Annotated in this window: 52 protein-coding genes and 1 pseudogene (2 of these 53 running past the window's edge); 24 read left to right on the forward strand and 29 right to left on the reverse strand. The window is 67.9% G+C overall.

What is annotated here, in order from left to right:
• A protein-coding gene (locus tag U0177_RS00485) for a zinc-binding alcohol dehydrogenase family protein (RefSeq protein WP_409568612.1) crosses the window boundary here: on the forward strand, positions 1 to 329 show its end. 688 nt of this gene lie to the left of the window's left edge; only the last 329 of its 1,017 coding nucleotides appear in the window; its start codon lies off the left edge, out of view; its stop codon occupies positions 327 to 329.
• Between the two features lie 87 nt (positions 330 to 416).
• On the opposite strand, the gene U0177_RS00490 is transcribed toward U0177_RS00485, so the two are convergent.
• The 4 genes from U0177_RS00490 to U0177_RS00505 form a co-directional block, all read right to left on the reverse strand.
• The gene (locus U0177_RS00490) at positions 417 to 1,259 is read right to left on the reverse strand and encodes a metal ABC transporter permease (RefSeq protein ID WP_409568613.1); all 843 of its coding nucleotides are present in this window, start codon (positions 1,257 to 1,259) and stop codon (positions 417 to 419) included.
• Between the two features lie 29 nt (positions 1,260 to 1,288).
• Positions 1,289 to 1,684, reverse strand: a complete 396-nt coding sequence (locus U0177_RS00495; protein WP_409568614.1) for a hypothetical protein — start codon at positions 1,682 to 1,684, stop codon at positions 1,289 to 1,291.
• 11 nt (positions 1,685 to 1,695) lie between these two features.
• On the reverse strand, positions 1,696 to 2,487 hold the full coding sequence (locus tag U0177_RS00500) for a metal ABC transporter ATP-binding protein (RefSeq protein ID WP_409568615.1): 792 nt from the start codon (positions 2,485 to 2,487) through the stop codon (positions 1,696 to 1,698).
• A 162-nt stretch (positions 2,488 to 2,649) separates the two neighbouring features.
• On the reverse strand, positions 2,650 to 3,594 hold the full coding sequence (locus U0177_RS00505; RefSeq protein WP_409568616.1) for a metal ABC transporter substrate-binding protein: 945 nt from the start codon (positions 3,592 to 3,594) through the stop codon (positions 2,650 to 2,652).
• A 418-nt stretch (positions 3,595 to 4,012) separates the two neighbouring features.
• Between U0177_RS00505 and U0177_RS00510 the strand changes: the two genes are divergently transcribed.
• The 3 genes and pseudogenes from U0177_RS00510 (at position 4,013) to U0177_RS00520 (ending at position 7,263) form a co-directional block, all read left to right on the forward strand.
• Positions 4,013 to 4,822: a hydroxypyruvate isomerase family protein gene (locus U0177_RS00510; protein WP_409568617.1), complete on the forward strand. Its 810-nt coding sequence runs from the start codon at positions 4,013 to 4,015 to the stop codon at positions 4,820 to 4,822.
• 1,098 nt (positions 4,823 to 5,920) lie between these two features.
• Positions 5,921 to 6,737, forward strand: a pseudogene (locus U0177_RS00515) (DUF4147 domain-containing protein).
• Between the two features lie 7 nt (positions 6,738 to 6,744).
• On the forward strand, positions 6,745 to 7,263 hold the full coding sequence (locus U0177_RS00520; protein ID WP_409568618.1) for an MOFRL family protein: 519 nt from the start codon (positions 6,745 to 6,747) through the stop codon (positions 7,261 to 7,263).
• A gap of 289 nt (positions 7,264 to 7,552) precedes the next feature.
• Here U0177_RS00520 and U0177_RS00525 read toward each other — a convergent pair whose 3' ends face one another.
• Complete coding sequence (locus tag U0177_RS00525; RefSeq protein WP_409568619.1) at positions 7,553 to 8,713, reverse strand: hypothetical protein; 1,161 nt, start codon at positions 8,711 to 8,713, stop codon at positions 7,553 to 7,555.
• A gap of 426 nt (positions 8,714 to 9,139) precedes the next feature.
• On the opposite strand from U0177_RS00525, the gene U0177_RS00530 reads away from it, so the two are divergent.
• The 5 genes from U0177_RS00530 (at position 9,140) to U0177_RS00550 (ending at position 14,667) form a co-directional block, all read left to right on the forward strand.
• Positions 9,140 to 10,339 (forward strand): urate hydroxylase PuuD, encoded by a 1,200-nt coding sequence (locus U0177_RS00530; protein WP_409568620.1) that lies wholly within the window; start codon positions 9,140 to 9,142, stop codon positions 10,337 to 10,339.
• Positions 10,340 to 10,497: 158 nt separating this feature from the next.
• The gene (locus tag U0177_RS00535) at positions 10,498 to 11,760 is read left to right on the forward strand and encodes an allantoate amidohydrolase (protein WP_409568621.1); all 1,263 of its coding nucleotides are present in this window, start codon (positions 10,498 to 10,500) and stop codon (positions 11,758 to 11,760) included.
• 626 nt (positions 11,761 to 12,386) lie between these two features.
• Positions 12,387 to 12,953, forward strand: a complete 567-nt coding sequence (locus U0177_RS00540; protein ID WP_409568622.1) for an RNA polymerase sigma factor — start codon at positions 12,387 to 12,389, stop codon at positions 12,951 to 12,953.
• Positions 12,950 to 13,567 (forward strand): anti-sigma factor, encoded by a 618-nt coding sequence (locus U0177_RS00545; protein ID WP_409568623.1) that lies wholly within the window; start codon positions 12,950 to 12,952, stop codon positions 13,565 to 13,567. The genes U0177_RS00540 and U0177_RS00545 overlap by 4 nt, the downstream gene beginning before the upstream one ends.
• A gap of 332 nt (positions 13,568 to 13,899) precedes the next feature.
• Entirely contained in the window at positions 13,900 to 14,667 is a 768-nt protein-coding gene (locus U0177_RS00550; protein ID WP_409568624.1) for an LLM class F420-dependent oxidoreductase, read from the forward strand.
• 81 nt (positions 14,668 to 14,748) lie between these two features.
• Here U0177_RS00550 and U0177_RS00555 read toward each other — a convergent pair whose 3' ends face one another.
• From U0177_RS00555 to U0177_RS00570, 4 genes are all read right to left on the reverse strand, one after another.
• A complete protein-coding gene (locus U0177_RS00555; RefSeq protein ID WP_409568625.1) occupies positions 14,749 to 15,984 on the reverse strand; it encodes a M24 family metallopeptidase in 1,236 nt (411 codons plus the stop codon).
• Positions 15,981 to 16,496 (reverse strand): DUF5679 domain-containing protein, encoded by a 516-nt coding sequence (locus U0177_RS00560; protein WP_409568626.1) that lies wholly within the window; start codon positions 16,494 to 16,496, stop codon positions 15,981 to 15,983. The genes U0177_RS00555 and U0177_RS00560 overlap by 4 nt, the downstream gene beginning before the upstream one ends.
• Positions 16,497 to 16,553: 57 nt before the next feature.
• Positions 16,554 to 17,420, reverse strand: a complete 867-nt coding sequence (locus U0177_RS00565; RefSeq protein ID WP_409568627.1) for a deoxyribonuclease IV — start codon at positions 17,418 to 17,420, stop codon at positions 16,554 to 16,556.
• 364 nt (positions 17,421 to 17,784) lie between these two features.
• A complete protein-coding gene (locus tag U0177_RS00570) occupies positions 17,785 to 18,216 on the reverse strand; it encodes a hypothetical protein (protein WP_409568628.1) in 432 nt (143 codons plus the stop codon).
• Between U0177_RS00570 and U0177_RS00575 the strand changes: the two genes are divergently transcribed.
• The gene (locus tag U0177_RS00575; RefSeq protein ID WP_409568629.1) at positions 18,194 to 18,691 is read left to right on the forward strand and encodes a calcium-binding protein; all 498 of its coding nucleotides are present in this window, start codon (positions 18,194 to 18,196) and stop codon (positions 18,689 to 18,691) included. The two genes, U0177_RS00570 and U0177_RS00575, sit on opposite strands and share 23 nt — an antisense overlap.
• Positions 18,692 to 18,987: 296 nt before the next feature.
• Here U0177_RS00575 and U0177_RS00580 read toward each other — a convergent pair whose 3' ends face one another.
• A complete protein-coding gene (locus tag U0177_RS00580) occupies positions 18,988 to 20,163 on the reverse strand; it encodes a peptidoglycan DD-metalloendopeptidase family protein (RefSeq protein WP_409568630.1) in 1,176 nt (391 codons plus the stop codon).
• A gap of 252 nt (positions 20,164 to 20,415) precedes the next feature.
• Here U0177_RS00580 and U0177_RS00585 point away from each other — a divergent pair, with 252 nt between their 5' ends.
• Positions 20,416 to 21,153 (forward strand): gamma-glutamyl-gamma-aminobutyrate hydrolase family protein, encoded by a 738-nt coding sequence (locus tag U0177_RS00585; protein ID WP_409568631.1) that lies wholly within the window; start codon positions 20,416 to 20,418, stop codon positions 21,151 to 21,153.
• A 5-nt stretch (positions 21,154 to 21,158) separates the two neighbouring features.
• On the opposite strand, the gene U0177_RS00590 is transcribed toward U0177_RS00585, so the two are convergent.
• From U0177_RS00590 to U0177_RS00630, 9 genes are all read right to left on the reverse strand, one after another.
• Positions 21,159 to 22,523 carry an 8-oxoguanine deaminase gene (locus U0177_RS00590; RefSeq protein ID WP_409568632.1) on the reverse strand — a complete coding sequence of 455 codons (1,365 nt, stop codon included), beginning with the start codon at positions 22,521 to 22,523 and terminating at the stop codon, positions 21,159 to 21,161.
• Positions 22,524 to 22,568: 45 nt separating this feature from the next.
• Complete coding sequence (locus tag U0177_RS00595; RefSeq protein ID WP_409568633.1) at positions 22,569 to 23,003, reverse strand: GNAT family N-acetyltransferase; 435 nt, start codon at positions 23,001 to 23,003, stop codon at positions 22,569 to 22,571.
• Positions 23,003 to 23,419, reverse strand: coding sequence for a DUF3830 family protein (locus tag U0177_RS00600; RefSeq protein ID WP_409568634.1), 417 nt, complete (start codon positions 23,417 to 23,419; stop codon positions 23,003 to 23,005). Before U0177_RS00600 ends, U0177_RS00595 begins: the two co-directional genes overlap by 1 nt.
• Before the next feature lie 115 nt (positions 23,420 to 23,534).
• A complete protein-coding gene (locus tag U0177_RS00605) occupies positions 23,535 to 25,706 on the reverse strand; it encodes a xanthine dehydrogenase family protein molybdopterin-binding subunit (protein ID WP_409568635.1) in 2,172 nt (723 codons plus the stop codon).
• A 28-nt stretch (positions 25,707 to 25,734) separates the two neighbouring features.
• Positions 25,735 to 27,315, reverse strand: a complete 1,581-nt coding sequence (locus U0177_RS00610) for an FAD binding domain-containing protein (RefSeq protein ID WP_409568636.1) — start codon at positions 27,313 to 27,315, stop codon at positions 25,735 to 25,737.
• 94 nt (positions 27,316 to 27,409) lie between these two features.
• A complete protein-coding gene (locus tag U0177_RS00615) occupies positions 27,410 to 28,168 on the reverse strand; it encodes a GntR family transcriptional regulator (protein WP_409568637.1) in 759 nt (252 codons plus the stop codon).
• 154 nt (positions 28,169 to 28,322) lie between these two features.
• On the reverse strand, positions 28,323 to 30,461 hold the full coding sequence (locus U0177_RS00620) for a sensor histidine kinase (RefSeq protein ID WP_409568638.1): 2,139 nt from the start codon (positions 30,459 to 30,461) through the stop codon (positions 28,323 to 28,325).
• Between the two features lie 436 nt (positions 30,462 to 30,897).
• Positions 30,898 to 31,854 carry an aldo/keto reductase gene (locus tag U0177_RS00625; RefSeq protein WP_409568639.1) on the reverse strand — a complete coding sequence of 319 codons (957 nt, stop codon included), beginning with the start codon at positions 31,852 to 31,854 and terminating at the stop codon, positions 30,898 to 30,900.
• Positions 31,855 to 32,143: 289 nt separating this feature from the next.
• Entirely contained in the window at positions 32,144 to 33,436 is a 1,293-nt protein-coding gene (locus U0177_RS00630; RefSeq protein ID WP_409568640.1) for an alpha-L-fucosidase, read from the reverse strand.
• 100 nt (positions 33,437 to 33,536) lie between these two features.
• Here U0177_RS00630 and U0177_RS00635 point away from each other — a divergent pair, with 100 nt between their 5' ends.
• A complete protein-coding gene (locus U0177_RS00635) occupies positions 33,537 to 34,475 on the forward strand; it encodes a hypothetical protein (protein WP_409568641.1) in 939 nt (312 codons plus the stop codon).
• 309 nt (positions 34,476 to 34,784) lie between these two features.
• On the opposite strand, the gene U0177_RS00640 is transcribed toward U0177_RS00635, so the two are convergent.
• Complete coding sequence (locus U0177_RS00640; protein WP_409568642.1) at positions 34,785 to 36,260, reverse strand: hypothetical protein; 1,476 nt, start codon at positions 36,258 to 36,260, stop codon at positions 34,785 to 34,787.
• 470 nt (positions 36,261 to 36,730) lie between these two features.
• On the opposite strand from U0177_RS00640, the gene U0177_RS00645 reads away from it, so the two are divergent.
• Entirely contained in the window at positions 36,731 to 38,251 is a 1,521-nt protein-coding gene (locus tag U0177_RS00645; RefSeq protein WP_409568643.1) for a long-chain-fatty-acid--CoA ligase, read from the forward strand.
• Between the two features lie 49 nt (positions 38,252 to 38,300).
• Here the strand turns inward: U0177_RS00645 and U0177_RS00650 are convergent, their stop codons facing one another.
• Both U0177_RS00650 and U0177_RS00655 read right to left on the reverse strand, forming a co-directional pair.
• Positions 38,301 to 38,639 carry a hypothetical protein gene (locus U0177_RS00650; RefSeq protein WP_409568644.1) on the reverse strand — a complete coding sequence of 113 codons (339 nt, stop codon included), beginning with the start codon at positions 38,637 to 38,639 and terminating at the stop codon, positions 38,301 to 38,303.
• A gap of 93 nt (positions 38,640 to 38,732) precedes the next feature.
• The gene (locus U0177_RS00655) at positions 38,733 to 39,005 is read right to left on the reverse strand and encodes a helix-turn-helix domain-containing protein (RefSeq protein WP_409568645.1); all 273 of its coding nucleotides are present in this window, start codon (positions 39,003 to 39,005) and stop codon (positions 38,733 to 38,735) included.
• Between the two features lie 253 nt (positions 39,006 to 39,258).
• Here U0177_RS00655 and U0177_RS00660 point away from each other — a divergent pair, with 253 nt between their 5' ends.
• Complete coding sequence (locus U0177_RS00660; RefSeq protein ID WP_409568646.1) at positions 39,259 to 40,287, forward strand: HD domain-containing phosphohydrolase; 1,029 nt, start codon at positions 39,259 to 39,261, stop codon at positions 40,285 to 40,287.
• On the opposite strand, the gene U0177_RS00665 is transcribed toward U0177_RS00660, so the two are convergent.
• On the reverse strand, positions 40,284 to 41,246 hold the full coding sequence (locus U0177_RS00665) for an alpha/beta fold hydrolase (protein WP_409568647.1): 963 nt from the start codon (positions 41,244 to 41,246) through the stop codon (positions 40,284 to 40,286). The two genes, U0177_RS00660 and U0177_RS00665, sit on opposite strands and share 4 nt — an antisense overlap.
• Positions 41,227 to 41,751, reverse strand: a complete 525-nt coding sequence (gene folK / locus U0177_RS00670; RefSeq protein ID WP_409568648.1) for a 2-amino-4-hydroxy-6-hydroxymethyldihydropteridine diphosphokinase — start codon at positions 41,749 to 41,751, stop codon at positions 41,227 to 41,229. The genes U0177_RS00665 and folK overlap by 20 nt, the downstream gene beginning before the upstream one ends.
• A 344-nt stretch (positions 41,752 to 42,095) precedes the next feature.
• Here folK and U0177_RS00675 point away from each other — a divergent pair, with 344 nt between their 5' ends.
• From U0177_RS00675 to U0177_RS00690, 4 genes are all read left to right on the forward strand, one after another.
• The gene (locus tag U0177_RS00675; protein WP_409568649.1) at positions 42,096 to 43,037 is read left to right on the forward strand and encodes an alpha/beta hydrolase; all 942 of its coding nucleotides are present in this window, start codon (positions 42,096 to 42,098) and stop codon (positions 43,035 to 43,037) included.
• A gap of 62 nt (positions 43,038 to 43,099) precedes the next feature.
• Entirely contained in the window at positions 43,100 to 43,873 is a 774-nt protein-coding gene (trmD, locus tag U0177_RS00680) for a tRNA (guanosine(37)-N1)-methyltransferase TrmD (protein ID WP_409568650.1), read from the forward strand.
• Positions 43,874 to 44,006: 133 nt separating this feature from the next.
• A complete protein-coding gene (locus tag U0177_RS00685) occupies positions 44,007 to 44,423 on the forward strand; it encodes a polymer-forming cytoskeletal protein (RefSeq protein ID WP_409568651.1) in 417 nt (138 codons plus the stop codon).
• 93 nt (positions 44,424 to 44,516) lie between these two features.
• On the forward strand, positions 44,517 to 44,885 hold the full coding sequence (locus tag U0177_RS00690; protein WP_409568652.1) for an FtsB family cell division protein: 369 nt from the start codon (positions 44,517 to 44,519) through the stop codon (positions 44,883 to 44,885).
• A 224-nt stretch (positions 44,886 to 45,109) separates the two neighbouring features.
• Here U0177_RS00690 and U0177_RS00695 read toward each other — a convergent pair whose 3' ends face one another.
• The gene (locus tag U0177_RS00695) at positions 45,110 to 45,556 is read right to left on the reverse strand and encodes a hypothetical protein (RefSeq protein WP_409568653.1); all 447 of its coding nucleotides are present in this window, start codon (positions 45,554 to 45,556) and stop codon (positions 45,110 to 45,112) included.
• Positions 45,557 to 45,755: 199 nt separating this feature from the next.
• On the opposite strand from U0177_RS00695, the gene U0177_RS00700 reads away from it, so the two are divergent.
• The 4 genes from U0177_RS00700 to U0177_RS00715 all read left to right on the forward strand — a co-directional run bounded on the left by U0177_RS00700 (position 45,756) and on the right by U0177_RS00715 (position 48,573).
• Positions 45,756 to 46,268 (forward strand): DUF2085 domain-containing protein, encoded by a 513-nt coding sequence (locus U0177_RS00700; protein ID WP_409568654.1) that lies wholly within the window; start codon positions 45,756 to 45,758, stop codon positions 46,266 to 46,268.
• The gene (locus U0177_RS00705) at positions 46,265 to 46,681 is read left to right on the forward strand and encodes a hypothetical protein (RefSeq protein ID WP_409568655.1); all 417 of its coding nucleotides are present in this window, start codon (positions 46,265 to 46,267) and stop codon (positions 46,679 to 46,681) included. Before U0177_RS00700 ends, U0177_RS00705 begins: the two co-directional genes overlap by 4 nt.
• 75 nt (positions 46,682 to 46,756) lie before the next feature.
• Entirely contained in the window at positions 46,757 to 47,776 is a 1,020-nt protein-coding gene (locus U0177_RS00710) for a glycosyltransferase family 2 protein (protein ID WP_409568656.1), read from the forward strand.
• A 44-nt stretch (positions 47,777 to 47,820) separates the two neighbouring features.
• Positions 47,821 to 48,573: a hypothetical protein gene (locus tag U0177_RS00715; protein ID WP_409568657.1), complete on the forward strand. Its 753-nt coding sequence runs from the start codon at positions 47,821 to 47,823 to the stop codon at positions 48,571 to 48,573.
• 4 nt (positions 48,574 to 48,577) lie between these two features.
• Here the strand turns inward: U0177_RS00715 and U0177_RS00720 are convergent, their stop codons facing one another.
• The gene (locus tag U0177_RS00720; RefSeq protein WP_409568658.1) at positions 48,578 to 49,306 is read right to left on the reverse strand and encodes an SDR family oxidoreductase; all 729 of its coding nucleotides are present in this window, start codon (positions 49,304 to 49,306) and stop codon (positions 48,578 to 48,580) included.
• A complete protein-coding gene (locus U0177_RS00725) occupies positions 49,303 to 49,716 on the reverse strand; it encodes a hypothetical protein (protein WP_409568659.1) in 414 nt (137 codons plus the stop codon). The genes U0177_RS00720 and U0177_RS00725 overlap by 4 nt, the downstream gene beginning before the upstream one ends.
• A gap of 9 nt (positions 49,717 to 49,725) precedes the next feature.
• Here U0177_RS00725 and U0177_RS00730 point away from each other — a divergent pair, with 9 nt between their 5' ends.
• Positions 49,726 to 50,481, forward strand: coding sequence for a hypothetical protein (locus U0177_RS00730; RefSeq protein ID WP_409568660.1), 756 nt, complete (start codon positions 49,726 to 49,728; stop codon positions 50,479 to 50,481).
• Positions 50,482 to 50,963: 482 nt separating this feature from the next.
• Here the strand turns inward: U0177_RS00730 and U0177_RS00735 are convergent, their stop codons facing one another.
• Positions 50,964 to 53,207, reverse strand: a complete 2,244-nt coding sequence (locus U0177_RS00735) for an ATP-binding protein (RefSeq protein WP_409568661.1) — start codon at positions 53,205 to 53,207, stop codon at positions 50,964 to 50,966.
• A gap of 444 nt (positions 53,208 to 53,651) precedes the next feature.
• Here U0177_RS00735 and U0177_RS00740 point away from each other — a divergent pair, with 444 nt between their 5' ends.
• Positions 53,652 to 55,622, forward strand: coding sequence for an acyltransferase family protein (locus tag U0177_RS00740; protein ID WP_409568662.1), 1,971 nt, complete (start codon positions 53,652 to 53,654; stop codon positions 55,620 to 55,622).
• A gap of 38 nt (positions 55,623 to 55,660) precedes the next feature.
• Here U0177_RS00740 and U0177_RS00745 read toward each other — a convergent pair whose 3' ends face one another.
• Positions 55,661 to 56,151: the 3' portion of an NHLP bacteriocin export ABC transporter permease/ATPase subunit gene (locus tag U0177_RS00745; protein WP_409568663.1), read on the reverse strand. 2,470 nt of this gene lie beyond the right edge of the window; the window shows 491 of its 2,961 coding nt (coding positions 2,471–2,961); the start codon falls outside the window, past its right edge; its stop codon occupies positions 55,661 to 55,663.

Here is a 56,151-nt window from a genome sequence, read left to right on the forward strand (position 1 = left end):
TGGTGTTCGACGCCACCGGCAGCGCCCGCTCGATGATGGCCGCGCCGCAGTACCTGGCTAACGGCGGGACGCTGGTGTTTGTGGGGCTGGTGCAGGGCGCGCTCAGCTTCGATGACCCCGAGCTGCACCGGCGCGAGGTGACGCTGCTGCGCAGCCGCAACGCCACCGCCGCCGATTTCGGCTGGGTGATGGGCCAGATCGAGGCCGGCCGGGTGAGCCTGGAGCCATGGATCACGCACCGCGCCGCGCCCGCCGCACTGGTGGCCGAGTTCGACGGCTGGCGCGACCCGGCTGCCGGCGTGGTGAAGGCAATGCTCGAGCTGGCGTAGCGAGGTGCGAACAGCGCTGTTTCCGAATATTCAAGCTAGCCGCCTGGCGCCCAGCCAGAGCTGCCAAAACAGCGCCGCGCCAGGCGGCTAGGACGCCGTGCGCCGCCAGCGCGGCGCCACCACAAGCGCCAGCACAAACATACTCGTCAGCACAAGCACGATCGTCGCGCCCGAGGCGATCGAAAAGTAGAACGACAGGTACAGCCCGGCCAGCGCGCCGAGCGCGCCCTGGATCGCCCCGAGCAGCATCACCATCGGGAAGCGCCGCACCAGCAGCGTGGCGGTAGCCGCCGGCGTCACCAGCATCGCCACCACCAGCACAATCCCAACCGTCTGGATCGCGATCACGATCGTCACGGCCATGAGAGCCAGCAGCAGCTCGCGCAGCAGCTGCACCGGCAGGCCGATCACCTCGGCCTGCACCGGGTCGAACACCAGCAGCGTCAGCTCTTTATACAGCGCGAACACGATCAGCAGCATCAGCGCGCCCAGCCCGGCGATCACCAGCACATCGCCTGCGCGCACCGCCAGCACATCGCCGAGCAGCAGCCCAAACAGATCTTTGGTGTAATTTTTCACCGTGGAGAGCAGCGCCACGCCCAGCGCGAAGGTGCCGGCGAACAACACGCCGATCGCGGTATCCTGGCTGAGCTTGCTGTGGCGCGTGACCGCGCCGACGCCCAGCGCCGTGAGGATGCCAACCAGCGCGCCGCCCAGCGCGAGGTTGAAACCAAGCATGTAGGCCACCACCACGCCAGGGAACGAGGCGTGCGCGAGGGCATCGCCGATAAACGCCAGCTCTTGCTGCACCACAAACGCGCCGATCACCGCGCACAGCACGGCGATCAGCACGGCGGCGGCCAGGCCGCGCTGCATGAAGCCAAACTCGAGCGGCGCGGCCACGCAGCTCCAGAGCGATTCGCAGGACATGTCGATTTCCGATCTGGCTATGCTTCCGGTTAGCCTACGGCGCGCTCGGCCAGCGCCTCTTCGAGCAGCGCCGCGCCAAGCGGCAGCAGTACCACCTGCGCCAGGTTGTACACCTCGGAGAGCGGCGCGCGCAGCCGCAGCACGCGCTGGTTCAGGCCGATCAGCGCCGGCAGCGCCGCCGTGGCAGCGGCGACCCCGGCGGCGCGCGGCAGCGCGCGCTCGCGCGGCAGGCGGCCGATCAGCCACTGGCCGAGCGTCACCAGTGCGAGCGTGTTGAACACCAGGCGGGTATGCTCGGCGACGCTTTCGTCGCGCAGGCTGAGGTAGGGGATCTTCGGCCAGAACTGGCGGCTGTTGCCGTGCAGCAGCACCATCACCACAACACTGGCCAGCACAAACCAGCCTTTTCGGGGCGAGCTTCGCATAGGTAGCTCCTCTACACCAGCGCTACGCTGGTGCCATTGGCCAGCACCACCTGCGTGCCGTAGGTGCTGGCGAGCGTTGCGGGCGTGAGCACATCGGGCGCCGGGCCAAGCGCCACCAGGCGGCGGTTCAGCGCCATCAGGCTGCCGAAGTGCTCCATGGTGCAGCGCAGATCGTGGGTAGTCAGCAGCAGTGTTTTGCCACGGGCCGCCAGGCCCGCCAGGATGCGCAGGATCGCCTCCTGCGTGGGCGCATCTACGCCGCTGATTGGCTCGTCGAGCAGCAGCACCTCGGGCTCCTGGGCCAGCGCGCGCGCCAGAAACACGCGCTGCTGCTGCCCGCCCGAAAGCCGGGCGATCGGCTGATCGGCGTAGTGCTCCATACCAACCTCGGCTAGGCACGCGCGCGCGATCGCGCGGTCGCGAGCGCCGGGCCGGCGCAGCCAGCCCAGCCGCCCGTAGCGGCCCATCAGCGCTACGTCGGCCACGCTGGCGGGGAAGCGCCAGTTGATCGCGTCGCGCTGCGGCACATAGGCCACCTGGTGGCCGCGCCGCGCCTGGCCTACCCCGCCGATGCGCACGCTGCCGGCAGCACGCGGCACCAGCCCGAGGATGGCCTTGAGCAATGTGCTTTTGCCGGCGCCGTTTGGCCCGATCACGCCCACCAGCGCGCCGGCCGGCAGCTCGAACGAGACGTCCTCGAGCGCCAGGCGCGCGCCATACGCCACGCTCAGGCCACGCACCTCCAGCGCTGGGGCGCGCCGCGCGCCAGTTGCCAGTGGCTGGGCATTTGCACCTGTCGGCACGGTTCACCAATCCTTCAGATACATTCTTCTGTATGCGGCCTCTCGGCTCTCCCCGCGGAAAAAGCCCCACACACTAGGTACGCACTTGCGTGATTCGGCTTCCTCCGAAGGCCGAGGGCGCCAACTGCATAAGGTTCTATAGGGTAGTATCGCCGAAGTCCGTTAGCGCAGTACCTTGACAATCGCGCGCATATCGTAGCGCAGCATCTCGACATAGCTAGCGCCAGGCGTGCCAGGCTCGCCGAGCGTATCGGTATACAGGTTCGTCACCACACGCACCTGCGCCTCGCTGGCCAGTGCCTCGGCCAGCTTTGGGCTGAATTGGGCCTCGCCAAACACCGCCTTGACACGCTGAGCCTTGATGCTGCCGACCAGCGCCGCCAGATCGCTGGCCGACGGCTCGGCCTCGGCGTTGCCCAGCAGGTTGCCGACGATCGTAAAACCGTACTCGCGGGCGAAGTAAGGGAATGCATCGTGATTAGTGACGAGCTTGCGCGCGGCTGGCGGCAGCGCGGCGGCCTGCTGCTTCAGCTCGGCGTTGAGCGCGAGCAGCTGGCCGATATAGCGCTCGGCATTGGCCGTGTAGCTGGCCCGCCCAGCCGGATCGACGCCGATCAGGCCATCGCGAATACGCTCGGCATAGCGCGCACCCAGCGCCGCGCTCATCCAGAAATGCGGGTTGCCCTGCGCAAAGGCCGCGCCTCGGTCGAGCGGCTCGAGGCCCTCGGCCACAGCGACCTGCGGCTGGCCAGGGCGCCTGGCGCCGGCGAACAGGTCGCCAAGCCACTCTTCGAGGCCAAAGCCATTGTAGAAGACAATATCGGCCTCGGCAACCGCGCGCGCGGCCTCGGGCGTGGGCTGGTAATCTTCAGGGCCCGCGCCCAGCGGAATGATGTTCCGCACGCGCACGCGCTCGCCGCCGACATTGTGGATCATATCGGCCAGCACGCTCATCGTCGTAACGGCATTGATTGGCCCGCTGTGCGTTGTGTTGGCCGGCGCCGACGTACCGCAGGCGGTGAGCGCACTCAGCATCAGCGATATAAGTGCGTAGCCCAACCAGCGCGCGTGCCGCGACCCTGGCCGCTGGCGCTTCAAACCCAACATATTACCTGCACCCCTTCAGGCCCGCGCCTGCTATGCGAAAGATGTTATGAACGCCAGCATATCGCCAGCATCGCGCGAAAACGCGTCTTTCCGACAATCTGGATAACAATACTGCTGTTTCCGAGATTATATCACGATTTTTTAATTCTGCAAGACAAAAATATCGATTTATCAACGAATGATCTAATAAACGATTGATCATACTATCAATTGAGCAAATTATCAATTATTCGTGATTTTCATAGCTACTGTGCACACAAAAGGAACAAAAACTTGATCATACTTTCAATTGAGCAAATTATCAATTATTCGTAATACAGCAGCCATTCGGCCGCGTCGGCGCGCTGGCGCGGGCCAATGCGCCTTGACAGCGCGCCGCCTGGGCGGTAGAGTAGCCGGGCCGACACGCGAGGACAGTATGCTGCACTTCGGTATCAACGTTTCGATCCTGCTGCGCGAATACGCATTCCTGACCCGCCTCGAGCAGGCCGCGCGCCTGGGGTTTGGCACGGTCGAGTGCTGGTGGCCGCACGGCGAGGACCTGCGCGCGCTCGAGCGGCGCGTCGCCGACACCGGCCTGCGCGTGGCGCTGCTGAACTTCGACGCCGGCGACATTGCGGCGGGCGAGCGCGGCCTGCTGAACGACCCGGCCGGCGCGGCGCGGTTCCGCGCGCACGTGCCCGCCGCGCTCGAGCTGGCGCAGCGGCTGGGCTGCCCGCGCATGAACGCGCTGGCCGGCAAATGGCGCGACGACACACCCCGCGCCGAGCAGCTGGCGCGGCTGCGCGAGCACTACGCCTGGCTGGCCGAGCAGGCCGCCGCCGCCGACATCACCGTGACGATCGAGCCGCTGAACACCTGGGACAACGGGCCGTGCGTGTTCAGCACCAGCCGCGACACGCTCGCGTTCATCGACTCGGTCGGCGCGCCGAACCTGCAGCTGCAGTACGATGTGTACCACATGCAGCGCATGGAGGGCAATATCGCCGCCACGATCGCGGCGCACGCCAGGCGGATCGGCCACATCCAGGTAGCCGACTCGCCGGGCCGCAACCAGCCCGGCACCGGCGAGCTGCGCTTCGGCTATATCTTCGCTGCAATCGCGGCCAGCGGCTACACCGGCGTGATCGGCGCCGAGTATAACCCGCTCGGCGCTTCCGAGGCGAGCCTGGCCTGGCTGCCGCCCGACCGCCGCGGGCCGATCGATCCCGCCACGATCATGCTGTAGCTGTAGAGCGGGGGAGCGGAGAGCGGAGGAGCGGAGAGCGCATTACCCCATCCATGTAGGGCGCATCGTGCGCGCCTCCACAGGGAAGAAGGCCGTGCCAGCATCAGCGCCGTACACTCATGCCTCAGGGCCAACCACCCGTATCCGCACCACAAGGCATGCGCCACCGGCATAGCGAGAGCGGCGGCATTCATTACGGGGCCTGGGGCGCAGCCGGGTACCCCCTGGGTGACGCGGGAGTGCAGAGGGCGGGCGGTCGCCCTCTGTCGCGGGGTACGGGGGCGCGCAGCCCCCGAAAGCCCTCACGGGTGAGCGGAGGCGTGAAGCCGGCGGCTCAAACCGAGAGGGAGAAGGTGCGCACGATGCGCGCCCTACGGGAACGAAGGCCGTGCCAGCATCAGCGCCGTACGCTCATGCCTCAGGGCAAACCCGTACGTCATTCTGGGGCACGGGGGCGCGTAGTCCCCGACAGGGAGAAGGTGCGCACGATGCGCGCCCTACGGGAAAGGCCGCGCCACCATCAGCGCCGTACGCTCATGCCTCAGGGCCAACCACCACCCGTATCCGCGCCACGAGGCATGCGCCACCAGCATAGCGAGAGCGGCGGCATTCATTACGGGGGCCTGAGGCGGAGCCCCAGCGGGGAGAGTGCAGAGGCGGGCGGCCGCCTGCCGCGGGGTACGGGGGCGCGCAGCCCCCGAAAGCCCTCACGGGGCGCGGGGCGCGTAGCCCCCCGAAAGCCCTCACGGGGCGCGGGGCGCGTAGCCCCCGAAAGCTCCGCGGGCGCAGGGCGCGTAGCCCCGAAAGCCCTCACGGGGCGCGGGGCGCATAGCCCCCCCAGCCCTCACGGGTGAGCGGAGGCGTGAAGCCCCAGCCCTCACAGAGGGCGCGGGGCGCGCCCCGAAGCCCTCACGGGGCGCGGGGCGCGCCCCCGAGGAGAAGGCGCGCACGATGCGCACCCTACGGGAACGAAGGCCGTGCCACCATCAGCGCCGTACGCGCATGCCTCAGGGCAAAGAGGAGAAAGCTATGCACGCCGATCGCCTGCTGACCCACACGCTGCGCGCCAGCCCGCACGGCCGCGCGCTGGCCGAGGTGATGGCCGCGGCGCTGGCGGCAGCCGACCCTGCGGCGGCGGTGCGCGCGCGGCTGCGCCGCGAGGGCGCCACGGTGGAGGTGGATGGCCGGCGCTACCAGGGCGTGGCGCGCGTGCTGGTGGTGGCCGCCGGCAAGGCCGCCGCGCCCATGCTGCACGCGGCCCGCGCGACCCTGGGCGATCTGCCGGCCGCCGGCGTGCTGGTGACGAAAGACGGGCACATCGGCAGCCAGGAGCCCAGCGCCCAGCGCCCCGAGACAGCGGGCGCGCACAACCAGGCCGCCGACGCGCAGTTCGCGCTGCTCGCGGCCGGCCACCCGCTGCCCGACGCGCGCGGCGTAGCAGCGGCCGAGCGTATCGCCGCGCTGCTGTCGGGCGCGGCCCGACGACCTGGTGCTGGTGCTGCTCTCGGGCGGCGGCTCGGCGCTGCTGACATGGCCTGCGCCTGGGCTGGCGCTGGCCGACTTGCAGGCCATGACCGGGGCGCTGCTGCGCTGCGGCGCGCCGATCGGCCAGATCAACACGCTGCGCAAGCACACCACCCGGCTGTTCGGCGGCCAGCTGGCGCGCATGGCCGCGCCCGCGCCCGTCGCCGCGCTGGTGATATCCGATGTGATCGGGTCGCCGCTGGACGTGATCGCCTCGGGGCCGACAACCGCCGACCCGAGCACCTTCGCCGACGCCTGGGCGGTGGTCGAGCGCTACGGGCTTGCCGGCGAGCTGCCGGCGGCGCTGGTGAGCCACCTGCAGCAGGCTTGCCGGCGCGCTCCCCGACACGCCCAAGCCCGCCGACACGCTATGGCCTTGGCGGGTGCATAGCTGTGTCGTGGCGAGCAACGTGCACGCGGCCGGTGCGGCGGTAGCCGCCGCGCGCGCGCGCGGCTGGAACGCGCTGCTGCTGACAACCTACCTTGAGGGCGAGGCGCGCGAGGTTGGCCGGGTGGCCGCCGGGCTAGCGCGCGAGCTGGCGCTGCGCTGCGCCCCGATCGCGCACCCGGCGCTGCTGGTGCTTGGCGGCGAGACGACCGTGACAATCAGAGGCGAGGGGCTGGGTGGCCGCAACCAGGAGCTGGCGCTCGGCGCGGCCGAGGGGCTGGCCGGGCTGCCCGCTACTCTGCTGGTGGCGCTGGCCACCGACGGCGGCGATGGCCCGACCGACGCGGCCGGCGCGGTGGCCAGCGGCGAGACGTTGAGCCGCGCCCAGGCGCTCGGCCTCGCCCCCACCGAGTTCCTGCGCCGCAACGACGCCTACCGCTTCTTCGAGCCGCTCGGCGACCTGCTGCGCCCCGGCCCGACGCAGACTAACGTCAACGACCTGCTGTTCGTGGCGGCGCTGCCGGGCTGATAGCCTGTGCATGTTCCGCCCAAATTCGGCTGAGCACTTGCTGTATGGGGTTCGCGGGCGACTTCGCGCCCGCGTCTTTTCTTTAGAAAGGGTGGTTTGGAGGACTTCGTCCACCCAGCGTTCCCCTTTCTGGCGGGTAGCTGACCATTCGAGCTCTTAGGACTTATACGCTGTTGGCTTGATCACGTCCTGGATTGTGTTGCACGACGTGGCTTCGCCACGTCGTGCAGCCTAATAAGTGCCAGGGCGGCTGCTGTTACAAAGTACGTCATCAAGCAGATTGGCATTATTACGCAGCGGGCGCGACGCTCACGACGATCGTGTAGTGCTGCTGCGCCGGCGTGAGCTTGCAGTCGCCGATCGGCTGATCGGCCGGGCAGCTCACACCCTCGGCCGGCTGCCAATCGGCCGACACAATCGCCAGGTCGCCGCCCTTGCGATAGCCCTGCACCGTGCCGGTAGGCCCATCGGCGACGTACTGCTCGTCGGCCTTCCAGCCACCTTTAGCCAGCAGTTCGCCGATCTGGCGGCTCACATCCACGAAGCTGCTGAAATTGCCGCCGTTGCCAAGCGCGGTGAGCTGGCAGCCCTGGAGCACCTTGCCGCTGAGCATTTCGCCGAATGCCGCCTCGTTCTGCGTTACGTCGACCTTCAGTAGATCTTTGAGCGGGTCGTGCAGCTCGCTGCAGGCGGCCGCAGCGCCCGGCAGCAGCGCGGCCGGCACGCCGACTTTCGCGAGGTCGTCGGGGCCGAACGCGGTGCCGGGGCCAGCTACCACGCTCCACGCATCGCCCTTGCGCGCCAGAAACACCCAGGCCGGGTCGGTGGTCTTGGGGTCGGTCGGGATGGTCTGCACGCGCACAAAATCGGCCACCCCAGCCTGCACCGAGACGGTATAGCCGAAGGTAATGCCATCGGCTTTGAGCTTTTCGCGCACCGCGCGCTCGATCGCTGCGGCGCTGTTGGAGTCTTCGCGCAGGGCGAGCCCGGCCGGGATGCCGGCCGCCGCGAGGTCTTCGGGCGGGAAGGCGGTGCCGGGGCCGGCCACCACGGTCCACACGCCGTCGTGGCGCTTCACAAACAGCCAGGCCGGGTCGACGACGCCAAAGTCGTTGGGGATGGCCTGCACGCGCGCGGCATCGCCGCTCTGCTGCTCGACGACGATCGTGTACGGGATGGCCATGCCCACGTCGCTGAGCTTGCGGCGCACCGCCTGCTCGAGCACCGGGTCGCTCGGCCCGGCGGCGCTGGCGGCCGGCACAGCAGTTGGCGCAGCAGTTGGCGCAGCGGTCGGCGCAGCAGTTGGCGCAGCGGTCGGCGCAGCAGTTGGCGCAGCGGTCGGCTCGGCCGTTGGCGCTGCCGTGGGCACGCTCGCGGCCGGTGTGCCGCCGCATCCGCTCAGCACCAGCGCTAGCGCCACCAGCGCAGCGGGAAAGAATCTACGAAGCATGGTACTCTCCTTGGTTGCCGGGCCGGCCAGATGCACTACCAAGGCGACCGGCCCATAGAGGATCTAACGCCATGTAGTAGGGCATGGTTACGAGCTAGCGCCTCGCCCTTCCGCCAGCCTCAGGCCATCGCAGCACGCGCTTCCGCGCCACAAGGCATGCGCCACCGTGGCCGCACAAGCGACGGCCTTGTTTATGGATAGGAGTTACGCGCTCGCGTGATTCGGCTTCCTCAGGGTACGCGATTGCGCCTGCGGCGGCATGGTGCGTGTTGATCTTCTGTGTGCAATTTTTCCCCGCGGAATGCGGAACAACCGCACACGATACAGAGAAGAGCACCGCTCTGCCCAGGCCCCAGCAGGGACGCCCGCCGGGCATGCTATACTACGCACCGATTCTCACAAACTCACACCCAAGGAACCAAGCCCATGGACGCAACCCTTCACGAGCTGCTCGACCTGGTGGTGCGCTGGGTTCACGTGATCGCCGGGATCATGTGGATCGGCAACTCGCTGCTGTTCAACTGGCTCGACCGCAACCTGCGCCCGCTCGACGAGCCCAAGGAGGGCGTGCAGGGCAAGATCTGGCTGCTGCACAGCGGCGCGTTCTACGAGGTCGAGAAGAAGCTGCTGCCGCCCGGCATGCCCTACCCCGAAAAGGTGCACTGGTTCATGTTCCAGAACCTTACCACCTGGGTCTCGGGCATTACCCTGCTCGTCTTGGTGTACTACCTGGGCGGCGCGGCCTATATGGTCGACCCGGCGGTGGCCGCGATCAGCCCGGCCGTGGCAATCGCCGCCGGCGTCGGCACGCTGGTGCTGGGCTGGTTCGCCTACGACCTGCTATGGCGCTCGCCGATCGGCGCGAGCGGCCGCCTGGCGGCGACGATCTCGTTTGCGCTGCTGGTGGCGGTGGCGTTTGGGCTCTCGCGCGTGCTCGGCGGGCGCGCCGCCTACATCCACGTCGGCGCGCTGCTCGGCACGCTGATGACCGGCAACGTCTGGTTCTATGTCGTGCCCTCGCAGCGCGAGCTGGTGGCCGCCACGCGCGCCGGCAAGCCGCAGGACCCGGCGCTCTCGAACCGGGCCAAGCAGCGCTCGATCCACAACAACTACATGACCTTCCCGGTGCTGTTTATTATGGTCAGCAACCATTTCCCCAGCACCTATGGCAACACGCTCAACTGGCTCATCCTGGCGATCCTCATGGCCGGCGGCGCCGGCGTGCGCCACTTCATGAACATCCGCTTCACCTACGGGCAGTGGCTACGCTACGCCGCCGGCACCGCGATCGTCGCGCTGGCGCTCGTGGCCCTGTTGATCGCCCGCCAGCGCGGCCCCTCGGCAGCGTCGGCCAGCGCGCCGGTGGCGTTCGCCTCGGCGCGCGATGTGATCGCGCGCCGCTGCGTGCAGTGCCACTCGGCCCACCCCACCGACACGCAGTTCACCGTCGCGCCGGCCGGCGTGATGTTCGATACGCCCGAGGTGATCCAGCGCATGGCCGCGCGCATCAAGGAGCGCGCGGTGGTGTCAAAGACCATGCCCTTCGGCAACAAGACGGACATCACCGACGACGAGCGCGCGCTGCTGGGCGCCTGGATCGACCAGGGCGCGCATATCGACCGCTAGGGCGCCGGCTAGTTTGAAGAAAGCCCGTGCCGGCTAGCGCGCCGTGCGGCTATGCCTCGCGGAGCCTATGCAGCCCTTGCGGCGCCACGAGGCATGCACCACCGGCGCCGCATACGCGCCGGCGCCAGATAATCTACCTCGCATAGGAGCGCCGCACCATGCACGAAGCCCCGGCTACCGCCCAAACCTACGCCGAAGCGGTGCTGCGCCGCTGCGACGCGCTGGCCGCCTGCAGCGAGGAGCCGGGCCGGATCACCCGCCGCTTCGCGACGCCGGCGTTGGCCCAGGCCAACGCGCTGGTGACCGAATGGATGCGCGCTGCCGGCATGGCGGTGCGCCACGACGCGATCGGCAACCTGATCGGCCGCTACGAGGCCGCCGCGCCCGGCGCGCCTGCGCTGCTGCTTGGCTCGCACCTCGACTCGGTGCGCGACGCCGGCCGCTACGACGGGCCGCTTGGCGTGCTCGCGGCGCTGGCCTGCGTGGCGCGCCTGCACGCTGCGGGCGCGCGCCTGCCGTTCGCGCTCGAGCTGTACGCCTTTGCCGACGAAGAGGGCGTGCGCTACCACACGACCTACCTCGGCAGCCGCGCCGCCGCCGGCACCTTCGATACCACCAGCCTCGCGCGCGCCGACGCCGACGGCGTCGCCATGGCCGACGCGATCCGCGCGGCCGGCGGCGACCCGGCGGCCCTGCCGGCTGCCTCGCGCGCCGCCGACGCCATTATTGGCTATGTCGAGCTGCACATCGAGCAAGGGCCAGTGCTCGAGGCGCTGGATCTGCCGGTGGGCGTGGTCACGGCGATTGCCGGCCAGAGCCGGGTAGCGCTGGAGTTTCGCGGCCTGGCCGGGCACGCCGGCACAGTGCCGATGGCGCTGCGCCGCGACGCGCTGTGCGCCGCGGCCGAGTTTGTGCTGGCGGCCGAGGCGCAGGCCCGCGCCACCGACGGCCTGGTGGCCACGGTCGGCCAGGTCGGCGTCGAGCCGGGCGCCAGCAATGTGATCCCCGGCGCGGCGGCGCTGTCGCTCGACGTACGCCACCACGACGACGCGGTGCGCACGGCGGCGGCGCAGGCGCTGCAGGCCCGGGCCACGGCGAACGGCGCGCGGCGTGGCGTCGCGGCGCACTGGCAGCCGGTGCAGTCCAGCGACGCGGTGCGCTGCGACGCGCGGCTCGCCGAGCTGCTCGGCCAGGCGATCGCGGCGCAGGGCTACCCGGCCCACGCGCTGCCCAGCGGCGCCGGCCACGACGCCGTGGCAATGGCGGTGATCGCGCCGGTGGCGATGCTGTTCGTGCGCTGCCAGGGCGGCATCAGCCACCACCCCGCCGAGTCGGTGGCGGCCGCCGACGTTGCCGTGGGCATCGAGACGCTCTCGCGCTTCCTTGGGCTGCTGGCCGCCACCGGCCAGGGGCAGCGATAGCATCGTGCGGGGCGCCTCGGGAGCGCATCACGACGGCTAATTGCTCTTCTACGCTCACTCGCTGTTGCCTGCAGCCATTCGAGGCCTGCGCGCCCCCTGCCCCACGAGGGCTTTCGGGGGCTACGCGCCCCCTGCCCTGCGGCAGGAGGCCCCCGCCGGCCTCCTGCACCTCCGCGTCACCCAGGGGGTACCCGGCTTCGCCCCAGACCCCAGAATGAATCCCGATGCCTCTACACCGCTGGTGGCGCATCCTCGTGGCAACGCTGCACGTCTCTCCGCGCCACAAGGCATGTGCGCCTAACGTTGCCGCTGGCACAGCCTTTCCCGTAGGGCGCGCATCGTGCGCGCCTTCTCGTGGCAACGCTGCACGTCTCTCCGCGCCACAGGGCATAAGCGCCTGGCGTTGCCGCTGGCACGGCCTTTCCCGTAGGGCGCGCATCGTGCGCGCCTTCTCCCTCTCGGGGTGAGCCGCTCCCCGCTCTGCGCCACGCGCCAACCAGGCTGTAACTTTTCGCGCGCGGCTGCGTCAGTCTGTGTGTTAGGATAGACACGACCATCACCTGAGCAATCTGTGTCATCTGTGGAAGATCGATCTGTCAGAGCACGCTGACCAAACGAGGCGATCGATGAGCGAACCATTACCCGCAGCCCTGCCAGCGCGCCGCGCCACACTCCCCGCCAGCACGCTCGAGGAGCTATATTGGCGCTATCGCGGCCCGCTGCTGAACTACCTGTACCAGCTCAGCGGCTCGGCCGACACTGCCGAGGAGCTTGGCCAGGAGACCTTTATCAAAGCCGGGATCGGCCTGGCCACATTTCGCGGCGAGTGCTCGCTGGCAACCTGGCTGTTCCGGATCGCGCGCAATACCTACCTCGACAGCCTGCGCCGGCCTAGCCCCACCCGCATCGACACCGACGAGCTGCTGGCCATCCCCGACAGCGCCGGCGCGGGCGACCCGGCCCGCGCCTACGCCGCCGCTGAGCAGCGCAGCCTGATCGGGCTGGCGCTGGCACAGCTCCCCGAGCGCCAGCGTACCATCCTGCTGCTGCGCGACGACGAAGGGCTGGCCTACGCCGAGATCGCCGACGTGCTCGGCACCAGCTTGGCTGCCGTGAAGATCAACCTATTTCGCGCGCGCGCGGCCTTTCGCGCCGCCTCCGCCGCCGTCGACACCAACGGAGAAACCGCATGACCACGTATGAATCGGCCACCGCTTTCGCGCACCACGAGTACGGCGACTGCGCGCTGGTGCAAGATCTGCTGCCGCTCTATCTCGAGGGCGAGGTCAGCAGCGCCAGCCGCGACACGATCGTCGATCACCTGGCGCGCTGCGAGCGCTGCGCTGCGTTTCTGGCCGGCGCGCAGAGCGTGCACGCCCAGCTGCGCCGCGACCGTGGCGAGCGCGAGCGCGTGATCCTTGGCGACGCGCCGACGCGGCAGTCGCTGCGCGCGCGCCAGGGCCTGGTATCGATGATCGCAATGCTCATCCTCTGCAGCCTGGGCACCGCTGCCACCCTGATGCTGTGGATCGGCATAAACGACTCCCCGCCCATGTTTCCTGGCGGCGCCATCCTCGGGCTCGCGGCGCTGGGCGGCCTGGTGGCGCTGGCGCGGCGCAGCCAGCCCATGACGCTGCCGCGCTGGGTCGTGCTGCTGGCCAGCTGCATGCTCGGCGCGCTGGCGGTGCTCTTTATCGTGGTGCCACACCAGCTGGCTGCGATGGCGATCGGCATGCTGCTGCTGCTGCTCGCGCTCTCGGGGATCTGGACATCGGTATTCCACGAGCCGCGCCATCCCGCCGAGTAGTGCGAACTCCATTTGATCACTTGCTGTATGGTGGGGTTTGGCGGCAAAGCCGCCCCCGAAAACTTCCTTTGGCTGGTGGCGGCCACGGCGGTGGCCGCCACCAGCCAAAAAGAGTGATTTTGAGGGTTTGCGCCCTCCAAGCCTCGCGCACGGGAGGACACCGCGTAACTTGTGTTATTGAGTTGCACGACGTGGCGAAGCCACGTAGTGCAACACTATCTATACGTGATCAAGCGAACAGCCTATAGCCGCGCGTCACCGGCCTGGACGAGACGCGACCGAGGGTGTATCATGCCCGCTCATTCGAAAGTATTGATGGAAGTGGAGCAACAATGTCGCGTTTTCGAGTTGGCGTGCAGCTGCACCCGCAGCAGACGAGCTATGCCGCGTTTGCCGAAGCGGTGAAGCACATCGAGGACCTTGGGGTCGACACAATCTGGAACTGGGATCACTTCTACCCGCTGTACGGCGAGAAGGACGGCCCGCACTTCGAGGGCTGGACGCTGCTGACGGCGATGGCCACGCTCACCAGCCGCGCCGAGGTAGGCTGCCTGGTGACGTGCAACAGCTACCGCAACCCGAACTTGCTGGCCGACATGGCCCGCACGGTCGATCATATCAGCGCCGGCCGGCTGATCCTGGGCATTGGCTCGGGCTGGTTCGAGCGCGACTACGCCGAGTACGGCTACGACTTCGGCACCGCGCCGGGGCGCCTGAAAGACCTCGGCGCCAGCCTGCCGGTGATCGTCGAGCGCTGGGGCAAGCTAAACCCGCCGCCCACACGCAAGATCCCGATCATGATCGGCGGCGGCGGCGAGAAGGTCACGCTGAAGCTCACCGCGCAGTACGCCGACCAGTGGAACAGCTTCGGCCCGCCCGAAAAGTGGGGCCACAAAAACCAGGTGCTGACCGACTGGTGCAACCGGATCGGCCGCGACCCGGCCGCGATCGAGCGCACCGTCTGCCCGAATGCCAGCGAGCTGGGGGATCTCGACGCCTACGTGGCCGCCGGGGCGACGCACTTCATCCTGGGGCTGGGCGCGCCCTGGAACCTCGACGGCGTGAAAAAGCTGGTGGCCTGGCGCGACGCGCAGGGGTAGCGCGGCGCTGGCCCGTACGGCCGCGGTATATCGCGGCCGTACGGGTATTCTCGGCGCAGGCGTGGGGAAAATAGGCAGCTGCTAGCTCCGCGCGATCGGAATCACCAGCTGCTTGGGGAACGGCGTCAGGTTCTCGAACTCGCCATCGGGCGTGCAGTAGATCGTGTCTTCGAGCCGCACGCCGTAGCCCTGGCTCGGGTAGTACAGCCCCGGCTCCACGGTGAACACCGCGCCAGGCAGCATCACGTCGCCGCGGTCGGCGCCCGACGGGAAGCCGAAATCCTCGTGGATCTCCAGCCCGACACCGTGGCCCAGGCCGTGCACGTAGCCCTCTTCGATCGGCGACTTGCTGCCGATCGTCTCGTGGCCGCGCGCCTCGAAGAACTGGCAGACCATGTCCTGGTAGGGCTTGGTTGGCGCACCGGCCTCCAGCTCGCCCATAACCTGCTCGAACGCGCCCAGCACCTCGTCGTAGGCGCGCTGCAACTCGGGCGGCGCGTAGCCGATCGCGAAGGTGCGGGTCATGTCGTGGTAGAAGCCGCCAACCTCGCGCGGGAAGATGTCGAACACGATCGCCTGGCCCAGCCGCAGCTGCGCCGCGTCGTCGCCCTCGGCGTGCGGCATGCCCGCGTCGCGCCCCTGCGCGAAGATCGTACCGTAGGGCGTCTCGAGGCCGCGCGCGGCGATCTCGCGGCCGATCAGCGCGCGCACACGCCCGATCGTGATCGGCTGGCCGGCCGCGTCGAACACCAGCTCGTCGCGCGCGCTGCCGCCGCCGATGAAGTCGACCACTGCCTGCACCACTTCGCAGGTTTTGCGACCAACCACGCGCATCCGCTCGACCTCGTCGGCGTCTTTGGTGAGCCGCGCGGCCGAGAACAGGTCGTTCTCGAACTCGGCCACGATCTCGAGGTTCGGCACCTGCTGGGCCAGCGCGGCCATCACCGCGAAGTATGGGCCGGCCTTCACCGTGCCGTAGATCCCCACCCGCCCGGCGATGCCCAGGTCGGCGAACATGCGCCGCCTGTGCTCGACCTGTGCCTCAAAATTGCTGGCGGTGCGCTGGCGGATCTCGCGCATGTTCCAGCGGTCGTACGCCACCATCACCAGGCCGGTCTCGGCGGCCTGCTGGCGCTCCATCGTGCGGTAGACGATCATGGGCGGCTCGCCGCGCTTCTTGATCACCGTGCCGGTCAGGTGCACGCCATTGGTCATGTAGTTGAAGTCGGGGTTGGCGCTGTCGAGGCCGTCCGGGCCTTCAACGACGATCGCGTCGAGGTTGCGCTCAGCCATCAGGCGGTCGAGGTCTTGCTTCATGCATCTGCTCCATGGTCATCGTCGTTGGCGGCCAGGAAGGTAAACATGTTCGCGCCGCACACCGGGCAGCTGCCGCGCGCGGCGCGCCGGCCGCTCTCGGTTGTTTCTTCGTGGGCGTGCTGCATTGGGCGCTTGGTGCGGCAGCGCACGCAGTAGCCCAGGATCTCGTCCTGAGCGGCGTCGGCCGGCGCCACCTGGTCGTCGTCGGGCGTGGCCGCCTGCACTTCAGACGGCGGCTCGGCGACGGCAGGCGCCTCGGCCGGCGCTTCAGCTTCGTCGGGCGTGGCCACCTGCGCTTCAGCTGGTGGCTCGGCCTCGGCAGGCGCCTCGGCCGGCGCCACCTGGTCGTCGTCGGCGGGCGCGAATGTACCAGGCGGCGGCGCGGTAAACTGGCGTGGCGGCGTGAACTGTGGCGTGTGGTCGCTGAACTCGTCGCGGCGCTGGCGCGCCCAGGCCCATATCAACGCGCCGGCGACAGCGGCGAGCAACAGCCAGAAGCTTCGTTTCAACATCGCAATGCTCCAAAGCAAGCGCGAATACACCATTGTGCAATGTCATCATACCACAGACTATGTCGGCGCAATCGCCGGCGGCTCCAGCAGGCCGCGCAGCCGCCCCAGGTTGGCAATATCTTCGGCCAGGTCATCGCCCTTGGGCGTTTCGAGCAGCATAGGCAGGCCATGGAAGCGCGCGTCGTTCACGATCGCGCGGAAGCCTTCGAGGCCAACAAAGCCTTCGCCAATGTGCGTGTGCCGGTCGACGCGGCTGCCCAGGTCTTTCTGCGAGTCGTTCAAGTGAAAAGCCTTGATCCGCTCGAGCCCGACCACGCGGTCGAACTCGGCGAAGGTGGCGGCGCAGGCCTCCGGCGTGCGAATATCGTAGCCGGCCGCCAGCAGGTGGCAGGTATCGACGCACACCGCCAGCCGCTCGGGATGGCTCGCGCCGGCGATCAGCTCGGCCAGGTGCTCGAAGCGGTAGCCCAGGCAGGTGCCCTGGCCGGCGGTGGTTTCGAGCAGAATGACGACATCGCCGCCCACGCCCGCGCCGAGCAGGCGATTGAGCGCGGCGATCTCACGGGCCAGGCCGGCCGACTCGCCCGCGCCGGTGTGCGCGCCAGGGTGCGTGACCAGGTAGGGGATGCCCAGCGCCGCGCAGCGCTCAAGCTCGTCGGCAAACGCCGCGATCGACTTCTCCCACAGGTCGTCCTTGGGCGAGGCCAGGTTGATCAGGTAGGAATCGTGCACCACCAGCGGGCCGAGGCCGCTGCGCTGCTGCTCGGCATTGAACTGCGCAATCTCGGCTTCGCCAAGCGGCTTGCCGCGCCACTGCTGCTGGTTCTTGCTGAAGATCTGGATGGTGTCGCAGCCGGCGCGCTCGCCAAGCGCAAAGGCTTTGTGCAGGCCACCCGAGATCGACATGTGCGCGCCGAATTTCATCAGGTTCTCCTTGTTTACACTGCTTGTCGTACACTGGTCGTAGTTGGTAAATATAATTCTTAAAGGCCATTTTGTCTTCGCCCGTAAGGTGGCCATAGCTGGTTGGTATAGTCCTCAACGAGCAATTCGTTTTCGCCAGGAGCATGTACATGCAACCCAAGAGATGGCTAAGCCCGTTCGTTATCGCTGCGAGCATTGTTGTGCTTCTGCTGGCAGCGCAGAGTATCCCTACAGCACAAGCAGCAACGATCGTTGTGAACGACGCGGCATCGTGTCAAGCCTATAATGGCACGTATCTTTCAAATAATACCTGTGGATTTTACAGCCCAAATAGCGATATTGTCATTGCATTTGGCGATACATTTCAGCTGGGTATGAATGCGGCTGCATTCACGCTCACGAACAAAGGAACAGTGGAGATTGCGCCTGGCTTCGATTTCTTTGTGGCCAGTGCAACGACCAACAACGGCACGATCAATCTTGGCTGCGGAGCCAGCATCAGCGGTCCGTCGTTTAGCGGGAATCCTGTCGTACACCTCTCGTGCCCTACCGCGACGAGTACGGCGACGAGTACGGCGACAAGAACTCCAACCAATACCCCCTTAAATACGGCAACCGAAACGGCCACCAGCACACCAACCGAAACGGCGACGAGCACGGCGACAAACACGCCAACCGACACGCCGACCGAAACGACGACCAGCACGCCGACCGAAACGGCGACGAGCAAGGCGACCAGCACGGCGACGAGCACGGCGACGAGTACGCCCCTTATGAAACCGACCTGCTTCGGCAAAACCGCCACAATCTATGTCAAGAACGGCAAAATCGTAGGCGGGCCAGACAGCGGCAAGACCTATGCCGGCAAGCTGGAAGGCACCAAAGGCGACGACGTGCTGGTCGGCACCGAGGGCAAGGATACGATTGAAGCCAACGACGGCAACGACCGCGTCTGTGGCCTGGGCGGCGACGACACGCTGCGCGGTAACAATGGCAACGACCAGATCGATGGCGGCCGGGGCAACGACACGGTCGACGGCGGCAACGGCAACGACACCCTCTTTGGCGGCGAGGGCGACGACACGGTCGAGGGGAATGACGGCGCCGACATCCTGAGTGGCGGAAGCGGCAAGGATCGGCTGGAGGGTGGCAAGGGCAACGACACGCTCACCGGCGGGCCTGGCGCCGACAAGTTCAGCGGCGGCCCTGGCACCGACACTGCCACCGATTACACCCCAGGCGATGGCGATACCAAAGACACCATCCCCTAAGAAGCTGTTTGAAAAGGGTGGTTTGGAGGGACTTCGTCCCTCCAAGTATCCACTTTTTTCGCGGCGGCGGCCACATTCGTGGCCGCCACCCGCCAGAAGGGAAATGCGAGGGGCATAGCCCCTCGCGCACCCTCTTTTCAAACAGGCTCTAAGCGCCTGCAAGCAAGGGGGAGTGCGACGGGTTAAGCCCCTCGCACTCCCCCTTTTTCGCGAGTCGCGGCCAGCTGCGCGGGCACGACCCGCCAGCAATCTTGAGCCACAGCTCGGCGCCGCCGTTTTGTACCCGGCCAGCCGCGCTAGCGAGCGGCGACGGTGATACGCGCAATCGTGGCCCAGGCGCCGGCATTCCCGGCATAGTCGAGCGCCTGCACGCGCAGCAGGTACGAGCCTGCGGCCAGCACAGGCAGCGTAAAGGCGGGGCTGGGCACAAGCGTATCGGCGCTGCCATTAGGGTCGCTGCCAAGGTAGACGCGGTAGCCGGCCACACCCGCGCCATTATCGGCGGCGGGCGCCCATTGAAGCGTAGTGCCTTGGCCGCTACCGAGCGCAACCTCGCCAAGCGCTGCCGGCGCATCCGGCGGCGTCAGGTCGTAGCCGAACGGGCCAAAGCTCGCGTCGCCCGGCTTCCCCGCCGCGTCCCAGTAGCGGATGTGCAGCGTATGCAGGCCCTCGCCGGCCCACGCGGTTTCGACATAGCCATCGCGCGCATCGGCGAACTGCGGCGCATCAGCCGGCTGCTGATCCCACGCCTGGCTGAAGCCGCGCGCGCCGGCCGGCAGATAAAACTCCACCCGCTGGTCGGCGGCATACCAGCGGCCGGGCTGCGCGGCGCTGGCAAAGCGCACGCCGCCGCTCGGCATACCACCCGCAACCAGCACCTCGCCGCCGTGCTGGTTGCAGCCACCAATATCCGGTAGGTCAAAGCCGTCGGCGAAGCTCAGCGGCACCGATTTCCGGCCGCTGGCGGCAAGCCCCTTGCCAGTAAACGCAGTGAAGTGCAGGTGCGCCAGGCCGTGGGCCGCGCGGTCGCCAGCGTAGCCGATCACCTCGCCGCGCTTCACCGCGCGATCCATCTGCGTCGAGACGGCGCGGTCAAGATGGGTGTACATCGTGTAGAAGCCATCGCCGTGGGCGAGGATCAGCGTGCCGCTCTTGGCCGTCCACGACCAGATCGTGCCGTCGGCGGCGGCGGCCACCGGCGCGCCAAACGTCGCGCCTTCGACCCTGACCATATCGAGCGAGTAGCGATCCCAGCTGTTGTGGCTGCCGCAGCCATAGCCCTGGATCACCTTCCAGGCTTCGCCGGGCGGAGTGGGGAGCGAAAGAGACGGCGCGGCCGAGACCGGGGCGGCGGGCAGAACGAGGGCGAGCGCGAGCGCGAGCAGCTGAACCACGCGTGCGAGGTGAAAACGATCAAAGGGGCGTCGCAACGCGCTATCGTGCGGTCGTGGCACGGTCGGCGGTTGTGGCATGCATCCTCCTGAGCCGGGTGAACTCCTTGGTTCGGTGAACTCCCTGGTATGCGAGAACATCCTGGTTCGGGGCGCGGGCAGGCGCCACCGGCGCCGAGAATACCATGCGCCCGCGCGATCGTCAAATTTCGGTAAATAGCGTCGCCCTCACCTTACGGCATTGTCATTCGAGCGAGCAATGGCTCGTGGTATAATAAGGCAAGCGCTTGCCCTGGCCCGTTGGGCCGGGGCAACTACTATCGAGGAGGGTGCATGAGGCCCTATATCGGGATTTCGTGCGGCACATTCCGTGATCGCGACTGGTGCCCGCCCGCTAACTTCCTGCGCAAGAGCTACACCGACGCGATCGTCGCGGCCGGCGGTATCCCGCTGATCATCCCGGTGATCGAAGAGCTTGAGGTGCTGCGCGCGCTGTACGATCGCGTCGACGGCCTGCTGATCTCGGGCGGCGGCGACATCGACCCGCGCTTCTACAACGAGGCGCCGCTGCCGGGCCTCGGCCCAACCGACGCCCAGCGCGACGAAGTCGAGCTGCCGCTGGCGCGCTGGGCCGTGGAAGAGGGCAAGCCGCTGCTGGGCATCTGCCGCGGCTCGCAGGTGCTGAACGTGGCGATGGGCGGCACGCTCTACCAGGACATCCCCTCGCAGATCAAGACCCAGCTCGTGCACGATAGCTCGTTCACCCGCCAGGACTGGACGTATATGGCCCACGAGCTGCGGCTCGACCCCGAGTCGAAGCTGTCGCAGCTGTTCGGCACCAGCTGCTTCCTCACCAACTCGCTGCACCACCAGTCGCTGAAGGACGTGGCGCCTGGGCTGCGCGCGGTCGGGTGGGCGCCCGACGGCGTGATCGAGGCGGTCGAGGGCGATGGCGAGACGTTCTTGGTGGGCGTGCAGTGCCACCCCGAGGCGCTGCAGGGCGTGGCCGATCCGCGCTGGCAGGCGCTGTTCCGCGAGTTCGTGATGAGCTGCGCGGTGCCGGTGGTGTAGGGAGGCTAGCGCAGCTCGCCGCGCGCCAGCGCCCGCGCAATCGCGTTATGGCGCTCCACCAGCGCAGGCAGATCGACGCCAAGCAGCTGGCCGCCGCGCACGCGTACGCGGCCGTTGATCACGCTCAGGTCGGCATTCGGCGGCTGGCAGAACACCAGCGCGGCCAGCGCGTCGTGCACGGCGCCGCCGGCGAAGCCCAGCGTGTCGATCCGAAAGCCCACGAAGTCGGCGGCCATGCCCGGCGCCAGGTAGCCAATGTCGTCGCGGCCCAGCACCTCGGCGCCGCCGCGCGTGGCCAGCCGCAGCGCCTCGCCGGCCGTCAGCCCGGCCGGGTCGCCAAGCACGCGGTGCAGCAGCAGCGCCTGGCGCGCCTCGGCCAGCAGATGCGAGCCATCGTTCGAGGCCGAGCCATCCACGCCAAGCCCCACGCGCGCGCCAGCGCGCTGGAGCTGCCGCAGCGGCGCGATCCCCGAGGCCAGGCGCATATTCGAGGTCGGGCAGTGCGCCACGCCTGTGTGCGTGCGCCCCAGCCGCCCGGTCTCATCGGCCGAAGGGTGCACCATGTGCGCGTGCCAGACATCGGCGCCAACCCACCCCAGCTCCTCGGCCAGCTCCACCGGCGTGCGTCCGAAGCGCTCGACGCAGTAATCGTGCTCGTCGCGCGTCTCGGCCAGGTGCGTATGCGAGTGCACGCCGTAGCTGCGCGCCAGCGCCACACTCTCGCGCATCAGGTCGGGCGAGACGGAGAACGGCGAGCACGGCGCCAGCACCACGCGCAGCATGGCATAGCGCTTCGGGTCGTGGTACTGCTCGATCAGCCGCCGCGAGTCGCGCAGGATGAACTGCTCGTCCTCGACCACGCGGTCGGGTGGCAGGCCGCCCTGGCTTTCGCCAACCGACATCGAGCCGCGCGCGGCGTGGAAGCGGAAGCCAAGCTCGGCCGCGGCCTCGATCTGGTCGTCGAGCCGCGCGCCATTCGGCCAGATATAAGTGTGGTCGCTGGCGGTGGTGCAGCCCGAGAGCATCAGCTCGGCGATCGCCGTCTGCGTGCTTACGCGGATGGCCTCGGGCGTCAGGCCGGCCCAGATCGGGTAGAGCGTGCGCAGCCAGCCGAACAAGTTGGCGTCCTGCGCGGCCGGCAGGTTGCGCGTCAGCGTCTGGTAGAAGTGGTGGTGCGTGTTCACCAGGCCGGGCAGCACCACCAGGTCGCGCGCGTCGATCACTGTGTCGGCGGTTGCGGGCAGCTGGTCGCTCGGCCCGACCTGGCGGATGGCGTTGTCTTCAACGTACAGCCCGCCACGCTCGAAGCGCGTGTCGGCGTCGTCCATGGTCGCCAGCAGCGCGGCGTTTTTCAGCAGTAGCGTGGCCATAGCTCTCCTCACAGGCGTGTTTTCAGTGGAACCCCGGATCGAGTGTCACTCTGGCCGCAGGCGCTTCTGCAAGAAGATGCGCTGATGGCCGGGCGGCAGGTTATCGAGAATGCCCCAGACGGTGTAGCCCTGGCGCTCGTAGAAGCCGCGCGCCTGGAAGCTGGTGGTGTCGAGGTGAACGCCGATGCAGCCGCGCTCGATCGCGAGCGCCTCGGCGCGCGCCAGCAGCCGGCTGCCCCAGCCACGGCGGCGCAGCGGCTCGGCCAGCCAGAGGCTCTCGACATACAGCCAGCTCCAGTAGCTGCCGCCCAGCAGCCCGCCGGCCACCGTGCCGTCATCGCCACGCACCAGCAGCGTCAGCGGGCTAAAGCTATCGTCGCCGGCGTAGCGCAAGTTATAGGCCGCGAGCCCGCTTCGCACCGCGTCAACATCTGCGGGCGCGGGGTCGTGCTCAAGCGCCAGCGTATAGCCGTCGCCCATTACAGCGCCTCAAACACGATATCCTGCGCGCCCTGCCACAGCACTGTGCGCCCCATCTCGGGCAGCTGCGCGTGGCCTTCGATCACCGTCAGGAAATGGTTGCCGGCGAGCTGGCCCAGCTTGCTGGCGAAGCAGGCGCTGCCGTACGGAAACAGGATCTCGGTTTCGCTGTAGCCGCCTGGGTAGAACAGGATGTCGCCGCGCGATGGGTGGCTGGTGTGGTTCTCGAAGCCGACGCCGAGCTGAAACTCGCCAAGTGGAATCCAGCAGGCCTCGCCGCTCCAGCGCGCGTGGATGATCTTCTGGCGGTAGGGCAGCAGCTTCTCGAACGCCGCGCATGTCTCCGGCGCCAGCTCCTCTTCGAGGCGCGCGGTGTAGATGAACGTGCCGCCGACGGTGATGCGGAGTAGCTTCATCAATGAAATCCTTTCGCTAGTTCTGCGGGGGTTCGGGGGCGGCTTCGCCGCACAAGAAAACACAAGTAATCAAACGGAGCTGGTATTATCTGTATAATCCGCGTGATCCCATGGATTAATCTTGCCGGCGATTAGCCTGGATGGCCGCCAGCACGCGCTCGGGCGTCATAGGCTGCTGTGTCACCCAGGCGCCGGTGGCGTCGTGGATGGCAATGGCGATCGCCGGGGCCAGCGGCACCAGCGCCATCTCGCTCATGCCGCGCGCGCCGAACGGCCCGTTGGGGTCGGCCAGCTCGAGGATGATCGGCACCACCTCGGTAGGCATGTCGAGCGCGGTCGGCAGCAGGTAGGTGCTGAAGTGCGGCGTCAGCACCTTGCCGTCCCGCATCTGGAAGTTTTCGAGCAGCGCGTAGCCGAGCGCCTGCGCCAGGCAGCCCTCGATCTGGCCCTCGACCTGCTGGCGGTTGATCGCTTTGCCCACGTCGTGCGCGCTGACGATCCGCAGCACCTGCACCTGCCCGGTGAGCGTGTTGACCTCGACCTCGACGGCCTGGGCGACGTAGCCGTAGCAGTAGTTTGGGCGCCCCGCGCCGGTGGCCGGATCGAGCGCGGTGGTGGCCGGCGGGCGGAACTGCACCGTCGCGACTGCCGGGCGCTCTTCGTCGGCCCATAGCCGCAGCGCGGCCTGTGCCGCGTCGTGCACCGCGCGGCCGGCCATGAGCGTCAGGCGCGAGGCCGAGGCGCTGCCAGCGTCGGGCGCCTCGGAGCTGTCGTCGGTAATCAGGGCGATCTGCTCGGGCGCGATGCCCAGCGCAGCCGCAGCGATCTGGCGCATCGCCAGGTGTGCGCCCTGGCCCACATCGGCCGCGCCCACGCGCACTGTGGCCACCTCGATCGCCGCCTCGCCGCGCAGCTCGACCGTAGCGGTGGCCTGCTCGGGGTAGCCAAACGAGTAGCCGACGTTTTTGATGCCGCAGGCGATGCCTACGCCGCGGCGGAGGTGCGAGCCAGGCGCCGAGAGCGCCGAGCCAGCGCCGAAACGCTTCTGCGCCTCGCTCACCGCCGCCTCCAGGCACTCGCGCACGCTCACGCCGGGCGGCAGCGGCTCTTGGGTCGACTCGATGTCGCCCTCGCGGTACAGGTTTTTGCGGCGCATCTCGACCGGGTCGATGCCAAGCGCGTGGGCCAGCCGCGTCACCATGATCTCGCTGGCGAACTGGGCCTGGGGCGCGCCAAAGCCGCGGAATGCACCGCTCGGCAGATTGTTGGTGTACACCGCGTAGCCATCGACCGAGACATTCGGCACGTGGTAGGCGCCATTCGCGAACAGCGTGGCGACTTTCGTCACCTCCTGGCTGGTCGAGGCATATGCGCCGCCGTCGGCCAGCACCTCGGCGCGCACGGCGGTGATCGTGCCGTCGCGGCGCGCGCCCCACGTGCAGCGCACGCTGATCGGGTGGCGCTTGTGGTGGCCGATCATCGACTCCTCGCGGCTCCACACCAGCGCCACCGGCCGGCGCAGCTTCCAGGCCGCCAGCGCCAGCACGTGCTGGATGGACAGATCCTCGCGCCCGCCAAACGCCCCGCCGATCGCCGCATAGCGCACCACCACCTGCTCCTCGGGCAGCTCGAGCATAGCGGCGATCTGCTTACGATCCTCGTGCAGCCACTGCCCGGCCGTCTCGACAACCAGGCGCCCGGCGTCGTCGACATACGCCACGCCGGCCTCGGGCTGCAGAAACGCATGCTCTTGCCACGAGGTCTGGAACTCTTCCTCGAGCACGACATCTGCCGCAGCGAAGCCCTGCTCGATATCGCCCTTGCGGATCGGCAGGCTGAACAGCACATTGCTGCCGCGCGCCTCGTGCACCAGCGGCGCGCCGGGGGCCAGCGCCGCGCGCGCGTCGACGACGGCCGGCAGATCGGCGTAGCTGACGCTCACCAGCCGCGCCGCCGCAGCGGCGGCGCGCTTGCTCTCGGCCACCACCAGCGCCACCTTGTCGCCAACGAAGCGCACCTTCTCGCCGCACAGCACCGGCTGGTCGTGATCGATCAGGCCGAAGGCATTGAAAGGCACGTCGGCGGCGGTGAGCACGGCCACCACGCCAGGGTGCGCCAGCGCCGCGGCGGTGTCGATGCCCAGGATGCGCGCGTGCGGCCGGCCGGCGAACACCACCTTCAGATGCAGCATGCCCGGGCGTACCAGGTCGCCGGGGTAGCTGGCGGCGCCAGTGACCTTGCCGAGCGCGTCGGGGCGCGGCAGCGACTCGCCGATCGGTGTTGTCATAGTGAACCTCGTGAAGCGAAAACGGTGTTTATTCTGATTTCCGTATGCCGCTTTCCGGCTGCGCTCCTGCCGCGTCCATCACCGCGTCGAGGATCTTGCGGTAGCCGGTGCAGCGGCAGATATTGCCGCTCAGCGCCACCTGAGCCTCGCCCAGCGTCGGGCTGGGGCACTCGCCAAGCAGCTTGGCGCCGGCCATGAGCATGCCGGGAATACAGTAGCCGCACTGCACTGCCGCATTGCGGATGAAGGCGGCCTGGAGCGGGTGCAGCGCGGCGGGCGCAGGGGCGAGCGGCGCGGACGAATTGGCCTCGCCAGCGCCGCTCGTCGCTCGCGATCCGGTGTTTGCCGTATCGGCCAGCCCCTCGACCGTAGTAACAGTGGCGGCGTGGGCCTGGCCGGCGGGCGTGAGGCAGGCCATCACCGCCTGGCCATTCAGCCACACCGTGCAGGCGCCGCACTCGCCCTCGGCGCAGCCCTCCTTGGTGCCGGCCAGCCCGGCATCCTCGCGCAGCGCGTCGAGCAGCGATTTGGTCGGCGCATCGCCCCCCAGAGCATACGCCGCGCCGTTGATCGTCGTGCGGATTGTATCGATCGGCGCGGGCGGGGGCCAAGCATTCGCACTTGCGGGCGCGCCCACGTGGCCCGCGTGCATAGCACGATCCGCGGCGTCGGTGTCAAGCAGCACAGGCCGCTCGGGCCAGCCCTCGCGCTCGCGGCCGGCGGCGAGCCGGCGCAGGCCATCGGCCACCAGGCTGGCGAGGGTAGCGCTGCGATACGCCGCCGAGCCGCGCACATCGTCGATCGGCCGCACGTCGGCGGCGGCAAGCCGCCCAGCCTCGGCGCACGTGTCGGCGTCGAGCACTCTGCCGCGCAGAAACGCCTCGGCCGTAGGCGCGCGCACCACCGTCGGCGCAACGCAGCCCAGCGCCACCACGGCGTCTTCGATCAAAAGAGGCCCGCTCTGCGAGGCAGCAGCGCGGCTCGCCTCAGCCGGCTCCCCAGCGAATGTCAGCACGATCGCCAGGTCGATCACCGAGATCGCCTGGGCGCGGCGCAGCCCAAGCTTGGTGAACAGGCCGCGCTGGTTGGCGCGCAGCGCCGGCACGCGGATCTCGCGCACCAGCTCGTCGGGGCGCAGCGCCGTCTGGCGGAAGCCGGCGTAGAACTGGCCAAGCGGCAGCACACGCTCGCCAGAGGCGCTAGCCAGCACCAGCTCGGCGCCAAGCGCCAGCAATGGCGTGATCGTGTCGTTGGCCGGCGACGCGGTGACGAGGTTGCCCGCCACCGTGGCGCGCGTGCGGATCTGCGGCGCGCCGACCTCCCAGCAGGCCTGGGCCAGCGGCAGCGCGGCGCGTACGCACTCCGCGCTGGCGATCACGTCGTTGTGCGTCGCCAGCGCGCCAATGCGAATGACATCGCCCTCGCGCCGCAGATACTTCAGCTCGGCCAGCCGAGTGATGTCGATCAGCGTGCCGGCCGGGCGCACGCCGCGCGACAGCTCGACCAGCACGTCGGTGCCGCCAGCCACGATCCGGGCCGCGCCGGCGTGCCGCGCCAGCAGATCCAGCGCCGCGTCGAGTGTGCCGGGCTGAAAGTAGGTCTGCCACATATCAGGCCTCCTTGTTGGCCGTTGGGTCAGCTGCAAGAAGAGTGCAAGGGCTATGCCTCTCGCGCATCCTCTTCTCTGGCGGGTCGCGGCCGCCTCAGCGCCGTACGCGCTCGCGCACCAGCTCGAAGGTCATAAAGCTGTTCGGGAAATACTCGTACGAGTGCCAGATCGGCGCCTCGTCGGCGGTGAAGCCAACTTCTTCGATAAACAGCAGCGGCGTATCGGGCGCCAGCGCAAGCTCGGGGAAGCGGCACTCGCGCGCGCGCGCGGCGCGGATCTTGGCGAGCTGGTGCTGGGTGCGCCGGCCACAGCGCCGCTCGAGCATATCGAACAGCGGCTCGATCAGCTGCGGCTCGCGCAGCGCCTCGGCGGCCAGCGGCTCGCCGAGCACGTGCTCGGGCACGGTGTTTACGCAAAAGATCACCGGCTCGCCGTCGGCCGTGAAGACCTTGCACGAGCGCAGCGCGCGCTGGCCTGGCAGCAGCGCCAGCGCGGCGGCCACCGCCGGCTCGGGCGGCGCCAGCTCGACCTGCACAAAGCGCACGCCCGGCGCGCAGCCGCCGCGCGCGATCATGTAGCTAAAGTCCTCGGCCTCGTTGAGCGGGTTGGCCAGCCGCGGGATCTGGCTCACAAATGTGCCGACGCCATGCCGCCGCAGCACCATACCGCGCTCGGCCAGCACGCCAATCGCGCTGCGGATCGTCGCGCGGCTGACGTTGAACTCGGCCGCGAGCATATGCTCGGGCGGCAGCTGGGCCGCGCGCGCGTACACGCCGCTGTTGATGCGCTCAAGCAAGATCGCCACAGTCTGCTCGACCAGCGACGCGCCGCGGACAGGTGTGCGGAGTGCCATAGGTGGCCCTTGTAGCGCAAAGCGCCGCCCCGTGCAGCGGCGCGCCCGAGATCGATGTGGTGGTTCGTAGGCGGCGAGTGATCAGATGGCAGCCATCTGACGTTGGCAACTATACACGAGCGTAGCGGCGCTTGTCAAGGGGGGAGTAGCGGCGCTAGGCAGCCGCATCGGGCAGCGGCAGCCAGGCGCACAGGCGCGTGCCGCCTTGCGCGGCCGGCTCGATCAGGCAGGTGCCGCCCAGCTCGGCGGCGCGCTCGCGCATCGACGCCAGGCCCACTCCGGCGCGCGCGTCGGAGGGGATGCCAACACCATCGTCGGCCACCTCCAGGCACAGCGCCTGCGGCGCGTCGGCGCCTACCAGCGCCAGGCTCACCCGGCAGCTGCGCGCCTGGGCGTGGCGCGTCACATTCGTCAGCGCCTCGAGCGCGATCCGGTAGGCCGCCACCTCGACGGCGGCGGGCAGCGCCGGCAGCCGCTCAGGCGCATCGATCGTAATCTGCGGGGCGTCGGGCGCGTGGTAGCGCGCGGCCTGATCGCGGATCGCCGCCACCAGGCCAAGCTCGTCGAGCGCGGGCGGGCGCAGCGCATACACCAGCCGGCGGATGTCGGCCAGCGTGGCGCTCACGCTGCCCTTGAGGTCGCCCAGCAGGCTCACGGCCCGGTCGGGCTGGCGCGGCACCAGGTTGCGCGCGGCCTCGAGCTGGTATATCAGGCCAGAGAGCGCCGGCCCCACGCCGTCGTGCAGGTCGCGGCGGATGCGGCGGCGCTCCTCTTCGCGCGCGGCCACCAGCCGCGCGCGCGCGTGCTGCAGATCGGCGCTGGTGGCCTGCAGATCGCGGGTGAGCCGCACCGCGTGCGCCGCCGCTCCGGCCTGCTGGGCCAGCACCGCCAGCAGCCGCCGGTCGGCCGGGTCTAGCGGCTCGCCGGGCATGCGCGGCGCCAGCAGCAGCTGGCCGATCGTCTCGCCCTGGTGGAGCAGCGGCAGCCGCTGCAGCTCGGCCTGGGGCGCGCCATACTCGGCGGCAATCTGCCAGACATCCGCGTGCCTGAGCAGGATCGCGGCGTACGGCCGCCGCAGCGCCACCGCCACGGTTTCCGCCAGCGTGGGCAGCACCGCCTCGGGCGCGAGCGCGGCCTCGAGGCGCCGGCCAAGCCGCGCCACCACCGCGTACGGGTCGTCGCGCTCGCCGTAGAGCAGCCGGTTCACGCCGCGCTGCACGCGCTCGCGCAGCGGCTGAAACAGCACCGCCACCACGCCGGTAGCCAGCAGCGAGATCAGCAGGTTGCCTTCGGCGCGCAGAACCGTGCCCAGGTAGCCAACAATCAGCACGTAGCCGCCCACCACGCCGGCCGTCAGCGCGCCGTACACCAGCGTCCTGCCGATCAGCTGGTCGATATCCCACAGCCGCCGCCGCAGGATCGCCGCGCCGAGCGAGATCGGGATGAGCAGAAAGCCGGCGTAGATCAGGCCGTTGTACAGCATTTTCCCGCCCACGCCGTGCAGCGCGCCAGGGTTGATCACCTCGGCATACAGCACAATCAGCGCGTTCCAGCACAGCCCGCCCAGGATGCCAAACAGCGCCCAGCGCGTCTGCTCGCGCTCGGCATCGCTCGAAACAGAGCGGTAGCGGTAGATCTGCACGGCGATCACCCAGGCGACCAGGCTGGAGAAAAACGGCAGGCGCAGGCGCTCGAGCAGCTGGCTGAGCGGCGCGGCGCCGTCGTACTCGGGCAGCAGCACCATCACAGTGTACAGCGACATCCAGGCCAGGCCTAGGCGCATCCACGGCCGCGGAAAGCGCCCGTTGGGAAACACAAACAGAAAGGTGAAGAAGGCCAGCCCGCCCAGCGCCGCGCCTATCGAGAGCGCGTGCGCCAGCGCCGGTTGCTCGGCCCAGAGCGTGTTCGGGGTGCTGGGGAACGTGGCACTCCAGATCAGCAGCGCGAACGCGGTGAACTGCGCCACCCGGTCGCCAGGTCGGCGCAGGACGATCAGCGTCGCCAGGGCGACGTGCACCACAAAGAACACGATGTACAGCCCCACCTGGTAGGCGGCGTACAGGCTCGGCGAGTAGCCGCGCGCGCGCAGCCCGGCGATCTCGCCGGCCGTGAGGTAGAAGGTGTCGTTCCAGCAGGCGGGGCCAGCGCAGGGCAGCAGCAGCTCGGCGTACAGGTAGCGCTGCCCAAACGCGAACAGCGCGGCCATGGCGGCGCACAGCGCCAGCCAGCCCATGCGGGCCAGCAGCCAGCGGCGGTCGTGGGGCGGGGCGGGGGTGGGGGCATCGAAGAGCATGCGGCGTACCTCGGCGGCTGGCATTGGTGTGAGCGTGGCGGCATTGTAGCATGGTGCCCGCCCAACGCGCCTGCAACCTTCGGCCGATCAATCCTGCGCCTAACGTCCGATGCCCGCGCTGACGCGCCCCATTTGTGCGAAGGAATGCCGTCGCAGGTTGACGCCCGGTGGAGCATGCCTCAGGGCGCGAAATGGCGCGCCGGTGCGCCCTGAGAAGCTGTTTGAAAAGGGTGGTTTGGAGGGACTTCGTCCCTCCAAGTATCCACTTGTTCTGCGGGTGGCGGCCACGAATGTGGCCGCCGCCCGCGGGGGGGCGCCGCGCCCCCCCCCCCCCCCCCCCCGCACCCCCTTTTCAAACAGGCTCTGAGGCATGGCCGCACGGCCTGAAACGCGCTACGGCATCATGTCAGCCGCGAGCATGGGCCGCGCGCTCGCCCTACCCGAAGCGGTGCGCCTCGGGGTCGTTCTGCTCGAAGCCCTGCGCGTCGAGCAGCGGCCACAGCGCGTCGGGGATGGGCTGCTGGGCCAGCTCGACGGTCTGCGCCACGCGCTCGGGGCGGGTCATGCCCACGATCGTCGAGGTGACGCGCGGGTCGCGCAGCGAGAACTGCAGCGCGGCGGCGGCCAGCGACACGCCATGCTGCTGGCACAGCGCCTGCATGCGCCGGGCGCGATCGAGCGTGGTCGCGTCGGCGCCCTGGTAGGCGTAGCGCGGGTAGGCGTCGGGGCCTTTCGCCAGCATGCCGCTGCCGTAGGGCGCGGCGTTCAGCACCACCACCCCGCGCCGCGCCGCCGTCGCCAGCAGCGGCTCGGCCGAGCGGTTCAGCAGCGTGTAGCGGTTGTGCGTGATCACCGAGCCAAACGCGCCGGTCTCAACATAGCGGATCATCAGGTCGATCGGGCCGCCGGCCACGCCGATCTGGTCGATCAGGCCCTCGCGCTGGGCCTGCTGCAGCACCTCGAGCGGGCCGCCCGGCGCCATCACCTGCTCAAAGGTAGTGTGCTCGGGGTCGTGCAGAAACACCAGCTGCAGCCGCTCGAGGCCCAGCAGCCGCAGGCTGCGCTCGAGCGAGCGGCGCATCTGCGGGCCGCTAAAGTCGCCGCTGCGCGCGTCGCGATCGACTTTCGAGCCCAGCACAAAGCCCTGCGGCAGGCCGCCCAGCTCGCGCAGCGCCAGCCCGATCCGCCGCTCGCTCTCGCCGTCGCCGTACGAGGCCGCCGTGTCGAGGTAGTTGATCGGGCCGGCGAACGCCGCGCGCAGCGTCGCCAGCGCCTGCTCCTCGCTCACGCCGTAGCCAAACGTGTCGGGCATGCTCGCCAGCGGCGCGCAGCCCACGCACAGCGGCGTGACGCTGAAGCCGGCGCCGCCAAATCGCCGTGGTGCAAGATCCATATGATGCTTCTCCTACTCACACGACTTACGTCGTATTACTGACACAAGTTACGCGGTGTCCTCCCGCGTGGGAGGCATGGAGGGCGCAAGCCCTCCAAAATCACTCTTTTTGGCTGGTGGCGGCCACGGCGGTGGCCGCCACCAGCCAAAAAGGAAGTTTTCGGGGGCAGCTTTGCCGCCCCCAAACCCCCACCGCTGTGCTGAGATTGTGGCGCTTTGCGCCACAATCTCAGCACCATTTTGCCGAAGGCAAAAACGCGCACCGCGTACGTCGTACTACCGACAGGATTTACGGATTCAAAAAGAGCTCGATCACCGGCACTACCACATCCGGCTTCACGACCGGCAGCTCCAGCGTCAGCGTGTTGGCGCTTGTCGCGGCGATGCTCCACTCGTCGTGGCGGCCCGGCTCGAGCAGCCGGATCTCGCTGGCGTCGTTCAGCAGCTGGGCGTAGGCCACCTTGCCCGCGAAGCCCTCCAGGTGCAGGTGGCGGAACGGCCAGCTGAAGATATGCAGGTACAGCCGGCTGCCGCGCTGCGTGAAGCGGCAGTCGGGCGGCGCGGCATACTGGCTCTGGGTGCAGCCGTAGATCGCCCGGCTGTGTAGCCGCATCCACTCGGCGTACGCCGCCAGCGCGCCGCGCGCCCGCTCGTCGAGCGTGCCGCGCGCGGTTGGCCCGGCGTTCATCAGCAGGTTGCCGCCGCAGGCCACGCTGTTCACCAGCATCTGGATCAGCTGCTCGGGGCTTTTCCAGCTGGCCTCGTCGCGGTGGTAGCCCCACGAACCGCTGAAGGTCTGGCAGGTCTCCCACACCACCGGCTGGCCGTTCACGCGCAGCCACTCGCGCGGCTGGAACTGCTCGGGGGTGTGGATATCGGCCTGGTCGGCCGGCAGATCGAGCCGGTTATCGACGATAATGCCAGGCTGCAGCTCGCGTGCCAGCGCCAGCAGCCGCTCGCTCTGCCAGTCGGCGCGACCTTTGCCGGGCAGGCCGCGGTAGGCGCGCTCGGGGTACGAGAAGTCGAACCAGATGATGTCGATCGGGCCGTATCCGGTGAGCAGCTCGCGCACCTGCTGGCGCATATACTCGGCGTAGATGCCGATGTCGCGGCCCTGGTTCAGCTCGGCCGCGTCGGGCCGGTCGCGCAGCGGATGGTAGATGTCGATCGGGAAGTGCGGGTGGTGCCAGTCGATCAGCGAGTAGTACAGGCCTACGCGCAGGCCGGCCGCGCGAAACGCCTCGGCGAACGGGCGCAGCAGGTCGCGGCCGCAGGGCGTGTTCGGCGCCTTATAGCCGGTCGCCTGGCTGTCCCACAGGCAGAAGCCCTCGTGATGCTTGGCGGTGAGCACCACATACTTCATGCCGGCGGCGCGCGCCGCCGCAGCCCACTCGTGCGGGTCGTACAGGTCGGGGTCGAAGTGCTCGAAGTAGCGCTGGTAGCGCGCGCCGTCGATCAGCTCGCGGCTTTGCACCCACTCGTGGCGGGCCGGCAGGGCGTACAGCCCCCAGTGTACGAACATGCCGAAGCGGTCGTGGGTGAACCAGGCGGTGTCGCCTGCGGTTGTGGCTGGCGTTGGCATCGTTGCTCCTCTCGTGCGGCCGGTGCATCGCGCCCGAGCATACCGCCGCGCGCGGCGCGTGTCAAACGGGGGGCTGGCGCGCGCATGCTATACTACGGCTATGCCCGATCAAACCACCATCGACGAATACCTCGGCCTGCTGCGCTCGCACCGGCGCACGCTGCACCAGCTGCTGAAGCAGGAGGCGCTGAGCGGCGAGGCGTTTGTGCCGCCGGCGGTGGCCAATGGCATCGAAGACGCGCGCGCCGAGATCGCCCGCGTCAAGGCGGCGCTGCGCGGCTGGGGGGTGGCCGTCGACGACGAGCCGGCCGATACGCCTACCCCGGCATCGCCGGCGGCGCGCGCGCTGCGATTGCCCGCGGCTGCCTGGCTGGCGCTGGGCGCCGCGATCATGCTGCTGCTGATCGGCGCGCTGGCGCTGGCGCGCCAGCCTGCGGCTGCCACCCAGCCCACGCCCGCCGCTATTCCCACTAACGCGCCAACCGCGATTCCCACGCCAGCGCCCACTGCGGCGCCAACCGCCCTTCCCACGCCCGCGCCCACTGCGGTGCCCACACTCGAGCCGACCGCCGTGCCAGCGCCGGTGTTTGTGCTGCGCTACCCGTTCAACGTCGCGGCGCTCGAGCTGGTGGAGCTTGTGCCCGAGCCAGGCGTCGCCACCTCCCAGCCGTTCACCGACACGCTGCGCGTCACCGCAGTCGGGCTAGGCGAGCTCACAGACACCGGCAAGCCGGCCTGGAACATTCGCTTCACCTTCACCAACACGCGCGATCAGCCGGTGGTGCTCGATCTCGACGGGCGCTTCTTCGCGCTGGTCGACGACCAAGGCCGCGCGGCCGAGCAGGCCTACTTCTGCTGCGCCGCCAAAGGCGTGGTGCTTGGCGCCGGCCAGTCGCGCGATCTGCAGCTGTTCTTCCGCTCGCCCGACGGCTGGTTCGGCAAAGGCATCTCGGCGCGCACGATCACGATTCAAGTCAGCGGCCTCTTGCCGATCGCGCGCGCGGCGTGGCGCTTCCCGGCCCCGGCCACCGCCAACTAGCCATTCGGTTATGGTTATGGCTTACGCAGTTGCGCTGTTCGGCATCACAATGCGGCAGCGCGGAAAACCGCACACTAAGAAGTTGTTTGAAAAGGGTGGTTTGGAGGGACTTCGTCCCTCCAAGTATCCACTTGTTCTGGCGGGTGGCGGCCACGAATGTGGCCGCCACCCGCCAGAAGGGTGCGAGGCATAGCCCCTCGCGCACCCCCTTTTCAAACAGGCTCTAAGTTCTAATCTCAACACAGCAGCGGAGGCGGCAATGCCGCCTCCGCTGCTTTCTATGCGCACTTTTTCTGGCGAACCACGGCGCTAGTTCGTGCTCCAGGGCACAAACACGTGGCGCGACGAGCCCGCCGGCGTGATCGTGGGGATGGGCGTCGCCGGGACGCTAGTGGCGGTTGGCGTCGCTGTGCCGGGCGTCGCGGTCGGGCCGCCGCCGGCCAGGTCGATGTAGTTGTGGAAGTAGTAGTCGGCGGCCGGCGTATCGACGCTCGACTCATTGTCGTGGCTGGCCAGCACCACAATGCCGCTGGCCGCGCTCACGTTCTGCTTCGTGCTGCTCACGTTATTGACCGCGTAGCCCGGCTTGCTGATCAGCGTGCGCGAAGTATTGGCGCCAGTGGTGAACTTGATGTTGTCCATGCTGGTGCTCTTATAGTAGATGCTGCCGCCGCCCTCGGTTGAGGTGATCACATACAGCATGCGGTGGCTGGTGTCGATCATCAGCAGCGGCCGCGTCTGGCCTTCCTCGCGGATGCTCTCGGTGTACCAGTTCCAGGTGTAGCCGCCGGTGGCATTCTTTTTGGCCACCAGCAAGATCAGCTGCGGCGTGCCGGCGGTATTGAACGAGGTCTTCACCATCGCGTACACGTTGCCGGCCGCGTCGGCCTGCAGCGATTTGAGGTTCAGGTGGTCGTCGGCGGCGTTGGGCTGCCGAAAGATCGGCGCGCTGGTCCAGAGCGTGTCGGCCTGGCCGTCGATGTGGTACGCGAAGTAGAAGGCGGTGTCGCTCGATCCCGAGAACTGCCCGGCGCTCTCGTTATTCCACAGAATGCCAATCTTGCCGTCGAATGCCACCAGCGTCGAGATATCGTCGGGCGAAAGGCTGGTCCACCGGCTATCCGGCGTCGGCACCACCATGGCGGCGGCCGGGTCCCAGTCGGCGTCCGAGGTGCGGCTGTGGTTGACATACACCTTGCTATTCTGGGTGTAGGTGATCCACAGCACGCCAAACGAGTCCTTGCCGAGCACCAGGGTTTCGGCGCCGCCATTGCGGATCAGCACCGGCCCGATATCCTTGGTGTACTGCTTGGTCGTGGCGTTATAGCTGAAGCGATACAGCCAGCCCGGCTGCACCGCAGTGGTGCCGTTGCCGTTGATGTCGAAGCCGCCGCCCGAGGCGACATACAGGTACTTGCCGTCCCACAGGCAGTCGGCCTTGGTCTGGGCGCGCGTGTCGAGCACGGTGCCGGTATCAACCCATTTCTGGGTAGCGAAGTTGAGCCAGTAGATATGGTAGTTGCCGGCGGCGGCGTTGAAGATGCTGCCCCACCAGCGGCCATCGTTGAACCACAGCTTGCTCTGCGGCTTCTCGCCGCTGGGCGTCTGTACCAGCGAGCTGCTGGTCGAGGCGGGGTTGTAGAAGTACGGTAGGTTATCGTCGAAGTAGCCATATGGCGCCGGCGCGGCGCTTGTCACCCGCACTGCCGGGCTGCCCTGCATCACCTGAGCGACAAATAAAGCACAAAACACCAGCGCCGATACAATCAAGACGCGCAAACGCATGCACAACTCCTTCTCATGGGGCTTTTCACAATTTGGCTCTCTGGCGTTCCACGGCGAGGCGGCCCGACAGGCCGCCTCGCCGTGAACCATGGCTGCTTACTATGTGTCAGGAGCTTAGGCCATGGGCATTTTTAAAATCCGCCCCACACACACATGGCTGGTACACTCTGTTACGTGATACCAAACACCTTTCTTGGGCTTTAGTATAGCGATCGACCCCGGCGATTTCAAATGACATCTTCGTCAGTTCGCCAGCCGCGCCACTGCCGTGCGCCGCCCACACACCAGCGCTTCACCCCATACCGGAGCCTTGCACGCGGTTGCAGCTCGCCGCGCGCCGATGGCGGTTCGATTAAACGTTTGTTAATAGCGCACGGCGCATTGACATCGCCAGGCGCGTCCCCTATAATTTTCGCACTCCCCTGCAACAATCAGCGTTGATCACATCCGCAGCCGAAAGGAGCCATTCGATGTTGAATCTGGCAATGCTCTTGGAACAGAGCGCGCGCCGCACCCCCGCCAAGGTCGCCCTGATCCTCGACGACATCAAGCTGCGCTATGCCGAGCTCAATGGCGTGGCCAACAAGATCGCCAATGGCCTGGTGGGCCTCGGCGTCAAGCCAGGCGACAAGGTGGCGCTGATGCTGCCGAATACGCCGCACTTCGTGATGTGCTACTACGCGATCCTCAAGGCCGGCGCCGTGGTCGTGCCGCTGAATGTGCTGTTCAAGCGCCACGAGGTCGAGTATCACCTCGACGACAGCGACTCGGTTGCGCTGATTGTCTGGGAGGGGTTTCTTGGCGAGGCCGCCGAAGGCTTCGCAAAGGCCAGCCGCTGCCGCAACCTGCTGGTGGCCCAGATGCCCGGCAGCACTGCCCAGCTGCCCGAGGGCGCGCTGCCGCTGACGGCGCTCATGGCCGATACGCCGCCCACCTTCGACACAGTGCAGACGATGCCCGACGATACGGCGGTGATCCTCTACACCAGCGGCACTACCGGCCGGCCCAAGGGCGCCGAGCTGTCGCACTTCAATATGTTCTTTAACGCCTATATCGGCGCCGAAAAAGTGCTGCGCACCGGCCCCGACGAGGTCGGCCTGGCGGTGCTGCCGCTGTTCCACTCGTTCGGGCAGACATGCGTGATGAACGCGCTGCTCTATAGCGGCGGCACGATCTCGCTGCTGCCGCGCTTCGAGCCGCAGAAGGCGCTCGAGGTGATGGTGCGCGATAAAGTCAGCTACTTCGCCGGCGTGCCGACGATGTACTTCTACCTGCTGAACTTCCCCGACGCCGCCAGCTACGACCTGTCGTCGCTCAAGCGCTGCTGCTCGGGCGGCGCGGCTATGCCCGTCGAGGTAATGCACGCCTTCAACCAGAAGTACAATGTCACCATCCTCGAGGGCTACGGCCTCTCGGAAACCTCGCCGGTGGCATCGTTTAACCAGCTTGACCAGGAGCCCAAGCCTGGCTCGATCGGCGTGCCGATCTGGGGCGTCGAGATGCGCTGCATCGACTCCGAAGGCCGCACCGTGCCAACCGGCGAGCTTGGCGAGATCGTGATCCGCGGCCATAACGTGATGAAGGGCTACTACAAGCGCCCCGACGCTAACGCCGAGGCCATCCGCGGCGGCTGGTTCTACACCGGCGACGTGGCCTACCAGGACGCCGATGGCTATTTCTTCATCAAGGATCGCGTCAAGGATCTGATCATCCGCGGCGGCTTTAATGTCTACCCGCGCGAGATCGAAGAGGTGCTCTACGCCCACCCCGCCGTCGCCGAGGCCGCGGTCATCAGCGTGCCCGACACCGCGCTGGGCGAGGAGATCAAGGCCGTGGTGGCCTTCAAGCCCGGCCAGAGCGCCACTGAGCAGGCGATCATCGACTACTGCAAAGAGCGCCTGGCGGCCTATAAGTACCCGCGCTCGGTCGAGATCCGCGATACGCTGCCCAAGACTGCGACCGGCAAGATCCTCAAGCGCGAGCTGAAGTAGGCCGCGCGGCACCCCGGAGCGCCGGCATCGCCATTCCTGCCGCCCGCCGTCACGCTGCTGCGCCGCCATTGCCTGGCGGCGCGCGGCGCGGGCGCGCCGGGATGCCATACCGCCGGCGCTTGTTCGCGATTGTGCCCGGCGATACGCCGAACATCGCCGCCAGCGCCGCGATCGACCGCCGCTCGTCGAGGTAGGCGCGGCGCAGCGCGGCTTCGTCGAGCGCCACCGCCGCGTAGCGCGCCGGCCGCAGCAGTACGCCGCAGGCGCGCAGATGGTTGGCGATCGTCGTGGGGCTGCAGCCGTAGCGCCGCCCCAGCGCGAGCGTGCTCTGGCCGGCGAGGTAGGCCGCGCCAAGATCAGCACAGGGAAGAGCGAGCCGTTGCGCCATGGGATTTATCCTTTTCCGTGTAGAATCGGTGTAAAGAAGAGCGCCGCGCGCGCTCTTACAATGCCGTCATTCTAACACGAAATCGGATAAACGTCAATCGGGCTGGGCGTCGGGCGGGGCGGCGTCGGCGTCCACCGTGTACTTGAAATCGACGCGCTCGGCGATCATGCTCAGCGTCTTCTGGGTCGAGCGGTGCGGCGTGTGCAGGTTGGTCTCCCACTCGCTGATCGTCTGCTGGCGCACTTCAAGCTCGTCGGCCATCTCGCGCTGCGTCAGGTTCATATGCTCGCGCAGCGCACGAATGGCATCGCCCGTCCATACATATTGCACCCGCCGCAGCTTGGTTTTGGCTATTTTCTGGCTCATACTGCCCCCTGGCCCGCGGTCGCAGGCCCATCCAAATATATATTGGAATACGTAAACTTGTTCATCAAACAGCGCCGATTTGACAACCGCGCGCTACTATAGTATATAGCCACTGTCATTTATCAGCCAATCGCTGTTCATCAACTCTTCATTCCAGTAGCCTATACTCAGGCCAAGTCGCCAATCAGACAGTGCTACGCCGCATTCTATTGCTTCATTCCACACATGCGGGCCGGCAGTGAGGATCTGCGTGATGTGGATACCAACGACGCACAATAGTGAAGCCGGGATGACCTACTCGCTCGCACAGCCACGTCAGCACGACACCGAGCCGCCCGGCTACATTATGGTGATCGACGATAACCGCGAGGCCGGCGCTGCGCTGGCGGCGCTGCTCGAGCTCTCGAGCCACACTGTCGATTATGTCACCGATGGCCTCACCGCGCTCGATGCGATCAAGCGCCACCAGCCCGATCTGATCATCCTCGATGTGCAGCTGCCCGGCATGGATGGCTACGCTATCTGCGATGTGCTCAAGCACGGCCCGGCCACCTGGCAGATCCCGATCATTATGGTCACGGTCGAAGGCCAGCGCGCGGCGCGCCTGCAAGGATTCGCCGCCGGCGCCGACGCGTATCTGCAAAAGCCCGTCGACATGCAAGAGCTGGATGTGCGCATCCGCTCGCTCTTGCGCAGCAAGCGCCGCACCGACCAGCTCGAGCAGGCCGAGGCGGTGATCTTCGCGCTGGCGCGCACCGTCGAGGCGAAAGACGCCTATACCGAAGGCCACCTGCAGCGCCTCGCGCTCTACTCGGTGGCGATCGGCGAGCGCCTGGGCCTCGGCGCCGACGACCTCAATGCTCTGCGCTTTGGCGCGCTGCTCCACGATGTCGGCAAGGTTGGCGTCGACGAGCTGATTATCCGCAAGGGCGGCCCGCTGACGCCGGCCGAGTACCGGCTGATGCAGCAGCATACCTTGATCGGCGAGCGGATTGTGCAGCCGCTGCGCATGGCCGCCGCCGTCGGCCCGATTGTGCGCCACCACCACGAGCGCTGGGACGGCCGCGGCTACCCCGATGGCCTATCGCGCGATAGTATCCCGCTCGGCGCGCGGATCGTCGCCGTCGCCGACGCCTTCGACGCCATGACCACGACGCGGCCCTACAATCGCGTGCTCAGCCTGGCCGAGGCGGCCGAGCGGCTGCGCAATGGCGCCGGCATTTTCTGGGATCCGGCCGTCGTCGCCACGTTCCTCGAGTGGCTCAGCACCGCCGAGGGCTAGGCGCGCTGCGCCTGCTGAAGATCGCGCTGCGCGGCCAGCCGGGCCGCGAACATGCGTAGAAAGTGCAGCACTGCCACTGGCCGCTCGCGCTGCGGCAGGTGCCCGCAGCGCCGCAGCAGCATGGCCGGCGCCTCCGGCAGGTTTTCGCGGAAAAACTCAAGCGAGCCGCGCGGCAGAAAGCGGTCGTTCATGCCCCAGATCAGCCCGGCCGGCACCGGCAGGTTGCGCAGCTCGGCCGGGTGCAGCAGCTCTTTGGCCGGGTCCGCGTCCATCATATTCGCCACAAACTCGCGCACCACCCGCCGCTGAAACAGCTCCTGCAGGCTGTGCTGCCCAACATACAGCATCGGCGCCGGGATGCCGCCAAACATCTGCCGAAATACCAGCCGCGCCGTCTTCATGTCCGGGATGCCGATTGTCTCGCCGAAGGGCACCCACGAGTCGCGCCCCTGCAGCGGCGCACCGCCTGCGTCGACGAGCACAAGCCCGCGCAGCAGCGACGGCGCCGACCAGGCGAGCTTCACGGCTAGCCAGCCGCCCATCGAGTTGCCAACCACCAGCGCGGGCTGGCCGATCTCGCGGCGCAGAAACGTGTCGAGCACGCCGCACATCTCGTCGAGCGTCAGGTAGGCGCGCCCGGCCGGCAGCCCCGAGAAGCCGTAGCCCGGCAGGTCGACCGCGTACACCGGGTATTTGCGCGCCAGCGCCGCGTGGATGAACGACCACGTCAGCGCGTTGTCGGCGATCCCGTGGATCAGCAGCAGCGGAAAGGTGCCGGGCGCCGGCTGCGCGGGCGCCTTGTAGTAGTAGTTGATTGGAATACCGTCGATGCGCGTTTCACGCTGCGCGACGCCATTGTACACCAGCCGTCGCCGCGCCAGGCCGTTGATCAGCGGCAGGGTCGCGCGCGACATCGGCGCGCCGAGCGCGAGCACGCGCTCAATCCCTGTTATCAGCATCGTTCAGCCCCCCTTTGCGGCGAATAATGTCGCCCTGGCCGCGCACCGCCTGGGCCAACACGGCCACCGGCACATCCCAGCCGGGCGGCACCAGATCCGCCGCGATCTCGGCCAGCGGCACCAGCACGAACGGCCGCTCGGCCATGCGCGGATGCGGGATCGTCAGCGCGTCGCTCGCAAGCACGGTGTCGCCGTAGAGCAGGATGTCCAGGTCGATCGCACGCGGCCCAAAGCGTGCGCCGGGCTGGCGCCCGAGCTCGGCTTCGATCCGCTTCAGCCGGGCCAGCAGCGCCTGCGGGCCGAGCCCGGTGCGCACGCGCGCCACCGCGTTGAGAAAACGCGGCTGGTCGAGCACATACGCCGGCTCGGTTTCATACAGCGACGACACCTGCTCGACCACAATCTCGGGCGCAAGCCGGCCGAGCGCCGCCGCAATAGCCGCATGCCGGTCGCCCAGGTTGGCGCCAAGCGCCAGGTACACGCTGGTTGTGCCGCCTGGTGTCATACGAGATAGTACGACACCAAGCAATCGTTACTTGGTGCCGCAGGGTCATAACTAGGAGTTACGCACTTGCGTGTTTCGGCTGCCTCACGGTACGGAATTGAGCCTGCGGCAGCATGGTACTTTTTGATCATTGTGTGTCCATTTTCCGCGCTCCGCGCGGAAAATGGACACGATATGGAGATAGAGTACCGCTCTGCCGAAGGCTGAGGGCGCCAACTGCGTAAGTGCTAATAACATAAGAATACCGATAGTATAGCATACCTCGCCGCCAGCCAGATCTCGCTGCCTTTCTACTGCCCTGGCGCATTCTAAAGCCGCGAACCAACATGTGCTACAATAGGCCCATGCAACCGAAACACCGCAACCCCCAGCTCGCAATCTCGCCTCGCCGCCTGGCCGGCCTTGCCGGCGCTGCGGCACTCGGTGCGGCAGGCGTGCTCGTGGGCGCTGCCGCATATGCTACCGCGCGCATCCACCTGCGCCAGCCCGACACATTTATGTCGAGCTATACTTTCTCGCCGTTCGAGACGCGGGTCGAGAGCTACGAAGAGGTCAGCTTTCGCGCCGACGACGGCGTGCGGCTGAGCGGCTGGTGGCTGCCACGCCCCGGCGCGCGCCGCGTGGTAGTGGGGCTGGCCGGCCACCGCAGCGCTAAATCCGATCTGCTGGGCATCGGCAGCGGGCTGTGGCGCGCCGGCAACAACGTGCTGCTATTCGATTGGCGCTCGCGCGGCGAGAGCGAGGTGGCTCAGCACTCGCTGGCGTACTACGAGCTGCGCGACGCCGAGGCGGCGCTCAGCTACGCGCTCGAACGGCTGCCCGGCGCGCGGCTCGGGCTGGTGGGCTACTCGATGGGCGCGTCGGTGGCGATTCTGCTGGCCGCGCGCGAGCCGCGCGTCGCCGCGGTGGTGGCCGATAGCCCGTTCACCGGCGTTGCCGAGGTGGTCGCGCATGGCGCAGCCCAGAAGCGCCTGCCGGCCGGCCTGGTGGTGCCGCTGGCCGACGCGCTCACGCGCTGGCGCTATGGCTACCGCTTCGGCGCGGTGCGGCCGATCGACGCGGTGGCGGCGATCAGCCCGCGCCCGCTGCTGCTGATCCACGGCAGCGCCGACAGCCTTATCCCGGTGTCGCACGCGCACGCGCTGTATGCCGCCGCGCGCGAGCCGAAAGCGCGCTGGATTCTCGAGGGCGCCGAGCACTGCGGGGCCTACTTTGCCAACCGCGCCGGCTATATCGAGCGCGTGGCAGGTTTTTTCGCGCAGCACCTCGAGCCGCCTGCGCGGTGAGCGCTGCGCGCCGTGTGGCATGTTCGCTGCGTGGTGCCACGCTGCCGCGCAGAATGTAGCGTATGCAATTCGATATTCTCACGCTGTTTCCGGCTATGTTCGCCGGCCCGCTCACCGAGAGCATCCTGAAGCGGGCAGTGCAGGCCGGTACGATCGCTATTCGTATACACGATATTCGCGCCTACGCCACCGACCGGCACCATACTGCCGACGACGCGCCCTACGGCGGCGGCGCCGGCATGGTGATGAAGGCCGAGCCGCTGGCCGCCGCAATTCGCGCGGTTTTGAATGAAGTGGGCGCAGAAGGCCAGCCAGCCCCTGGCTCCTCGCAGGTCGTCCTGATGACGCCGGCGGGCGAGCGCTTCACGCAGCGCATGGCGCACGAGCTTGCCGGCTACAAGCGGCTGGTGCTGGTGTGCGGGCACTACGAAGGCGTCGACGAGCGCGTACGCGAGGCGCTTGTCGACCGCGAGCTGTCGATCGGCGATTATGTGCTCACCGGCGGCGAGCTCGCCGCCATGGTGGTGGCCGACGCGGTGGCGCGCCTGGTGCCGGGCGTGATCGACGCCGAGTCGACCGCCGAAGAGTCGCACGGCGGCGGGTTGCTCGAATACCCGCACTACACGCGCCCGGCGGTGTGGGAAGGCCGCGAGGTGCCGGCGGTACTGCGGGCCGGCCACCACGCCCAGGTAGCACAGTGGCGCCGCCACGAGCGGCTGCGGCGCACATTAGCGCGCCGGCCGGATCTCTTGGCCAGCGCCGAGCTTAGCCCGGCCGACCAGGCTTTTCTTCGCTCGCTCGGCTGGCAGCCCGGTAGTACACATGAACTTGCCTGAACCTACAACGTCTTATATAATTGCTGGTGCGGCCGCGCTCGTGGCAGTGTTTCTGCTTGTCCTCTGGGCCCGGCGGCCGCCCGGCCCGTCGAATCGCGCATATCCCCCGCGCCGGGAAAACATAGGAGGCCCCATGTTCGGCAACAAGAAGCCGCAAGCCGTAGCGCCATCGACGCTCAACGGCAAGCCCGAAACCGTGATCGGCGCCAACACCAACATCGTCGGCACGCTCAAGTCCGACGGCAATATCCGCATCGATGGCACCGTCGAAGGCGATATTGAGATCCTCGGCAACCTGATCATCGGCGAGACGGGGCGGGTAATTGCGACGATCAAAGCCCAGAATGTGCACGTCTCCGGTGCCGTGAAAGGCGAGATCACCGCCGTCGAGCAGCTCGAAATTTCGCCCACCGGCAAAGTCTGGGGCGATATCACCACTGCCGCGCTGCACATCGAGCCAGGCGGGCTATTCCGCGGCCAAAGCGCTATGTCGACGAATATCGACGAGCCACTGCTTCTGGAAGCGCCGCGCGGCACGCGCGCCGAGTAAAGCGAACCGCCCATGCGCAGGAGCTCTCAACGCCGGGGTACGGCTCTCGCCGCGCCCCCAGCTAACGCACCCTCGCGTTTCGGCCGCTCGGGCGTGCGCCTCCTGACGTTGGTGCTGGTTGCGCTCTCGCTCTGGACTCTTTCGGGCTTTGTTGGCCAGGTGCTGACGAGCGCGCAGATGGATCGCAGCCAGGCCGAGCTGCGCGCCCAGAACGACCAGATCGCCACCGAAAACGCCATGCTGGCCACCCAGGTGGCCGAAGCCCAGTCGCCCGCCTATGCCGAGCGCATTCTGCGCGAGCAGCGCGGCTACGCCCGCGAGGGCGATACGGTTATTCTGCCGAGCTTCCCACAGGTAACGCCCACCGCCGCACAGCCCGCCAGCACCCCGGCCCCGACCGTCGCGCCCGCGCCCAACTGGCGGCGCTGGTTCGAGGCGCTATTCCCGCCACGCACCCCTTAGCAAAGCTAGCGCTTTCGCAGTTGCGTTGTTCGGCATTGCAATGCGGCACTTTCGCGTGCAGCGGCATGCGCCTTTTGTATGCGGTTTTCCGGGCGGGGGCCAGTGCTGCATGTGGGGGTTCGGGGCGGCAAGGCCGCCCCCGAAATTTCTTTTGCGCTGTCTGCCCGGCTTTGCCGGGCAGGCAGCGCAAAAAGGAAAGAGATCAAACGGATTGGGTATCGCTATCAGAGCCGCGTGGTGTCGCCGGTGGTCACCGAGCGATCGGGCGCCTGCTGCGGCTGCGCCGGCGCGGGGTAGCTCGTGCTGATCTGCACCTGCTGCACCGGCGCAGGCCGTGCGGCCGGGCGGCGCGCAAACCGGCCGATCAGCTGCTGCACCGCCGCGTCGATCCGGCCCTCGCGGCCACGCACCAGCACGCTGGTGCCTGCCAGCAACAGCACGCCCGGCCACAGGAAGTGCAGCATGAAGAGCAGCGCCAGGCCCACGCCCCAAAGGCCAACCTGCACGGCTTCGATCGTCCGGCCGAGCTGGCGGCGCTGGGTGTAAGCCACGGCCCCGCCCACCAGCAGCGCGCCTGGCAGCAGCAGCGACCACAGATTCAGCCACCAAACCAGCCCAAGCGCGATCAGAAACACGCCCGCTACAACCGACGGCTGCTTGTTGAAGTTCATTGCCTTGCTCCTTATATCTATCGGTACATCCCACACAAGCGGGATGGCTATCTGCCCGTATGACGTTCGCATATATGCGAATGTTGCGGTATCATAGCCGGCACATCCAGCAAGCCGCAGGGCGCCGTACTAGTGGCATACCAGCGCCGCGGGCAAACAACTGCCAGCCGCTTCTGCCCTGCAGATCGAAAGAAAAACCATGACTGCACTTTCAGCGCGCCTCACACGCCCGCTGCACTGGCGCCCGCTGCTCGCCGATACCGTCCTCGCGGCGATGCTGCTTGGGCCGCTGGCGGCGCCATTTCTGCAAGCCTGGGGGCTGCTGGTGCCGCGCACCGTGTCCGGCATCATCTACACCATGGGCAGCTTCGTCTGCCCGCAGCCCGAGCGCGGCGTGCCGCTCTACGACGGCTATATTATGGCCGTGTGCATGCGCTGCTATGGCACCGTGCTGGGGCTGCTGCTGACGCGGCTGTGGTACGCCGCCGACGCCGGCGCGGGCCGCGCATGGCTGCCGCACTACGGCCTGCGCGGCCTGCCGATCTTCGCGCTGCTGATTTTCACCTACGCGGCCGAGTTCGCCGGCCAGGTGTTCGGGCTGTGGCGCTTCGACAACACAATCACGACGCTGGCCGGGCTTGCGACTGGTGTCGGGCTCGGGCTGATGTTCCACCCGTTCCTGCAGCACAAGCCAGGCGAGGCGCGGGTATGAGCCGCCGCGCCCTGGCGATCGGGTTCTTCGCGCTTGTGGCGCTGGCCGAGCTCGGCGACCTGGCCGGCCTGGTGATCACGCTGGGCGACCCTACGGCCGCCGCCGCGATGCTGGGGATCACGCCGCGCGCCGAAACCATCCGCGCGATCATTCTGCTTGCGCTGGCGGTGCTGATCGCACTCAACGCGCTGCTTGCACTTGTAGGCGCCGCTACTCGCCAGCCGCTGCTGCTGCAGTTTGGCGCGATCATGGCCGGGGGCGGCCTGGCTGCCTACGGCGTGTATCAGGTCGGCAGCGCGCTCCTTCAGCACGGCCAGCTCGTGTATGCGCTGGTAGGCCTGGTATACGCCGGCCTGGGCGCGCTGGCATTCTGGTTCGCGCGCGCTCCGGCGGCGCGCCCGAAGCAGGCGTAGCGCAGCGCGCCAAATACGGCAGCCCTTCCCAATGCCCTCGCCAGCCGCATAGCTCAAGCGCCAGCAGACAGTACCATGCCAACACCCACTCTTTCGGCCATCATCGTCAGCTGGAATGGCATGCGCCACCTGCCGCGCTGCCTGGCCCTGCTCCAGCCGCAGCTGCCGCCCGGCGCCGAGCTGGTGCTTGTCGACAACGGCTCGAGCGACGGGATGCCGGCTTGGGCGCGCGGCGCCTACCCCGGCGCGCGCGTGATCGCGCTGCCCGCCAACCTGGGGTTCGCCGGCGGCGTGAATGCCGGGCTGCGCGCCGCCAGCGGCACGTTCCTGCTGCTGCTGAACGACGACGCCTTTGCCGAGCCAGGCTGCGTAGGCCAGCTGCTCGAGGCGCTGCAGCAGAACGCTACGCTGGGAGCGGCCGGCGGCGTGCTGCTGTTCGACCACCGGCCCGACCTGGTGGCATCGGCAGGCATCCAGGTGCGCCGCGATGGGCTGGCGCTCGACCTGTGGGCCACTCGCCCGCTGGCCGATCTGCCGGCGGCGCCGCAGCCGATCTTTGGCGTCAGCGGCGGCCTGGCGCTCTTTCGCCGCGAGCTGCTGGCCGACGTGGGGCTGATGGAGCCAGGCTTTTTCAACTACCTCGAAGACGCCGACCTGGCCTGGCGGGCGCGGCTGCGCGGCTGGAATAGCGCGGTGGTTCCCAGCGCGCGCGCCAGGCATGTCTACTCCGCCACTGCCGGGCAGGGCTCGCCATTCAAGCAGCGCCTGCTTGGGCGCAACCGCCTGCGCACGCTGGTGCGCTGCTACCCTACGCCGCTGCTGCTGGCCAACCTGCCCGCGATCGCCACCTACGACCTGCTGGCCGCCGGCTACGGCCTGGCCAGCCGCAACCCGGCGATTGTCGCCGGCCGCTGGGCGGCGCTGCGCGAGCTGCCCGAGCTGCTGCGCCAGCGCCGGGCCATTCAGGCCCGCAGCACCGTCGGCCCGGCCGAGCTGGCGCGCTGGCTCGAGCCGGCGCCGCCGCCCTGGCGCAGCCTGCGCGCCCAGCGGCAGATCGACGCGATTCTGCGGGAGCGCGGCCCGAGCGCCTCGTGATGCCGACTCGTGCTATAATGCCGGCCTAATCGGCGGAGAAAACCATGAATATTTTCCGAACCTTCTGGAAGGCGCTGCGCGAGCTTTTCGAGGAGCTGCTAATTTTGTCGATCGCAAATTTTCTGTGGATCGGCATGAATATACTCGCGATCGGCGCGCTGCTGCTGACGTGGAGTGGCGGCGCATCTGGGCTATTTCTGCTCGCGCTGCTGCTGAGCGCGATCTCGTTCGGCCCGGCCAACGCCGGCCTCTACACCATCGCGCAGCGTGTGACCGAGGGCCGAACGTCGAGCTGGCGCGATTTCTTCGCCGGCGTGCGCGCCTACGCCCAGCTGAGCTGGAAGGTGTATGGCCTGTGGCTGCTCGGCCTGGCGATCATCCTGTTTAACCTGCAGTTCTACAACCTCAACGGCTCGCAGTTCGCCGCGCTGATCTCGATACTCTTCTTATACTTCCTGATGGTCTGGTTCGGGATGCTGATCTACATCGGGCCGCTGATGCTGCTGCAGACCGACAAACGCATTCGCACGATCGCCCGCAACGCGGCGCTGATGGCTTTCGGCCGCCCGCTGTTTACCATCGGCACGCTGGTGCTAATGGCGATCATCACGGTTACGTCGATCTGGCTGCCGATCCTGCTGCTTGTGCTTACGGCGGCATTTCTGGCGCTGTGGGGCTTTCGCGCGACTCTTACGCTGATCGCCGAGGCCGAGGCCCGCCGCGAGCGCCTGGCCGAGAAAAACGCCGAAACGCAGGCGCCAAAAGGCCGCGGCGGCCAGGTGCGCCCGCGCGAGTAGCTGGCTACACCAGCCGCTGCCCGCCATCCACCGGCAGCACCACCCCAGTGACATACTCGGCGCGCGCCAGAAACACCACCGCCTGGGCCACATCCTCGGGGCTGCCCACGCGCCCAAGCAGCACGCTCTGCCCGGCGCGCGCCGCCCGCTCGGGCGTCCAATCGTCGGGCAGCAGCACCGGGCCAGGCGCTACCGCATTCACGCGCACCTCCGGCGCCATGTCCTTCGCCAGCGCCTCGGTCAGCGTCGCCACGCCGCCCTTGCTCACCAGGTACGGCGTATAGTTGCGCCAGGGCCGCAGCGCGCCCGCATCGGCGATGTTGATAATCGCGCCACGCGCCGCGCGCAGTGCCGGCGCGGCGCGCTGGGCTGTGAAAAATGCGCTCCGCGTGTTGGTGTTCAGCAGCTCGTCCCAGCGCGCCGCGCTCACGCTCCCAAGCGGTGTGCGCCCCCAGATGCCGGCGTTGTTCACCAGCAGGTCGAGCCGGCCCCAGCGCGCCAGCGCGGCGTCTACCACGCCTTCGGCCTCGCTTACCACGGCTAAATCGCCGCCGACACTGTCGGCCGAAACCCCCAGCGCGCGCAGCTCGGCCACCAGCGCGCGCGCCGGCTCCGCCGAGCTATGGTAGTGAACCATGACATTGGCGCCGGCGCGCGCCAGCTCGAGCGTAATCGCGCGGCCCAGCCGCTGCGCCCCGCCCGTCACCAGTACTGCGGCTCCTGCTAAGTTCATGGTTTGTGCATTCTCATAGCAAACTCCGTTTGATTACTTTCTGTTTGGTATGCCCTGCCCGGCTTTGCCGGGCAGGGCATACCAAACAGAATAGGAGTTACGCACTTGCGCTGTTCGGCTTCCTCAAGCGACGAGATTGCGCCTGCGGCAGCATGGTACTCCTCTATCTTCTGTATGCGGTTTTTCCGCGCTTCGCAGACAATCCACGAAGATAGTACCGCTCTGCCGAAGGCTGAGCGCGCCAACTGCGTAAGCCCTACAGAAATTTCGAGGGCGGCATTGCCGCCCCTGAACGCTCCGCCATACAGCAAGTGATCTGCCGGATTCAGTATAATACGAAATTCGTTCGCAATAAAGCAAGTGATCTGCCAGATGTGGTGTGAGGCAGCTTCTAAAGCAGAGGTTGCCATAGTGGCGCAGTGCCCACTGGCGTGTCGGTCGGCGTGTCAGTCGGCACCGCTGTGTTTGTCGGCGTGTCGGTCGGCACCGCTGTGTTTGTCGGCGTGTCGGTCGGCACCGCTGTGTTTGTCGGCGTGTCGGTCGGCACCGCCGTGCTCGTCGGCACTGCTGTATTCGTCGGCGTGCGGGTGGCCGTGCTGGTTGCCGACGGCGTGCTCGTCGGCGTGCGCGTAGCTGTGCTGGTTGCCGACGGCGTGCTCGTCGGCGTAGCAAGCGGGCTACCGACCGTCTGTGTTGGCGTCGCCGGCACCAGCGCCGTCGCCGTTGCGGTGGGCGTGGGCGTCGAAGTAGGCCGCAGCGTGCGCGTCGGCCGTGGCGTGTCGGTGGGTGTAGGAGTATGCGTCTCGGTCGGCGTGGGCGTGCGCGTCGGCCGCGGCGTGTCGGTAGGCGTGAACGTCGGCCGTGGCGTGCTGGTGGGCGTGCGCGTCGGCCGTGGCGTGCTGGTGGGCGTGCGCGTCGGCGTAGCGCCCGGCGTACGCGTCGGCACGCGTGTCGAGGCCGAGGTGGGCGTGGGTGTGCTGGTTCGCGTCGGCGTGGACGTTGCCGGGCTGGCTGGCGGCTCGGTTGGCAGCGGCGTAGCGGTCGGCGATGGTGTGCCCGAGCGTGGAACCACCGAGGTTGGCCGCGCGCTGGTGCTCGTGGGCTGGCCAGGATCGGTGGGCGCGGGGGCATCGCCTGCGCCCGGATCGACCGCCACCACCGTCGGCTCGTTCTGATCGTTAATCGTCACCGAGGTCGGCTGGCGCACCTGCGGCCCTGCGCCCGCCAGGCCAGTGCGCGTAGGCCGCGGGGTGGGCGTCTCGCTAGAGGTAGGCGTGGGCGGAGGCAAGATCGCCACAGGCACCACCGCAGGCTGGGCGTCGTCGGGCGCATCGGTGGCATTACGTATATCGGCCGCATCCTGCTCGGCAGCGCTGGCGGCGGCCGGGTTCAGCGGCGCAAGCGCAACCGCCGGCGCGTCCCACGCCTGGTAGTTGGCCTGAAATTGCGCCAACAAGCTCTTTGGGTACACCTCGCCAAAGGGCGAGAGCGCGAGCAGCACCCAGCGGGCCATGACGCCCACGCCGATGCCGCCGATCAGGAGCGCGCCATACACCAGCAGCAAGAGTGTCACGCGGTCGCGCCGATCGCGATAGCGATACCGCAGCTGATACACTTTTGCGATCATTCCGGCCATGGCGCTGGTGTTCCTTCGGCACTACACGACGGTTGCAATCGTGGCTTCTCGCTCGATTGGCTCGGCCTGCGTACACGGCAATGTCAGGCTAAACATGCTCCCCTCCGGCGACGTGTACTCAAGCCAGATCGCGCCGCCCTGGCGCTCAGTCAGCTCGCGCGCAATCGCCAGGCCAAGCCCGATCCCGCGCTCGGCCGAGTTGATACCCTCGGCCCCGCGTGAAAACCGCGTAAACAGCTGCTCGCAGTAGTCGGCGCTGATGCCGTGCCCCGTGTCGGCCACATCGACGCGTACGCTCGCGCCTTCACGCCTGGCGCGGAGCGTCACCGTACCTGCCTCGGTGTAGCGGCGCGCATTGTCGAGCAGCTGCTGCACGACAATGCGCAGATGCTGCTCGTCGGCCAGCAGCTCGGGCAGATCCTCGGGGATGTCGAGGATCAAGCTGAGGCCCTTCGCGTTCATCGCCTTGCGGATCGGCCAGACCATGCCGTCAAGCACGTGGGCCAGCTCGACTGGCTCCACCACCATGTGCAGCGTGCCGGATTCAAGGCCAGCGATCGTGATCACATTATTCAGCAGCGCGGTGACGGCCTGGGCATTTTTGCGCATTGCCTCGAGCAGCGTGCGCTGATCTTCGGGGATGGGGCCGGCCAAGTTGCGCAGCAGCAGCTCGGAGGTGCCACCCAGCACCATCAGCGGCGTGCGCAGCTCGTGCGAGATCGTGGCGATGAAGTTGGTTTTGGCGCGATCCACAGCCACCTCGCTGGTCATATCCTGAAGCACGTACACCTGGCCGAGCTGGATGCCCTCGTCGCTCAGCACCGGCGCCGAGTTGACGCGCACCACCCGGTCATCGATCGTGAACAGGTCGGCGGCGCGCGTACCGCCAAACGCCAGCGCGCTGGTTTCGAACGGAGCCAGCGGCATGTCGGCGAAATACTCGGGCTCGCTCTGGCCATCGGCCAGGCTCAGCAGCTGGCGCGTGGCGCGGTTGAGCAGCATGATTTTGCCGTCCGAGTCGCACACCACCACGCCGTCGGTAATGCTTTCGACGATCGCGGCGCGCTGGCTGGCCTCGGCGCGCACCACGCGATACAGGCTCAGCAGGTGGCCAGTCATGTTGTTGAACGACTGCGCCAGCAGGCCAACTTCATCGCTTCCCGCAACCTTGCTGCGCCGCGCCAGATCGCCAGACGACACCGCCTGGGCGGTGCTGACAAGCTCCTGCAGCGGCCGGGTGATCTGCTGGGCGATAAAGATCCCCAGGCCGATGATCGCCAGCATCAGCACCAGCGTCAGCAGCGTCAGCGGCCAGCGCACATCGCTCCAGGTGCCGGTGACGTAATCGCGCGCGAGCGCCACCGAGAGGATGCCCACGACATCGCCGCGCACGCGCAGCGGCGCGTAGGCGAACTGGTACTCGCGCTGGTTCACCCGCACCACGTCGAAGATCGCCTGCTGCGGGTCGGTCTCGAGCGCGCGGATCGCGCCGATCAGATCGCGGCGGATGTTGAGCTCGGCCAGGCCGTTGGTTGGCGAGCTAGTGCTCTCGAGCGCGATGCCGTCTTCGCCGCGGTACAGCACCACAATCGCCGCCTGCGACTGCGCGCTCAGCTCCTGAAGCAGGGTATCGAGCCGCGTGGCGATCACCACGCCGCCCACCACCTGGCCGCCGCGCATCACCGGCGCCACCGTGAAGAGATAGCGCGCCTGGCCGGCGCCAAGCTCGAGCAGGCCGGCGTATTTGTCGCCGCGCGCGTCTTGCTGGCCGGCCAGAATGCGCGGCACAAACCACAGCGCGTCGATCGGCCGCGACGGGTGGATGGTGCGCTCGCTGGCCTGGTCGGTCGGGCGCTCCCAATCGATCAGCGAGTGCCCAGTGTTGTCGAACGCAATCATCCGGTCGATGCGGTGGCTGGTGCGCTGCGAGCTGATGCGGAAGTAGGGGTCGAGCGCGCGCTCGAGCCCGAGGCTATCGTGGTTCACAAGCGCATCGGCCACGGCCGGCGCATTGGCCTGCGGGTTCGCCTGCGCGAACACAACCTCGCGCAGAAACAGCAGGTTGTCGCTTTCCTGCTGAACGAGCTTATCGTTGATATCGCGCGCCACCTGCACCAGCTGGTTGTTCAGGCGCTCCTGGGCATTCCCGGTGATAAACAGAAATGCCACGGCCGAACCAGCCAGCGCAACAACCAGCGTCAGCAGCAGGAAGGGGAGGATGATCTTATATTGAAGGTGTGAGCGCAGCTCATGGATCAGGCGCATGGGCCGTACCCCTTGCCGAGGCACATGGGATGTCTCGTGATTGTTGTAAAGCATGACAGCTGATGGCGCTACTGTGAGTATATCGGTTGAAGATTGGCCTCGCAAGCAAAACCAGGCGCTGCCAGATGACAATTTTGATAGCTTGCGATCGCGGCATACGGCATGCTGAAGCCCAAAATGCACGCTTTATACCGTTCCTAATCACATGAATGATATGGCTGGCCAGCGCGGGGGAGCGGCATAAAACTACAATCGATCATTAACAAAAAACTCAGTTGAGCATTACGATCGTGGGCCGCGCCGCGCGGTTGTGTGGAAACGGCGACTGAGGTATGATACGGTCAGCATCGCAGCCGGGTGGCAGCGCGCGCCCAACGAAGCTGCCGGCCCGCCATCGAGAATGGTCGCATTCGATCGTTCGCGTAGATCATTGTGGATATGCGGTTGAAGCCAACGAATGCCCCGCCCGAGCGCGCCAGCACCGCGCGCCTGCCATACCTGCCCGCCCTCGATGGCCTACGCGCGCTGGCGATTGGCGCGGTGCTGCTCTACCACGCCGACCTCGACAGCGTGCCCGGCGGCTTTTTAGGGGTCGAAGTTTTTTTCGTGATCAGCGGCTACCTGATCACGTCGCTGCTGCTGTCGGAGTGGCAGCGCGCCGGCCGGATCGATGTGGCTGCCTTCTGGCTGCGGCGCGCGCGGCGCCTGCTGCCCGCGCTGTATGTGCTGCTGGCCAGCGTGCTGGCCTTCACGGTGCTGTTTCTGCCCGAGGAGGTGGCCGGGCTGCGCAACGACGCGCTGGCAGCGGCGGGCTACGCCACCAACTGGTACCTGATCGTCCAGCAGAAATCGTACTTCGAGACGGTCGGCCGGCCGCCGCTACTGCAGCACCTCTGGTCGCTGGCGGTCGAAGAGCAGTTCTACCTGCTGTGGCCGCCGCTGCTGCTGCTGGGCCTGCGCGCCGGCCGCAAGCCGCTGCTGGCCGGGCTGCTGCTGGGCGCGCTGGCGTCGGCGGGCCTGATGGCGGCAGGTTTTCAGCCCGATACCGATCCCTCGCGGCTGTACTACGCCACCGACACGCGCGCCGCCGGGCTGCTGCTGGGCGCCGCGCTCGCGTGCCTGCTGCCGCCCGGCGCTCAGCGCGCGTCGGGCCTGCGGCTCGCGGCGCTGGCCGACCTAGCCGGCGCTGGCGCGCTGGCGCTGCTGATCTACTGGTTCGCGACGATCAACGAGTTTCAGTCGTTCTTGTACCAGGGCGGGCTACTGTGCGTGGCGCTGGCCACAACCGTGGCGATCGCGGCGGTGGCGCGGCCGCGCGCCGGGCTGCTGCCGCGCCTGCTGAGCGCGCCACCGCTGCGCTGGCTGGGGCTGCGCTCGTACAGCCTGTACCTGTGGCACTGGCCCGTTTTCATGGTCACTCGCGCGCAGCTCGATGTCGACCTGACCGGGCTGCCGCTGCTGGGGCTACGCTTCGCGATCGCCGCGCTGCTGGCCGAGCTATCGTACCGGCTGATCGAGACGCCATTTCGCACCGGGGCGGTGGCGCGCGCGTGGCGGCGGTTTGTGGCCGCGCGTGGCGCGCTGCGCTGGCAGCTGGGCATGCGCTGGCTGGCTGGCGCGGCGGTGTTCATGGGGATGTGCGTGCTGCTCGGGCGCGCGGTTGTGAACGCCCAGCCGCCGGCAGCGCCAGCTTACCTTGCCGACGCCACCCCAACGCCGCTTGGCCAGGCGGCTCCCGCCGCCGAAGATGCCACCCCGGCGCCACCGCCTGCGGGCAACGCCGAAGAGGCCACCGCCACACCACCGGCCGACCTCGCGCACGGGTTCATGCTCGAGGCGCCAACCCTGGTGAGCACGTACCGCCAGGCCAGCGCGCAGGCCGCCACGCCAGCGCCAGCCCCTACGCTGGCCGCCACGCCGGCTGCGCTCGGCAGCGTCGTCGCGATCGGCGACTCGGTGATGGCCGGCGCGGTCAAGCCGCTCGGCAGCCTGATAGCCCAGATCGACGTCGACGCGGTGCGCGGGCGGCAGGCCGCTGCGGCGCTCAAGCTCCTGCAAGAGCGCCACGACGCCGGCCGGCTTGGCGATGTGGTGATCATTCACATCGGCAACAATGGGCCGTTCAGCCAGGGCCAGTTCGACGCCATGATGCAGCTGCTGGCCGATGTGCGCCAGGTGGTGTTTGTAAACGTCAAGGTGCCACGCCGCTGGGAGGCGCCGAACAACGCCGTTATCGCCGACGGCGTGCAGCGCTACCCCAACGCGCTGCTCGTCGACTGGCACGGCGCCACCGCCAACCGGCCCGAGCTGTTCTGGCGCGACGGCATTCACCTGCGGCCGAGCGGCGCGCAGTTCTATGCCGACTTGATCGCCGGCTCGGTGCGCGACAGCGCGGCCCGCCTGGGCGCGCGCTAGCCCGGCAGCGGCGGCGCTGCCGCCTGCCGCGCCTGGCACTAGATCGTCTGGCGCCTGGCCAGCTCGGCAAACAGCCCCGGCTGAGCGATCAGCTCATTGTATGTGCCGGTCTGAACGATCCGCCCCTCGTCAATCACAAAGATCTTGTCGGCATTGCTGATCGTGCTCAGTCTGTGCGCGATCACAATCCGGGTTGCCTGCAGCGTTTCAAGGCTCTGGCTGACAATCTCCTGGGTGCGGTTATCGAGGGCGCTGGTGGCCTCGTCGAAAATAATGATGCGCGGCTTGTTAGCAATCGCGCGGGCGATCATCAAGCGCTGCCGCTGGCCGCCCGATAGCGTGCCGGCGCCCTCGCTTATCACAGTAAACATGCCCATTGGCATGCGCTTGATATCCTCATCGAGCCCGGCCATGCGCGCCGCTTCCCAGGCATCGTCGACCGTGAGCAGCGACGCGCCGATGATATTTTGAAGCAGCAAGCCGCTCATCAGCCTGCCGTTTTGCAGCACCACGCCAATCTGCTGCCGCA

This window comes from Kouleothrix sp., assembly GCF_046328425.1.
Classification (GTDB): domain Bacteria; phylum Chloroflexota; class Chloroflexia; order Chloroflexales; family Roseiflexaceae; genus Kouleothrix.

Coding starts and splice junctions, on each gene's coding strand:
- U0177_RS00490 (WP_409568613.1), bottom strand. CDS start 1,259: ATGTCCTGCGAATCGCTCTGGAGCTGCGTGGCCGCGCCGCTCGAGTTT.
- U0177_RS00495 (WP_409568614.1), bottom strand. CDS start 1,684: ATGCGAAGCTCGCCCCGAAAAGGCTGGTTTGTGCTGGCCAGTGTTGTG.
- U0177_RS00505 (WP_409568616.1), bottom strand. CDS start 3,594: ATGTTGGGTTTGAAGCGCCAGCGGCCAGGGTCGCGGCACGCGCGCTGG.
- U0177_RS00510 (WP_409568617.1), top strand. CDS start 4,013: ATGCTGCACTTCGGTATCAACGTTTCGATCCTGCTGCGCGAATACGCA.
- U0177_RS00525 (WP_409568619.1), bottom strand. CDS start 8,713: ATGCTTCGTAGATTCTTTCCCGCTGCGCTGGTGGCGCTAGCGCTGGTG.
- U0177_RS00530 (WP_409568620.1), top strand. CDS start 9,140: ATGGACGCAACCCTTCACGAGCTGCTCGACCTGGTGGTGCGCTGGGTT.
- U0177_RS00535 (WP_409568621.1), top strand. CDS start 10,498: ATGCACGAAGCCCCGGCTACCGCCCAAACCTACGCCGAAGCGGTGCTG.
- U0177_RS00540 (WP_409568622.1), top strand. CDS start 12,387: ATGAGCGAACCATTACCCGCAGCCCTGCCAGCGCGCCGCGCCACACTC.
- U0177_RS00545 (WP_409568623.1), top strand. CDS start 12,950: ATGACCACGTATGAATCGGCCACCGCTTTCGCGCACCACGAGTACGGC.
- U0177_RS00550 (WP_409568624.1), top strand. CDS start 13,900: ATGTCGCGTTTTCGAGTTGGCGTGCAGCTGCACCCGCAGCAGACGAGC.
- U0177_RS00555 (WP_409568625.1), bottom strand. CDS start 15,984: ATGAAGCAAGACCTCGACCGCCTGATGGCTGAGCGCAACCTCGACGCG.
- U0177_RS00560 (WP_409568626.1), bottom strand. CDS start 16,496: ATGTTGAAACGAAGCTTCTGGCTGTTGCTCGCCGCTGTCGCCGGCGCG.
- U0177_RS00565 (WP_409568627.1), bottom strand. CDS start 17,420: ATGAAATTCGGCGCGCACATGTCGATCTCGGGTGGCCTGCACAAAGCC.
- U0177_RS00575 (WP_409568629.1), top strand. CDS start 18,194: ATGAAACCGACCTGCTTCGGCAAAACCGCCACAATCTATGTCAAGAAC.
- U0177_RS00580 (WP_409568630.1), bottom strand. CDS start 20,163: ATGCCACAACCGCCGACCGTGCCACGACCGCACGATAGCGCGTTGCGA.
- U0177_RS00585 (WP_409568631.1), top strand. CDS start 20,416: ATGAGGCCCTATATCGGGATTTCGTGCGGCACATTCCGTGATCGCGAC.
- U0177_RS00590 (WP_409568632.1), bottom strand. CDS start 22,523: ATGGCCACGCTACTGCTGAAAAACGCCGCGCTGCTGGCGACCATGGAC.
- U0177_RS00595 (WP_409568633.1), bottom strand. CDS start 23,003: ATGGGCGACGGCTATACGCTGGCGCTTGAGCACGACCCCGCGCCCGCA.
- U0177_RS00600 (WP_409568634.1), bottom strand. CDS start 23,419: ATGAAGCTACTCCGCATCACCGTCGGCGGCACGTTCATCTACACCGCG.
- U0177_RS00605 (WP_409568635.1), bottom strand. CDS start 25,706: ATGACAACACCGATCGGCGAGTCGCTGCCGCGCCCCGACGCGCTCGGC.
- U0177_RS00610 (WP_409568636.1), bottom strand. CDS start 27,315: ATGTGGCAGACCTACTTTCAGCCCGGCACACTCGACGCGGCGCTGGAT.
- U0177_RS00615 (WP_409568637.1), bottom strand. CDS start 28,168: ATGGCACTCCGCACACCTGTCCGCGGCGCGTCGCTGGTCGAGCAGACT.
- U0177_RS00620 (WP_409568638.1), bottom strand. CDS start 30,461: ATGCTCTTCGATGCCCCCACCCCCGCCCCGCCCCACGACCGCCGCTGG.
- U0177_RS00625 (WP_409568639.1), bottom strand. CDS start 31,854: ATGGATCTTGCACCACGGCGATTTGGCGGCGCCGGCTTCAGCGTCACG.
- U0177_RS00630 (WP_409568640.1), bottom strand. CDS start 33,436: ATGCCAACGCCAGCCACAACCGCAGGCGACACCGCCTGGTTCACCCAC.
- U0177_RS00635 (WP_409568641.1), top strand. CDS start 33,537: ATGCCCGATCAAACCACCATCGACGAATACCTCGGCCTGCTGCGCTCG.
- U0177_RS00640 (WP_409568642.1), bottom strand. CDS start 36,260: ATGCGTTTGCGCGTCTTGATTGTATCGGCGCTGGTGTTTTGTGCTTTA.
- U0177_RS00645 (WP_409568643.1), top strand. CDS start 36,731: ATGTTGAATCTGGCAATGCTCTTGGAACAGAGCGCGCGCCGCACCCCC.
- U0177_RS00650 (WP_409568644.1), bottom strand. CDS start 38,639: ATGGCGCAACGGCTCGCTCTTCCCTGTGCTGATCTTGGCGCGGCCTAC.
- U0177_RS00655 (WP_409568645.1), bottom strand. CDS start 39,005: ATGAGCCAGAAAATAGCCAAAACCAAGCTGCGGCGGGTGCAATATGTA.
- U0177_RS00660 (WP_409568646.1), top strand. CDS start 39,259: ATGTGGATACCAACGACGCACAATAGTGAAGCCGGGATGACCTACTCG.
- U0177_RS00665 (WP_409568647.1), bottom strand. CDS start 41,246: ATGCTGATAACAGGGATTGAGCGCGTGCTCGCGCTCGGCGCGCCGATG.
- folK (WP_409568648.1), bottom strand. CDS start 41,751: ATGACACCAGGCGGCACAACCAGCGTGTACCTGGCGCTTGGCGCCAAC.
- U0177_RS00675 (WP_409568649.1), top strand. CDS start 42,096: ATGCAACCGAAACACCGCAACCCCCAGCTCGCAATCTCGCCTCGCCGC.
- trmD (WP_409568650.1), top strand. CDS start 43,100: ATGCAATTCGATATTCTCACGCTGTTTCCGGCTATGTTCGCCGGCCCG.
- U0177_RS00685 (WP_409568651.1), top strand. CDS start 44,007: ATGTTCGGCAACAAGAAGCCGCAAGCCGTAGCGCCATCGACGCTCAAC.
- U0177_RS00695 (WP_409568653.1), bottom strand. CDS start 45,556: ATGAACTTCAACAAGCAGCCGTCGGTTGTAGCGGGCGTGTTTCTGATC.
- U0177_RS00700 (WP_409568654.1), top strand. CDS start 45,756: ATGACTGCACTTTCAGCGCGCCTCACACGCCCGCTGCACTGGCGCCCG.
- U0177_RS00705 (WP_409568655.1), top strand. CDS start 46,265: ATGAGCCGCCGCGCCCTGGCGATCGGGTTCTTCGCGCTTGTGGCGCTG.
- U0177_RS00710 (WP_409568656.1), top strand. CDS start 46,757: ATGCCAACACCCACTCTTTCGGCCATCATCGTCAGCTGGAATGGCATG.
- U0177_RS00715 (WP_409568657.1), top strand. CDS start 47,821: ATGAATATTTTCCGAACCTTCTGGAAGGCGCTGCGCGAGCTTTTCGAG.
- U0177_RS00720 (WP_409568658.1), bottom strand. CDS start 49,306: ATGAACTTAGCAGGAGCCGCAGTACTGGTGACGGGCGGGGCGCAGCGG.
- U0177_RS00725 (WP_409568659.1), bottom strand. CDS start 49,716: ATGGCAACCTCTGCTTTAGAAGCTGCCTCACACCACATCTGGCAGATC.
- U0177_RS00735 (WP_409568661.1), bottom strand. CDS start 53,207: ATGCGCCTGATCCATGAGCTGCGCTCACACCTTCAATATAAGATCATC.